At 38.5% G+C, this 57671-nt stretch carries 52 protein-coding genes, 1 other RNA gene and 2 other annotated features (2 of these 55 only partly in view); of the genes, 7 read left to right on the top strand and 46 right to left on the bottom strand.

Annotation, left to right across the window (positions count from 1 at the left end; translation table 11 throughout):
• From rsgA to gmk, 8 genes are all read right to left on the bottom strand, one after another.
• Positions 1 to 501: the 5' portion of a ribosome small subunit-dependent GTPase A gene (rsgA, locus tag HMPREF9707_RS02470; protein ID WP_006701138.1), read on the bottom strand. 423 nt of this gene lie to the left of the window's left edge; the window shows 501 of its 924 coding nt (coding positions 1-501); it begins with the start codon at positions 499 to 501; its stop codon lies beyond the left edge, outside the window.
• Between the two features lie 23 nt (positions 502 to 524).
• Positions 525 to 2531: a Stk1 family PASTA domain-containing Ser/Thr kinase gene (pknB, locus tag HMPREF9707_RS02465; RefSeq protein ID WP_006701137.1), complete on the bottom strand. Its 2007-nt coding sequence runs from the start codon at positions 2529 to 2531 to the stop codon at positions 525 to 527.
• Entirely contained in the window at positions 2528 to 3292 is a 765-nt protein-coding gene (locus HMPREF9707_RS02460) for a Stp1/IreP family PP2C-type Ser/Thr phosphatase (protein WP_006701136.1), read from the bottom strand. The genes pknB and HMPREF9707_RS02460 overlap by 4 nt, the downstream gene beginning before the upstream one ends.
• Before the next feature lie 34 nt (positions 3293 to 3326).
• Positions 3327 to 4688, bottom strand: coding sequence for a 16S rRNA (cytosine(967)-C(5))-methyltransferase RsmB (gene rsmB, locus HMPREF9707_RS02455; RefSeq protein WP_006701135.1), 1362 nt, complete (start codon positions 4686 to 4688; stop codon positions 3327 to 3329).
• Positions 4678 to 5649 (bottom strand): methionyl-tRNA formyltransferase, encoded by a 972-nt coding sequence (gene fmt, locus HMPREF9707_RS02450; RefSeq protein ID WP_006701134.1) that lies wholly within the window; start codon positions 5647 to 5649, stop codon positions 4678 to 4680. Before fmt ends, rsmB begins: the two co-directional genes overlap by 11 nt.
• Before the next feature lie 15 nt (positions 5650 to 5664).
• Positions 5665 to 8085, bottom strand: coding sequence for a primosomal protein N' (priA, locus tag HMPREF9707_RS02445; RefSeq protein WP_006701133.1), 2421 nt, complete (start codon positions 8083 to 8085; stop codon positions 5665 to 5667).
• A gap of 140 nt (positions 8086 to 8225) precedes the next feature.
• Positions 8226 to 8423 (bottom strand): DNA-directed RNA polymerase subunit omega, encoded by a 198-nt coding sequence (gene rpoZ, locus HMPREF9707_RS02440; RefSeq protein ID WP_006701132.1) that lies wholly within the window; start codon positions 8421 to 8423, stop codon positions 8226 to 8228.
• Between the two features lie 3 nt (positions 8424 to 8426).
• On the bottom strand, positions 8427 to 9059 hold the full coding sequence (gene gmk / locus HMPREF9707_RS02435; RefSeq protein ID WP_006701131.1) for a guanylate kinase: 633 nt from the start codon (positions 9057 to 9059) through the stop codon (positions 8427 to 8429).
• A 203-nt stretch (positions 9060 to 9262) separates the two neighbouring features.
• On the opposite strand from gmk, the gene HMPREF9707_RS02430 reads away from it, so the two are divergent.
• Positions 9263 to 9598: a hypothetical protein gene (locus tag HMPREF9707_RS02430; RefSeq protein WP_006701130.1), complete on the top strand. Its 336-nt coding sequence runs from the start codon at positions 9263 to 9265 to the stop codon at positions 9596 to 9598.
• A 125-nt stretch (positions 9599 to 9723) separates the two neighbouring features.
• On the opposite strand, the gene HMPREF9707_RS02425 is transcribed toward HMPREF9707_RS02430, so the two are convergent.
• The 6 genes from HMPREF9707_RS02425 to uvrB all read right to left on the bottom strand — a co-directional run bounded on the left by HMPREF9707_RS02425 (position 9724) and on the right by uvrB (position 19028).
• Positions 9724 to 10320 (bottom strand): energy-coupled thiamine transporter ThiT, encoded by a 597-nt coding sequence (locus HMPREF9707_RS02425; protein ID WP_006701129.1) that lies wholly within the window; start codon positions 10318 to 10320, stop codon positions 9724 to 9726.
• A gap of 16 nt (positions 10321 to 10336) precedes the next feature.
• Positions 10337 to 12019, bottom strand: a complete 1683-nt coding sequence (locus tag HMPREF9707_RS02420; protein WP_006701128.1) for a ribonuclease J — start codon at positions 12017 to 12019, stop codon at positions 10337 to 10339.
• Between the two features lie 142 nt (positions 12020 to 12161).
• Positions 12162 to 14264: a polyribonucleotide nucleotidyltransferase gene (gene pnp, locus HMPREF9707_RS02415; protein WP_006701127.1), complete on the bottom strand. Its 2103-nt coding sequence runs from the start codon at positions 14262 to 14264 to the stop codon at positions 12162 to 12164.
• A gap of 189 nt (positions 14265 to 14453) precedes the next feature.
• The gene (gene rpsO / locus HMPREF9707_RS02410; RefSeq protein ID WP_006701126.1) at positions 14454 to 14723 is read right to left on the bottom strand and encodes a 30S ribosomal protein S15; all 270 of its coding nucleotides are present in this window, start codon (positions 14721 to 14723) and stop codon (positions 14454 to 14456) included.
• A 172-nt stretch (positions 14724 to 14895) separates the two neighbouring features.
• Complete coding sequence (locus tag HMPREF9707_RS02405; protein WP_006701125.1) at positions 14896 to 16956, bottom strand: acyltransferase family protein; 2061 nt, start codon at positions 16954 to 16956, stop codon at positions 14896 to 14898.
• Between the two features lie 77 nt (positions 16957 to 17033).
• Positions 17034 to 19028, bottom strand: a complete 1995-nt coding sequence (gene uvrB / locus HMPREF9707_RS02400) for an excinuclease ABC subunit UvrB (protein WP_006701124.1) — start codon at positions 19026 to 19028, stop codon at positions 17034 to 17036.
• A gap of 119 nt (positions 19029 to 19147) precedes the next feature.
• On the opposite strand from uvrB, the gene rpsT reads away from it, so the two are divergent.
• The gene (gene rpsT, locus HMPREF9707_RS02395) at positions 19148 to 19399 is read left to right on the top strand and encodes a 30S ribosomal protein S20 (RefSeq protein WP_006701123.1); all 252 of its coding nucleotides are present in this window, start codon (positions 19148 to 19150) and stop codon (positions 19397 to 19399) included.
• Positions 19400 to 19451: 52 nt separating this feature from the next.
• On the opposite strand, the gene holA is transcribed toward rpsT, so the two are convergent.
• From holA to HMPREF9707_RS02375, 4 genes are all read right to left on the bottom strand, one after another.
• Positions 19452 to 20435 carry a DNA polymerase III subunit delta gene (holA, locus tag HMPREF9707_RS02390; protein WP_006701122.1) on the bottom strand — a complete coding sequence of 328 codons (984 nt, stop codon included), beginning with the start codon at positions 20433 to 20435 and terminating at the stop codon, positions 19452 to 19454.
• A 111-nt stretch (positions 20436 to 20546) separates the two neighbouring features.
• On the bottom strand, positions 20547 to 20837 hold the full coding sequence (locus HMPREF9707_RS02385) for a glycine cleavage system H family protein (RefSeq protein WP_006701121.1): 291 nt from the start codon (positions 20835 to 20837) through the stop codon (positions 20547 to 20549).
• A gap of 20 nt (positions 20838 to 20857) precedes the next feature.
• The gene (locus HMPREF9707_RS02380; protein WP_006701120.1) at positions 20858 to 22036 is read right to left on the bottom strand and encodes an FtsW/RodA/SpoVE family cell cycle protein; all 1179 of its coding nucleotides are present in this window, start codon (positions 22034 to 22036) and stop codon (positions 20858 to 20860) included.
• 1 nt (position 22037) lies between these two features.
• Positions 22038 to 22997 carry a YihY/virulence factor BrkB family protein gene (locus HMPREF9707_RS02375; RefSeq protein ID WP_006701119.1) on the bottom strand — a complete coding sequence of 320 codons (960 nt, stop codon included), beginning with the start codon at positions 22995 to 22997 and terminating at the stop codon, positions 22038 to 22040.
• A gap of 121 nt (positions 22998 to 23118) precedes the next feature.
• Here HMPREF9707_RS02375 and HMPREF9707_RS02370 point away from each other — a divergent pair, with 121 nt between their 5' ends.
• The gene (locus HMPREF9707_RS02370; protein ID WP_006701118.1) at positions 23119 to 23826 is read left to right on the top strand and encodes a histidine phosphatase family protein; all 708 of its coding nucleotides are present in this window, start codon (positions 23119 to 23121) and stop codon (positions 23824 to 23826) included.
• A 63-nt stretch (positions 23827 to 23889) separates the two neighbouring features.
• Here the strand turns inward: HMPREF9707_RS02370 and HMPREF9707_RS02365 are convergent, their stop codons facing one another.
• From HMPREF9707_RS02365 to alaS, 11 genes are all read right to left on the bottom strand, one after another.
• The gene (locus tag HMPREF9707_RS02365) at positions 23890 to 24207 is read right to left on the bottom strand and encodes a HesB/YadR/YfhF family protein (protein WP_006701117.1); all 318 of its coding nucleotides are present in this window, start codon (positions 24205 to 24207) and stop codon (positions 23890 to 23892) included.
• A gap of 33 nt (positions 24208 to 24240) precedes the next feature.
• Positions 24241 to 24870 (bottom strand): response regulator transcription factor, encoded by a 630-nt coding sequence (locus tag HMPREF9707_RS02360; protein WP_006701116.1) that lies wholly within the window; start codon positions 24868 to 24870, stop codon positions 24241 to 24243.
• Positions 24845 to 25933 carry a sensor histidine kinase gene (locus HMPREF9707_RS02355; protein WP_006701115.1) on the bottom strand — a complete coding sequence of 363 codons (1089 nt, stop codon included), beginning with the start codon at positions 25931 to 25933 and terminating at the stop codon, positions 24845 to 24847. The genes HMPREF9707_RS02360 and HMPREF9707_RS02355 overlap by 26 nt, the downstream gene beginning before the upstream one ends.
• Positions 25930 to 26676 (bottom strand): cell wall-active antibiotics response protein LiaF, encoded by a 747-nt coding sequence (gene liaF, locus HMPREF9707_RS02350; RefSeq protein ID WP_006701114.1) that lies wholly within the window; start codon positions 26674 to 26676, stop codon positions 25930 to 25932. Before liaF ends, HMPREF9707_RS02355 begins: the two co-directional genes overlap by 4 nt.
• Positions 26677 to 26739: 63 nt before the next feature.
• Positions 26740 to 27225, bottom strand: a complete 486-nt coding sequence (gene greA, locus HMPREF9707_RS02345) for a transcription elongation factor GreA (RefSeq protein ID WP_006701113.1) — start codon at positions 27223 to 27225, stop codon at positions 26740 to 26742.
• An 80-nt stretch (positions 27226 to 27305) separates the two neighbouring features.
• On the bottom strand, positions 27306 to 27935 hold the full coding sequence (udk, locus tag HMPREF9707_RS02340) for a uridine kinase (protein WP_006701112.1): 630 nt from the start codon (positions 27933 to 27935) through the stop codon (positions 27306 to 27308).
• Between the two features lie 17 nt (positions 27936 to 27952).
• Positions 27953 to 29149, bottom strand: a complete 1197-nt coding sequence (gene mltG / locus HMPREF9707_RS02335; RefSeq protein ID WP_006701111.1) for an endolytic transglycosylase MltG — start codon at positions 29147 to 29149, stop codon at positions 27953 to 27955.
• Between the two features lie 139 nt (positions 29150 to 29288).
• Positions 29289 to 29648, bottom strand: coding sequence for a DUF1292 domain-containing protein (locus HMPREF9707_RS02330; RefSeq protein WP_006701110.1), 360 nt, complete (start codon positions 29646 to 29648; stop codon positions 29289 to 29291).
• Positions 29649 to 29660: 12 nt separating this feature from the next.
• Positions 29661 to 30101: a Holliday junction resolvase RuvX gene (gene ruvX / locus HMPREF9707_RS02325; protein WP_040442832.1), complete on the bottom strand. Its 441-nt coding sequence runs from the start codon at positions 30099 to 30101 to the stop codon at positions 29661 to 29663.
• Between the two features lies 1 nt (position 30102).
• Positions 30103 to 30354 (bottom strand): IreB family regulatory phosphoprotein, encoded by a 252-nt coding sequence (locus tag HMPREF9707_RS02320; protein WP_006701108.1) that lies wholly within the window; start codon positions 30352 to 30354, stop codon positions 30103 to 30105.
• A 77-nt stretch (positions 30355 to 30431) separates the two neighbouring features.
• The gene (gene alaS, locus HMPREF9707_RS02315; RefSeq protein WP_006701107.1) at positions 30432 to 33077 is read right to left on the bottom strand and encodes an alanine--tRNA ligase; all 2646 of its coding nucleotides are present in this window, start codon (positions 33075 to 33077) and stop codon (positions 30432 to 30434) included.
• Positions 33078 to 33450: 373 nt separating this feature from the next.
• On the opposite strand from alaS, the gene HMPREF9707_RS02310 reads away from it, so the two are divergent.
• Positions 33451 to 34386, top strand: a complete 936-nt coding sequence (locus HMPREF9707_RS02310) for a diacylglycerol/lipid kinase family protein (RefSeq protein WP_006701106.1) — start codon at positions 33451 to 33453, stop codon at positions 34384 to 34386.
• A 47-nt stretch (positions 34387 to 34433) separates the two neighbouring features.
• Here the strand turns inward: HMPREF9707_RS02310 and recD2 are convergent, their stop codons facing one another.
• Genes recD2 through HMPREF9707_RS08440 form a run of 5 tightly spaced genes read right to left on the bottom strand, consistent with a single transcriptional unit; the run spans position 34434 to position 40852 of the window.
• The gene (gene recD2, locus HMPREF9707_RS02305; RefSeq protein ID WP_006701105.1) at positions 34434 to 36872 is read right to left on the bottom strand and encodes an SF1B family DNA helicase RecD2; all 2439 of its coding nucleotides are present in this window, start codon (positions 36870 to 36872) and stop codon (positions 34434 to 34436) included.
• Between the two features lie 34 nt (positions 36873 to 36906).
• Positions 36907 to 38055 (bottom strand): tRNA 2-thiouridine(34) synthase MnmA, encoded by a 1149-nt coding sequence (gene mnmA, locus HMPREF9707_RS02300; RefSeq protein ID WP_051007493.1) that lies wholly within the window; start codon positions 38053 to 38055, stop codon positions 36907 to 36909.
• Positions 38055 to 38396, bottom strand: a complete 342-nt coding sequence (locus tag HMPREF9707_RS02295; protein ID WP_006701103.1) for a hypothetical protein — start codon at positions 38394 to 38396, stop codon at positions 38055 to 38057. Before HMPREF9707_RS02295 ends, mnmA begins: the two co-directional genes overlap by 1 nt.
• 2 nt (positions 38397 to 38398) lie before the next feature.
• Positions 38399 to 39550: a cysteine desulfurase family protein gene (locus tag HMPREF9707_RS02290; protein WP_006701102.1), complete on the bottom strand. Its 1152-nt coding sequence runs from the start codon at positions 39548 to 39550 to the stop codon at positions 38399 to 38401.
• Between the two features lie 36 nt (positions 39551 to 39586).
• On the bottom strand, positions 39587 to 40852 hold the full coding sequence (locus HMPREF9707_RS08440) for a DUF1576 domain-containing protein (protein WP_006701101.1): 1266 nt from the start codon (positions 40850 to 40852) through the stop codon (positions 39587 to 39589).
• A 118-nt stretch (positions 40853 to 40970) separates the two neighbouring features.
• Between HMPREF9707_RS08440 and HMPREF9707_RS02280 the strand changes: the two genes are divergently transcribed.
• Positions 40971 to 42245, top strand: a complete 1275-nt coding sequence (locus HMPREF9707_RS02280; RefSeq protein ID WP_006701100.1) for a replication-associated recombination protein A — start codon at positions 40971 to 40973, stop codon at positions 42243 to 42245.
• 202 nt (positions 42246 to 42447) lie between these two features.
• Here HMPREF9707_RS02280 and HMPREF9707_RS02275 read toward each other — a convergent pair whose 3' ends face one another.
• Positions 42448 to 43860: an ISNCY family transposase gene (locus HMPREF9707_RS02275; protein ID WP_006701099.1), complete on the bottom strand. Its 1413-nt coding sequence runs from the start codon at positions 43858 to 43860 to the stop codon at positions 42448 to 42450.
• Between the two features lie 152 nt (positions 43861 to 44012).
• On the opposite strand from HMPREF9707_RS02275, the gene ssrS reads away from it, so the two are divergent.
• Positions 44013 to 44201: non-coding RNA, 6S RNA (gene ssrS, locus HMPREF9707_RS08665), on the top strand.
• Between the two features lie 220 nt (positions 44202 to 44421).
• Here ssrS and nox read toward each other — a convergent pair.
• From nox to rplU, 10 genes are all read right to left on the bottom strand, one after another.
• A complete protein-coding gene (gene nox, locus HMPREF9707_RS02270) occupies positions 44422 to 45756 on the bottom strand; it encodes a H2O-forming NADH oxidase (RefSeq protein ID WP_006701098.1) in 1335 nt (444 codons plus the stop codon).
• A gap of 182 nt (positions 45757 to 45938) precedes the next feature.
• On the bottom strand, positions 45939 to 47126 hold the full coding sequence (locus tag HMPREF9707_RS02265; RefSeq protein ID WP_006701097.1) for an acetate/propionate family kinase: 1188 nt from the start codon (positions 47124 to 47126) through the stop codon (positions 45939 to 45941).
• Positions 47127 to 47286: 160 nt separating this feature from the next.
• The gene (gene argS, locus HMPREF9707_RS02260) at positions 47287 to 48978 is read right to left on the bottom strand and encodes an arginine--tRNA ligase (RefSeq protein ID WP_006701096.1); all 1692 of its coding nucleotides are present in this window, start codon (positions 48976 to 48978) and stop codon (positions 47287 to 47289) included.
• A 52-nt stretch (positions 48979 to 49030) separates the two neighbouring features.
• Positions 49031 to 49242, bottom strand: a binding site (T-box leader).
• A gap of 78 nt (positions 49243 to 49320) precedes the next feature.
• The gene (gene arcA, locus HMPREF9707_RS02255) at positions 49321 to 50544 is read right to left on the bottom strand and encodes an arginine deiminase (RefSeq protein WP_006701095.1); all 1224 of its coding nucleotides are present in this window, start codon (positions 50542 to 50544) and stop codon (positions 49321 to 49323) included.
• A 151-nt stretch (positions 50545 to 50695) separates the two neighbouring features.
• Positions 50696 to 52084, bottom strand: coding sequence for an MATE family efflux transporter (locus HMPREF9707_RS02250; RefSeq protein WP_051007492.1), 1389 nt, complete (start codon positions 52082 to 52084; stop codon positions 50696 to 50698).
• A 137-nt stretch (positions 52085 to 52221) separates the two neighbouring features.
• A complete protein-coding gene (locus HMPREF9707_RS02245; RefSeq protein WP_006701093.1) occupies positions 52222 to 53634 on the bottom strand; it encodes an alanine/glycine:cation symporter family protein in 1413 nt (470 codons plus the stop codon).
• Positions 53635 to 53656: 22 nt separating this feature from the next.
• Complete coding sequence (locus HMPREF9707_RS02240) at positions 53657 to 54178, bottom strand: hypothetical protein (protein WP_006701092.1); 522 nt, start codon at positions 54176 to 54178, stop codon at positions 53657 to 53659.
• Between the two features lie 189 nt (positions 54179 to 54367).
• Positions 54368 to 54658 (bottom strand): 50S ribosomal protein L27, encoded by a 291-nt coding sequence (gene rpmA, locus HMPREF9707_RS02235; protein ID WP_006701091.1) that lies wholly within the window; start codon positions 54656 to 54658, stop codon positions 54368 to 54370.
• A gap of 11 nt (positions 54659 to 54669) precedes the next feature.
• Positions 54670 to 55017, bottom strand: coding sequence for a ribosomal-processing cysteine protease Prp (locus HMPREF9707_RS02230; protein WP_006701090.1), 348 nt, complete (start codon positions 55015 to 55017; stop codon positions 54670 to 54672).
• 2 nt (positions 55018 to 55019) lie between these two features.
• Positions 55020 to 55328, bottom strand: a complete 309-nt coding sequence (gene rplU / locus HMPREF9707_RS02225; RefSeq protein WP_006701089.1) for a 50S ribosomal protein L21 — start codon at positions 55326 to 55328, stop codon at positions 55020 to 55022.
• A 34-nt stretch (positions 55329 to 55362) separates the two neighbouring features.
• Positions 55363 to 55436: a sequence feature (ribosomal protein L21 leader region), on the bottom strand.
• Between the two features lie 259 nt (positions 55437 to 55695).
• On the opposite strand from rplU, the gene HMPREF9707_RS02220 reads away from it, so the two are divergent.
• A complete protein-coding gene (locus HMPREF9707_RS02220; RefSeq protein ID WP_006701088.1) occupies positions 55696 to 57123 on the top strand; it encodes an alanine/glycine:cation symporter family protein in 1428 nt (475 codons plus the stop codon).
• 53 nt (positions 57124 to 57176) lie between these two features.
• Here the strand turns inward: HMPREF9707_RS02220 and mreD are convergent, their stop codons facing one another.
• Positions 57177 to 57671, bottom strand: partial view of a rod shape-determining protein MreD gene (mreD, locus tag HMPREF9707_RS02215; RefSeq protein WP_006701087.1) — the 3' portion only. Its footprint extends 48 nt past the window's final position; only the last 495 of its 543 coding nucleotides appear in the window; its start codon lies beyond the right edge, outside the window; its stop codon occupies positions 57177 to 57179.

Here is a 57671-nt window from a genome sequence, read left to right as displayed (position 1 = left end):
GTGAATATTTGCTCGAATTCGCTGTGCGGTTTGTTGACTGTTATCGAACACTTCGACTGGATAACCGATTTGTGTATATACTGATTGAATGTGTTCAACTTGTGCCTGTGCAGCCAACTGGCCAACTCGATCGATTAATAAATCATATTTACTTAAAATAATTTGACACTTCACACCATATTGCTCCGCATTAACGAGATAGTAATCTAATAAACTTTCACTAAAATCAGGCTCAACAAGTGACATGACAACCAACGCTTCGTCCACATTTGCAATACTCGGACGAATAAATTCATTCGCTCGCTCTTTAATCTCAATTAGACGACTTTCAGATTTAGGATGTTTCTCATCGAATTCAAACGTGACGATATCCCCTACTAACGGAGATTGTTGATGATGACGGAATAGACCTTTCGGCTTCGAAATATACGTCTTGCCATTCGACCAAATCGAATAGAAACCACTTTTCGCTTGGAATATTATACCTGTTTGTGTTCGCATACAGCCTCCTTTTCCTACGCTAACTACTCGCTAGGTTCTTGAGGATATACTTCCGGGCTTTCCTCAACAACATCCCCGTCACGCATAATCCGATATTGCCCTACACCATTTGACGGAATATAAAGCGTAATTTGAATTTCTTTGGATTCTTTAATTTCGAATTTTTCAGCTACTTGATTAATATTATTTTTTGAATCCCCTATAAAGACTTCAATCACATTTGCCAATGGGTGAGATTGATTTAGGTCACTCTCAGAATATCTTGGAACGTACTCGATTGAAATTGGAATCCGAACGGGAACAATTTCTGTTTCCTCTTGTCCTAACGAAACGACGACCGAAATGGTATCACCAGGTTGTAAAGGCGTACCACTATTAGGACTTTGACGAATTACTTGATCTTTTGGTATGAAATCATGGTATTGATAATCAACTTCAACATTTAATCCATAATTGTCTGCGAAGTTTTCAACCATTTTCAATGATAAGTTATAAAATTCTTGCATCACACTCGATTGGGAATAACTTCCGACAGTTAGCGTAATGGATGTAGCTTCTGGTACAACGCGGCTACCAGCTTGGATACTTTGCGCTAGGATTACATCCGCTTCCTCTTGATTATTTGTATATAAATCATGACGTTCGACAATAAAGCCTGCCTGAATTAATTTTTGACGAACTTGTTCATAGTTTTGGCCAATATAGTCGCCCAATTCTACTTGCTCACGACCGCTACTAACAATTAAGTCAATCGCTGTATTTTTCTTCACCGAAGTTTTGGCCTTTGGATCTGTTCCAATAACATAACCTGAAGGAATTTCGTGGTCCCAGTCTTGTTTGACTTCACCCAACATTAAATTTTCCTTAGCTAACTTATCTTTTGCTTCTTCAAGCGATAATTCTGCTAGATTCGGGACGGTCGTCGACCCCAGTTGGCTGCTAACAACCGTATATAGTCCAAAGAGTACGACAAGTGCCAAAACGACGGATGCAAACCGAATCATCCAACGACGGAATTTTGGCGGCTTCGGTTCAGGAATCTCATCGTAATTAACAATAGACTCTTCTTCCGGCACCACTTCTTTTTCCTTTTCAGCCTGATTCAACGCCATCTCTGCATCGCGTACGGGTCGGATCGGTGTAATTACTAACGACTCCGGATCAGCCAAATTACGGTCGGGGTCAAATGGCGACTCATTCATGCGAATCACACTCAAACTCGTACTTAAATCCATTAACATTTCATGAACCGAGTTATAGCGTTTAGCTGGATCTTTCGCAGTTGCTCGCAGGATGACATTTTCTAAACTTTGCGGCACATAGTCCATCTTGTCTCGAATTCTTGGGAAATCCTCTTGGAAATGTTTCAATGCAATTGACACTGCTGACTCGCCATCAAAAGGAACCTCTCCTGTAATTAATTCATACAAGACAGCACCGATGGCATAAATATCAGATTTTACCGTCGCAGAGCTGCCGCGAGCTTGTTCTGGTGATAAGTAATGAACGGAGCCTAGCAAGGTATTTGTTTGAGTTAATGATGTGTCCGATAACGCGATTGCAATACCAAAGTCAGTAATCTTCACTTCGTTATCATCTGTAATCAAAATATTTTGTGGTTTTATATCTCGATGAATAATGCCATGCTTATGTGCCACTTCAATCCCGGATAAGATTTGACTCATAATATTTACAGCCAGTTCGAGTGATAACGGGGATCGTTCACGAATAAAATTCTTCAAATCCGTTCCTTTGACATACTCCATTACGATATATTGCTGACCTTGTTCTTCATCAACATCATAAACTTCTACAATATTATGATGTAAGAGTTGACTGGCCGCAATGGCCTCACGTTGGAATCGTTGAATCGCTTCTTGATTATCTTGGAAGTCATATTTTAAGACTTTAACGGCAACATCACGATCTAAGATTAAATCTCTTGCCAAATAAACATTGGCCATTCCACCACTGCCAATGGGTTTTGTAATAATATACCGTCCAGATAATTTCGAATGAATTTCAATCATTCACCGTCACCTCCTACCGTTGCTTCTATCTGAGGGCAGGTCAACAAAATTAAAGTAATATTGTCCTTTCCACCCGCTTCATTCGCTTTATCAATCAATTGAAGCCCTAAAGCATCAATGTCAGTTTGTTGAGCGAACAGTTGGTTCATCTCTTCTAACGTCAACATATTAGTTAAGCCATCAGAACAGAGCATCAATCGATCGATTTCATGCATTGACAACTTCGCCAACTCATAACTAACCGTCGGGGTGATGCCAATCGATTGGGTTACAATATTTCGGCTTGGATGTTCCAAGCCTTCTTCTGCCGTAATTTCTCCAATACGAATCAACTCATTCACTAACGATTGGTCTTCCGTTAACTGAACGAGTTCACCTTGACTAAAGGCATATGCCCGGCTATCCCCCACATGGGCTATATAGATAGAATCGCCAGAAATCAGCGCCATAATCAGCGTTGTTCCCATCCCTTCAAGTTGATTGTCCTCGAGAGATTTTTGATAAATATATTGGTTAACACCTTCTACCGCATCACGAATCCATTCAGTGGATTGCTGATCGGTAAAAGTAACGCGGTAATCTTTAAATAAATTGCCTAAAAACTTTGCCGTCAACTCACTCGCAACATCACCTGCAAGATGCCCTCCTACTCCGTCACATAAGACAAATAAATAACAATCTTCGGAGGTTACAAAATAGTCTGCATAATCTTGATTCGTTTTGCGTCGCTTTCCGACATTTGAACGAACAGAAATCTCCATAATGAATAAGTCTCCTCAGTCAATAATCTACCCATCACGCTTCGCGTCGTTTCATGCGACAGATAAAAAATCCATCAGTATGATATTGATCCGGCCAAATACGAACCCAACCGGGTTGCTCGATTAAATCGCTTGGAACCTCTGTAGGTTGGATCGGATCAATTTCAAATTGGGGATGGGCTTTAATAAATTGTTCCACATTTTTTTCATTTTCTTCATAAGATAAGGTACAAGTACTATAAATCAATTTGCCTCCAGGCTTTACATAAGGAGCAAAATGATTTAAAAATTTCGCTTGTATTTGCGCTAATGCCTGAATATCCGTAATTTTCTTCGTATATTTAATCTCAGGTTTACGTCGCATAATTCCTAGCCCTGAACAGGGTACGTCTAAATATATAATATCATAGAACGTGTCTTTTTTTGGATGAAATTGTAAGGCATCCGTCACCTTTAAATTCACTTTGTCAATCAAATTCATTCGTTCCATATGTTGGGCAACTTTATTCATCTTATCGGCACTAATATCTAAAGCCGTTAGATGCCCATCCGTCAATAGAGAAGCAATATGCGTCGCCTTACCCCCAGGTGCGCAACACGCATCAAGAATCTGTTCATCGCCTTGAATATCACCGACCGGTGCTACCAGCATCGAACTTTCATCTTGAATCGTAATGAGTCCATCTTGGAACAATGAACTTTGCAAGACTTGAGGTGAATGTAAAATAATTCCTGCTGGCGACAAGGTACTGGCCTCCGCATCAATACCTTGCTCTTTTAATCGAGCAATGGCTTCCTCGCGATCCATTCGTTTTAGATTAACTCGTGCGGTCAATTTGGGCGTCTCGTTTAAGGAACTCAGCATGGCTTCTAACTTCTCTGAAGTTCGATATGACTGAAAATATTCAACCATCCATTTCGGTAAACTGTACTCAATACTGAGACGTTCTACTGGATCTTCAATTTCTTCCACGACACTGCTTGATTGACGCATGAATTCACGTAAGACCCAATTAACAAATTTCCCTAATCCTGCATGACCGTTGGTTTTAGCAATCAAGACAGCTTCATTCACCACCGCATGCGCGGGGATGCGATCTAAATAACATAATTGGTAGATTGATAATCGAAGGAGGGTTTTAACCCACAGATCCACTTTTTTATTTTGAAGCAATGAGTCTAAAGAAAAATCTAGCGTCATACGGTGTTGTAATACTCCATAGACGACACGAGTTAACAGCGCCTTATCCCTTGAATCAAATTCCGAATCCGTCATAAATGCATCAATCAAAACATTCGAATAGCCCCCTTCATTTTCAATTTGATCTAAGATCAGCAGCATATGCCACCGAATGTTTTGATTTAATATTTTTTGACTGCGCTGCTTAATTTTCATAATTTCCCTCACTTGATTCAAAAGCTTCTGCTAGAAGTTGGTCAAGTTCTACGCCATTCAACCATTGTTCAGTTAGCATTCGTTTCTTCCCACTCGGTTGAAGTTCATCGATTGCAAAGTAAGTTTGCTGACCACACTGGATAATAAGGCGTCCCCCGTCTGCAGCTACAATTTGTCCAGGGATAGCCTTTTGATACGAACTTGTTACCGGTTGACCTGCCCAGATTTTGATGCGTTCTCCGTTTAGCATTGTATATGAACTTGGGAAAGGACGAAACGCTCGAATTTGATTATCAATTTGTTGGGCCGTTTGGTGCCAATTAATCCGTTCTTGTTCTTTTGTAATTTCCGGTGCATAAGATACTTCTGCTTCATTTTGAACTTGAGGTTGAACTTTACCTGCAAACAAATCTGGCAAAGTATCAACAAGTAATTCCCCACCGAGAATGGCTAACTTCTCAAATAAGACACCCACATCATCACTTGACTCAATGGGGATGCTACGCTGACTTATTATATCACCCGCATCCATTGCTTTTGTCATATACATAATCGTAATCCCAGTTTCCTCATCCCCATTCCAAAGGGCATAGTGAATCGGAGCGCCACCTCGATATTTAGGTAATAAAGAGGCGTGAACATTGATGGCACCAAGTGTAGGAAGTTGTAACATGGCTTGTGGTAAAAATTGCCCATAAGCTGCTGTAATAATTAAATCTGGTTCAAGAGAGGTAATCCGTTCCATAGCTTCATCTTCTTTAATATTTTCGGGCTGAAAAACTTCGAGATGGTGGGTTAGTGCCACTTCTTTAACCGGAGTTGGTGTTAAAACTCGCTTACGCCCAACTGGACGATCCGGTTGGGTCACCACTAAAACTATCTCAAAATCATGGTTAATTAATTGTTCAAGTACATGCGCCGCAAAATGTGGCGTTCCCATAAAAACAATTCGCTGTGTCATAATATCCTCCTGACATTAAAATTGCGGTTCATGATCAATCTGAATATACACTCGCTCTTTGGCTTTATCTTGCGATTCCTCCAAAATTTGATTCAAGGCTCCTTGAATTAAAGATTGATCTTTGTATTTCAATAATAAATTCACATAATAATAATTATTCATCCGTCGCATGCTATCCACATTGGGCCCAACAATTAAAAGGCGCTCTGATTGACTTGCTGGAAGTTGCTTCAATTGGTTCTTAATCAAATGAATTACTTCCACTGCTTTACGTCGATCTTGACTCGATACTGTAATCGATGTGACAAAGTAATACGGTGGATAATTAGCTAAACGACGACGCTTCATCTCATAATAGAAAAAATTCACATAATCGTGGTTTTGGGCAAAATGCATGACATAATGTTCTGGGTTATAAGTTTGGATAATAACAGACCCCAGTTTGTCACCTCGCCCTGCTCTCCCACTAACTTGAGTAAGTAACTGAAACGTCCGTTCACTCGCTCGAAAATCAGGTAAATTTAAAGCTGTATCCGCGTTAATAACGCCAACTAAGGTCACATTTTCAAAGTCTAGCCCTTTTGCAATCATTTGCGTGCCCAATAAAATGTCACCTTGGTGCGCTTCAAATTGATCTAGCAATTGTTTATATTTACCCTTCCCACGGGTTGTATCATTGTCCATCCGGATAATTCGAACGCCTGGAAATAATTGCGATAAAGTTTCTTCAACTTTTTGTGTTCCAATACCATGTGAATGGATATGCTCGGAATGGCACTGTGGACATTGTGTCACCACAGGTGTTTGATAATTACAATAGTGACATTTCATTACTTGTTCCGCTTTATGATAAGTTAAGGAAATATCACAATGGGGACATCCCATAATATACCCACATTCACGGCATAAGAAATATGACGCAAAGCCACGACGATTTAATAGCAACACGATTTGTTCGTTTCGTTCGAGTCGCTCACGAATTGCCTGCTCCAGTGCAGGAGATATTTCGGTCGATGACTCCAATAAAACAGATTGGCGTAAATCAATCACTTTTACCGGTGGTAATGGAGATTGATTAACTCGTTTATGCATTGTAATCAGTTGATATTTACCGACTTCGGCGCGCGCGCGACTTTCCAAAGATGGTGTAGCACTCCCTAGCAAAAGTGGACAGCCGTGATACTCACTACGCCATTTTGCCACATCACGTGCATGATAGCGTGGATTTTCACTTTGTTTATACGTGCCTTCATGCTCTTCATCAATAATGATGATGCCGATATTTTCAAGCGGTGCAAAAATTGACGAACGAGCTCCCACCACAATTTTTGCCTCACCGCGTATAATTCGTTGCCACTCATCAAATTGCTCGCCCACTGAAAGTCCCGAATGAAGAACGGCCACACCTGTATCAAATCTCGATAAAACACGCCGTATCATCTGAGTGGTTAAAGCGATCTCTGGTACAAGTAAAATCGCTGTTTGGCCCCGCTGGGTCACTTGATCAATTAGCTGCAAGTACACCTCGGTCTTACCACTACCAGTCACCCCTTCTAACAAATAAGTTTTGGATTCCTTCTGTTCGATAGCTTGCATTACTTGATCATGCGCCGCTTGTTGCTCAGGTAGAAATTCACGGTGTTGACTAGGTTCGATTTGATAATCCATCACAGGATTTCGATAGACTTGCTGTTCTATTTTTCTAAGCCACTGTTTCTCGACTAGTGCATTTAAACTACTATTTGAAACAGATAATAATTCCAAAACCTCTGATTGAAGTACTTGGTAATTCGAATCGAAAGCTGTTTGATGAATTAAATATTTTAAAATTTCTTTTTGCTTGTAACTACGACCGTCCAGCTGCTCGATAAATTCTTTGGCTTGTTCCACCGAGACGGCTAATTCAATCCAAGTTTGTGTTTTACTTCGGGCTTTATCATGCGGAATATATTGCAGATGGAGGGCTCCTTGACGAATCCATCGGTTTAGCGTTTGAGCATCCATTTGCGCTAACAACTGTTGGCGAGTATAGTTTTGGTCCGATTTAATCCACTGTGTAATTTCTCCTGAGAGTTGCGATACATCTTTTACAGAAATAACTTCATCGTATTTTCCTTTTAATACATTCGGAATCATCGCTTGTAGAACAGTAATTCGAAAGGCATTCAACTGTTCTGCCATCGCCTGGCTTAATTCAATCAACTCTTCGGGTAAATAACTTTGCCAGTCCAACAGCTCACTAATTGCGCGTAACTCTCCGGGATAATCTGATGTTTCAGCCAAAGCTACAACAAATGCCAATCGCGTTTGAAAACCGAACTTGACTCGCACCCGACTTCCAACTTGGATGGAGGATTCCATCTCTGAAGGAACTACATAATCATATGTTTGATTCACTTGCCGATTCGGTATATCAATAATTAATGATGCAATCATCAGAGCCTCCTTTCATTTCGAATCGATCCTATCTTTATTTAGAAAACAAAACCGAACTCAACTTTCACGCAAAAACCACTTTAAACCTCGCAAGGAATCCGTGATTCAGCATGACCGTTTCCGTTCGGTATTTGCAGATTCTATGAATTTAAACTGTTCAATTCGCCCGCTTCAATTTCTTCAAGCGCTTGACCAATCGTTTTAACCGATTGATACTTCTCGAGTAATCTCAACGGATGTTTTTGCATCTCATGAGCTCGTTTGCTTGCTAAAATAATCAACTTATATTTAGAAGGCTCTTGCTCTACTAATCGATCAATCGAAGGTAATAATAACATTATTTATTCTCCTTTTTGAAAGTAACTTTGTATTTGTAATTTAATCGCATCGATCATACGTTCAACACGTAGATGCTCACTTTGAATAATCGCATTAATTTTTTGGACCGCATTTTCAACTTGATCATTTACGACGACGAAGTCGTAATGCTTCATCATTTCGATTTCTTCACGAGCTTTTTGCATCCGTTCGTAAATAATATCTTGTTTATCGGTACCTCTTCCGACAATTCGGCTCTCTAATTCCGAAATATTCGGTGGTGCTAGAAAAATAAAGATTCCTTCTGGCATTCTTTCGCGCACTTTCATGGCACCTTGAACTTCAATCTCTAGAAACACATCGTGTCCTTTCGATAAATGTTCTTCTATCGGTTGAATTGGAGTTCCATAATAATTGCCCACGTATTGTGTATATTCGAGCAAAGCACCTTGTTCAATTAACCCCTCAAATTCCTCCCGACTCATAAAGTAATAGTCTTTTCCATCCACTTCACCAGGACGAATTTTTCGGGTGGTTGCAGAAATTGAATAAGTATAGTTATATTGATTATCTTTAAACACAGCTGCCCTGACGGTACCTTTACCAACACCTGACGGACCTGATAAAACGATTAATAATCCTCTTGTTTCGCTCATAACAACCTCCACATTCTTAAACCGATATTTAATCTCTATGATAACATATTCCGCCTAAAGATTAAATAAGACATTACTGATTGTCTGATTCAAAACGCTTGCACATAAAAATTTAAAAATGAATTATAAACACTTGACAAAGGGAACGTTTGTTCGTATAGTATATATACAAACAAATGTTCGCATCAGGAGGTGAGAGGCACATGGAACTACCCATTAAACAAGGTTCTGCATTCGTTAACGCAATCTCAAATTATTTTATGGGGTTTGCAGCACAAGAAAGTCATAATCAATCCATTATAATGCCGCTACGAGAGGTTGAGCGTCAACTAAATCGAGCCTATGTATCAATGGAGCCCTTGTCTGTCCACTTCGAATATTATGATTGCACCGAGCAAATTCAACAAGCAATAATCGATGTTGCAGTTAAGACACCCATTTTAACAAATCGTTGCATTCAACTTGAACGTTTGTCTGATGGTAAGTCAATTACGCTACTTACCGAACAAATTCTATCCGTAGCTGCCACTACCGCATAGAGTTTGATAATGCAATAATTCCCTTTTAATAAAATAAGTCCTTGCACCTGAAGTGCTTCTATAAGTTGGATGGTTTATCCAACTTCTAGATAAGCACCTCTTTCAAGCAAGGACTTATTTTTTAATTAATCATTTAATAAAGCTGACGTCTCTTTACGAGATAAGTATGGGCTTCGCTTAGGTATTATTGTCTTCGGAACAAAGCGGGCCATTAAACATAGAATAAGGGCATTAATTGCTGCTGTAACAATTAGGCTTATCCAGAAATCTTTTGCGTTAATTGGCAACAGTGAAGATTGTTTTGCAATCAGTGGCCCGATCCAAAATAGGACTAAGTAATAAACAAGGCTTGCTAGCAAACTAGCTGTTGCAATATTTAAGTAGGTTGAAGAGTAGCGTCGATTATTCAGAGTTTTATGCGTATTTCTAGCAAATAATCCTCCACCGGCACTTAATGTAATCGGGATAATATAGTATAAAAGCATCAATATTACATCACTAAAACCATAAGATAAGATCCCTAATATAATGCTAGCAATTAAAGCAACTATGGATCCTAACTCATACCCATACCTTAGACTTAACCATAGGATTGGTAACATTGTAAGACCGATATACATTCCTAATTGATCAATCACTAATTTCATCATTGAGCCCATCAAAATGGTCAATACCAATGCGATACCACAGTCAATTAATAAACTTTTTGAACGTTGATTCATCTACTTCCACTCCATTCTATTTATTCACTTGATAACTTGAAGCTTCCATAATAATTGGAAGAACGACCGGACGACGTTTCGTTTCTTTATAGAGATATTTACCTATTTTCTCACGTAATTCTCCCTTAAGCTCGCCCCAATCAAATTGATTTTCTAATTTTAGATGTTCTTCTAAAATATCAATCGTCATATCTGAACAAGCTTGAATCAAATCAATACTCGTCTTCATATAGACAAAGCCGCGAGAGGTAATTTGTGGACCGACAAGGACCTCTCCTAAACGACGCGAAATCGTCGCTACCACCACAAAAATACCATCTTCACTCAAAATTCGACGGTCTCTTAAGACTACGTTACCAATGTCGCCAACACCGATGCCATCGATCAGAATATCTCCGGAAGGAACTTGACCCGTAATCGCTAAATGGCCGTTACGATATTCCATCACATCTCCTGGTGAGGCAATTAAAATATGGTCTTCATCGTATCCCATCTCTTGAGCAATCGCAGCATGCGCAAATAACATCCTTGATTCGCCATTAATCGGAATTAAATAATCTGGCTTAATAAATGATAACAACATCTTTAAGTCACTCGCATTCGCATGACCTGAGAATTTATATTTATCGTTAATCGTTCGTACACTCGCACCCGCTCGATAGATTAAATCACTTGTTTTCGCAAAAAGTGTCTCCATTGAAATTGACGGGGTCGTGGCAAAGTAGACCAAATCGCCAGCTTCAATATTAACGCGTCGGTGACGTTTCATCGCCATCGTTTGAATATTCTTCATCGGCTCCCCTACATCACCCGTCACAAGAACAAGTACTTCTTCAGGAGCTAAACGGTTCATATCTTTAATATTTCCGACAATATCTTTCGACGGGATACTGATTTTATTCAACTTAATCGCCACATCAATAATCTCATAAACTTGTTCATCGGCTAGGAAAATTTTACGACCACTTTCGAAAGCTGCATTGAATAATTGCTGAATGCGCGCAATATTACTCCCAATGGATGCTACGATTACGCGACCCGGATGATTCATAAAGACTTCAGACATATTATTAATGATTTTATTATCTCCAACTGTTGGTAAATAATTTTCTGCATCTGCAGAGTCGCTTAAAAGGGCAATTACGCCAGATTCTCCAATGTCTGTCAAGCGACCGAAGTCAGTATGATATTCTCCACTGGCACTTGGATCGAACTTAAAGTCTCCGGTATATACGATCGAACCGATTTGAGTTTGAACTACAATCCCTACAGAATCTGGAATTGTATGCGTTGTACGGAAGAAACTAATCATCGCATCTTTGAACTCAATTTCCGTCTCTGCATCAATTTGGAAGAAATTCTCAATCCGATCTTCTAAACCTTGCGATTTGGCTGTGATCGTCGCTAACTCAATCGTTAACTCAGTCCCGAAAACTGGGGCATCGACCACTTCTAATAGATAAGGCAGTGCGCCCATTGCGTCGTCATGACCATGCGTCAGGAAAATCCCGACAATGTCATCTCGACGGCTTTCTAAATAGGTAAAGTCAGGAATGACCGCATCAATTCCTAACATTTCTTCTTCAGGATAGACGAGCCCGCAATCCAGGATAAAAAGAGAACGATTAACCTCAACAATATAAAGGTTTTTCCCTTCTTCTTTCACGCCTCCTAAAGGTATGATTTTAATATCTGTCATTTTACACCTCTTGTATTTTTTAACTGTATTCATCTTAACTAGTATACCATAGATAGCGAGTGAATAAAAAGAGAGCCGATTTTATTATTATCTACACATAATGAAAAGGATAATGAAAAATCATTATCCTTATAAATGCATTCTATTCTTTTGGAAGTAATGCTTTGCGGGAAAGATTAATTCGGCCGCGATCATCAATTTCAGTCACTTTAACTTCAACTTGATCGCCAAGCGATAATACATCTTCTACTCGTCCAACACGGTGATGCTCTAATTCAGAGATATGAACGAGCCCTTCCTTACCTGGTAAGACTTCCACAAAGGCACCGAATTTCTCAATCCGCTTCACAGTACCTTGATAGACATCTCCAGCTTTAACTTCGCGTGTCAGTTGATCAATAATTTCCTTAGCACGATCAATCATCGCCTGATCACTTGAGGCAATACTTACATTACCTTCATCGTCAATATCAATTTTAACACCTGTTTCATCAATAATCTTATTGATGGTCTCGCCACCTCGACCGATTACAACTTTAATCTTATCTGGATCGATTTGAATCATATCAATCTTCGGTGCATATGGACTTAACTCTGCACGTGGCTCTGGCAAGGTCGCCGTTAAATTATCTAAAATTTCTAACCGTGCACGGCGTGCTTGTTCAAGCGCTTCTTCTAAGATTTGACTCGTAATTCCTTCGATTTTGATATCCATTTGTAAGGCTGTAATTCCTTCAGAAGTTCCTGCAACTTTGAAGTCCATGTCGCCAAGGTGGTCTTCCATACCTTGAATATCTGTCAGAATCGTATAGTGTTCACCGTTCATTACAAGTCCCATCGCAATCCCAGCTACAGGTGCTTTAATTGGTACACCTGCATCCATTAATGCTAATGTCCCAGCACAGATTGAAGCCTGACTCGATGAACCATTAGACTCTAATACTTCGGATACTAAACGAATCGTATACGGGAAAGTTTCGACATCTGGAATCACTTCATTTAATGCTTTCTCTCCTAAAGCACCATGCCCAATTTCACGACGGCCTGGGCTTCCCATTCTTCCAGTTTCACCTACAGAATATGGTGGGAAATTATAGTGATGAATAAATCGTTTACCTTCTTCAACGCCTAATCCATCGATGACTTGGTATTCACCGAGTGGTGCTAAAGTGGCCACCGTTAAAGCTTGAGTCTGTCCACGAGTGAATAAACCTGAACCATGCGTTCTAGGTAAGATTCCTACGCGTGATGCAAGTGGACGAATTTCATCCACTTGACGGCCATCTGGACGAACCCGATCAATCGTAATCAGTTTCCGCATTTCTTCTTTCTCAAGACGTTGTGTCGCTTCATTCACTGATTTGATAATGGATTCTAAATCTTCATGATCCGCATACTCAGCTTCGTATTTTTCACGAACTTCTTCCATCACCGCTGCGATAGCTTCTTCCCGAGCTAATTTTTCTTGAACTTTAATGGCTTGAAGCATTGGCTCACGATAAGCTTGTTGAACTTCTTCAATAATTTGTTCTTCGTGACTTACAATAGATAATTCAAATTTTTCTTTTCCGCAATCCGCAATGATTTGATTTTGGAATGCGATCAATTCTTTAATCGCTTCATGCCCCTTTAATAAAGCTTCTAACATTTCCGCTTCAGAAACTTGTTTGGCGCTCGACTCAACCATATTAATGGCTTGTTCTGTCCCAGCTACTGTCAGTTGAATATCAGACTCAGCGGCTTGATCAACGCTTGGGTTAATGATTAATTCATTATTGGCACGACCTACTTGAACCCCTGCGATTGGACCGTTAAATGGAATATCTGATACTCCTAAAGCGAGTGAAGCTCCAAGCATCGCGGCCATTTCTGGTGAACAATCATTATCAACCGACAATACGGTCGTAATAATTTGAATTTCATTACGCACGCCCTCTGGGAACATTGGACGAATTGGTCGGTCAATAAGACGTGAGGTTAACGTTGCATGCTCTGAAGGACGGCCTTCCCTTTTAATAAATCCTCCTGGAATCTTACCAACGGCGTACATCTTCTCTTCGTAATTTACCGTCAATGGGAAGAAATCCATTGCTGAAGGTTTACTTGATGCGGCTGCCGTACAAAGCACTACAGTATCACCATAACGTACTAGAACAGCTCCGTTAGCTTGTCGAGCAACTTCACCTATCTCAACAATGAGCGGACAGCCAGCCCATGTTGTTTCATATACTTTCTTATCGAACATTACATCTCTCCTTCAATTTTTCGTGCCAATTCACTACTAAACAAATATCAAGCACCCCAACGTGACTGCCTCATACTTGTATAGTAGTAAAATAAGCATCCATGATACGCTTATTGTAGCATAGTTTAAACTTATAACGCTATAAAATAACAAAACTCTTCCCAGAATAACCAGGAAGAGTTCATTAAATTAACGACGTAATCCAAGACGTTGAATTAAATCACGGTAACGACTTACATCGTTGTCGCGTAAGTATGCTAATAAGTTACGACGACGACCGATTTTTTTCATTAATCCACGGTATGAATGGAAATCTTTCTTATGTGTACGAATATGCTCGTTCAGAGAGTTAATATCCTCTGTCAATAAAGCAATTTGTACTTCTGGTGAACCAGTATCTCCTTCATGTGTGGCGTATTCTGCGATAATTTCACGCTTACGTTCTGCTGAAATAGCCATCTTTATCACCCTTTCTTTCATAATCCTCAGCCAAGAAAAACGTCGAGTGAATCGTTTATCTGAGCAGAGGTCCTCTTTAAAAAAATTAGTCAAGCATCGGATGGAATCAGCAACGAATGACTACTTGATTAATGTACTAAACTTTCAAAAGGATTGCAAGCCTTTTTCGTGTCTACTGATTTAAATTCGTAATAAAATCAGCTCCGAACACTTGATACATCGTACGAGTTACAATAACAATAAAGTGCTCCATACCGAGTTCACTATGATGAATCTCATCAAAGGTATACCAATCTGGATTCCCTTTTTGATAATTATACCAGTCTACTTCATAGGCATTCGGGAATTTTTCCGAAGTAGCTTTAATAATATCATTAACTTCTTTAATATGGAAAACCCGTGAGTTGGTATTGACGAGAAATACATTGCGATCAGGACCTAGTATTTCCATCAGTTCATCCACCGCAGGTTGGTCTAAACCAGCATTGGTTCCTAAAATGACAACTACATTTTCTTTCACCACGCCCTCTTGAACCAATTCCCTTAACATCGGTAGAGCATCCCATATTTGAAGACTACTTTCACCAAAGTAATTTCCATTTTGGAAAACATCAATCGCATAAGGTCCAGTAATAAACGCTAATGAATCTCCGAAGATGGTTACTGGAACTTCGGTTGCAAAGAGTAACTCGCTCGAAGTTAGTTCGTTGAATACAATTGGATGATACACTTCAGCATTTTCAAAAGCTTCTTCGTGTTCGGCAAGTAAATTATCAATCATCGATAAATCAACTTCCGGTTGTTGTTTTAAAATCGCAGCCAATTGTTTCATTGGATCAGGTACGACAAGTTCCGTTGAAAGAAGCGTTTGATACTGTTGATCTATATCCTTTATAAATTCTTGCGTCTTAACTAATTCTCGAGATGCTGGGTAAACATCATCCGATTGTACATGAACGCTCTGTTGATACAAGCGATACTCTAGGTCAAACGTTGCTAATGACTTATCGTTAGCTGAAGCGATGAGACCCCGAATAAACAATAAACATAGAACAATAAAACCAAAGAATTTAATAAATTTAAAATGCAAAAATTGACGCTGTTCAATTAATGTAATAATTTCTTGGCTGTCTTGTTTCCAATCCCAATGAGTTCCAAACCAAATATTCAATTGATCTTGTTCAATCCAACGGTAAGACAACTCACCAATTAGAAGAATTGTCACGATTGATGCCACCGCAATTAGATGAATATTTTCCCCTAAACGCCGATATTGGCTTAAATAAAAGATAATAATTGGATAGTACCATAGATAATAAGAATAAGAGCGTCGACCTAATAAATACAAAGGCTTCACTGAGAGAAGCAGTGATAATATTGGTGCACCAATAGTGATACTTATAATCAACCCCGCACTAATCCAATTATAGACAGCCATCCATAACATATAAGTAATATCAGAACGGTCATTTTGGGTAAAGACCAATGCAATTGCACTACCGAGTGAAGCTAATGCGAGAAGGTGATAAACCCACTGTTTGTACTTAAAACGATAAAGGATATTCAATAGGGTCGGCACCATATAAGCCGTCGCAATACCTAAAGCAAACGAAGCAAAACGAGTATCAATACCATAATATACACGGCTCGGATCTCTCCCCGGCTGATAGATAAATATAGCCAAAGTGTGACACATCGTAGCAATCACAATCCAAATAATTCCTTTAGATGGAATTGATAATTTAAATTGGTGAATGCCCATCATTAAGATACTGGCAATCACAAGCGACTGCATATAAATTGCGACATACCACAAATGGGTAAACGGCGAAGCGCTTGTCATTTGAACAAAGTAGGATCGGTCCGAAAATATTTGAAAAAGATTGTTGTAGAAAAATAATCCGCTTAACAAGTCATTGCGAACCGACTTTAACGCAACTGGGTGAATAAAAAGCCAAGCAATGACAATTGCCATCATCATCCATAATAATGGATAAAATAGACGCTGAATCGTTTTCGATATTAACTGTCCATAGCCTGAAAAGTTCAATGGTGCATCATAACTTTGCAATTTCTCAAAACTACGAGCAAAGAAATATCCTCCGACCACTAAAAATGTATTAACAAGTAAAAACCCACCCGGAAAAATTGATGGAAACAAATGATAAGCAATGACTGAAATAATTGCCAGTCCTTTCAATCCATCAAAACTTAACACGCGTTTTCGTTGCATTTGTCTCCCTCCAATTCTAAAATCATTAATTCTAAGTATAACGCTTTGCTATTAAATATAAAACAGCTTTGAAACAATTATTTCATATAAGTTGCTTTTAATTCTAAAATAATATCTCGCAACTGCGCAGCGGCTTCAAAATTCATATCTTTCGCATATTGACGCATTTGTAAATCCATTCGCTCCAATTCTTCTTCACGCTGCAATTTCGATAGTGATTTGAATTGTGTTAAGAAATTCTCCTCTTGTTCTTCTGGCGCGACCTCATGTGAAATACGGATTAAATCACGAATTTCTTTTTTCACCGTCTTAGGTGTAATATTGTGAGCTTCATTGTATGCTTGTTGAATCTCGCGACGACGATGCGTTTCATCGATCGCAAATTGCATCGATTCGGTGACTCGATCAGCATACATAATGACATGCCCGTTCTCGTTTCGCGCAGCTCGCCCGATGGTCTGAATCAACGCGCGCTCGCCACGTAAGAACCCTTCCTTATCGGCATCTAAGATAACTACTAGTGAGACTTCAGGGACATCGATCCCCTCTCGCAGTAAGTTAATTCCTACTAATACATCAAAGGTTCCTAGACGCAAATCTCGAATGATTTCCGTTCGTTCCAATGTCTTAATATCACTATGTAAATATTTCACTTTAATATTTAATTCTTTCAGATAGGTTGTTAAATCTTCCGACATTTTCTTCGTTAACGTTGTAATAAAGACACGCTCATTGCGTTCCGTACGTTGACGAATTTCACTGACTAAATCATCGATTTGACCTTGGATTGGTCGAACATCAATAATTGGGTCCAATAATCCCGTCGGACGGATGATCTGTTCAATATAGTGCCCATTGGTTTTCTCTAATTCATATGGACCGGGTGTTGCCGAAATATATACAATTTGATGTACATGCTTTTCAAATTCTTCAATCGTTAAAGGACGGTTATCTAAAGCACTTGGTAAACGAAATCCATAGTCAATAAGTTGTTGTTTACGAGCTCGGTCTCCATTATACATCCCTCTAATTTGAGGCATGGTCATATGGGACTCATCGATGACAATCAAAAAGTCATCCGGAAAGAAATCCAACAACGTAAATGGCTGCTCCCCAGGTAATCGCCCGTCTAAGTGCCGTGAGTAATTCTCAATTCCTGAACAATAGCCCATTTCAAGGAGCATCTCTAAATCATAGACCGTGCGCTGTTCTAATCTTTGTGCTTCAAGTAACTTATTTTCGGAGCGTAGTTCTTCCAGTCGCATTTCCAATTCTTGTCGAATCGTATCAACGGCGTGTAAAGTCTGCTCTTGATCCGCCACAAAGTGAGTCGCAGGATAAATTGGATAGTGTTCTAACTCACGCTGAATCTCACCTGTTAAGACATCTACCATCCGAATTCGATCAATTTCATCGCCAAACCATTCAATCCGAATGACTTCACTTTCACGTGATGCCATAAAAATTTCCATAACATCACCACGTACTCGAAAAGTTCCACGTTGAAAATCAATATCATTTCGCACAAATTGCATTTCAACTAATCGTTTCATCACAGCTTCACGACTGACTTCTTGTCCTTGTCGAATGGATAAAACATGGTTGGCATACTCTTCGGGATTGACTAACCCATAAATACAAGAGACAGAAGCCACTACTATCACGTCATTTCGTTCTAATAAAGCAGATGACGCTGAATGACGCAGGCGGTCAATTTCATCATTTACCATTGCTTCTTTTTCAATATAAGAGTCCGTAGACGGAACATATGCCTCCGGTTGATAGTAGTCATAGTAAGAAACAAAGTATTCGACCGCATTATCCGGAAAAAACTCTAATAATTCACTATAAAGTTGCCCCGCTAAGGTCTTATTATGTGCCAAAACAAGAGTAGGTTTATTGACTTCTTGAATCACATTTGCAATCGTAAAAGTCTTCCCTGTCCCAGTTGCACCGAGCAACACTTGTTCTTTTTCATTTGATTGAATCCCCTTGACGAGCTGCTCAATGGCTTGAGGTTGATCACCACTGGGCTGATAAGGAGCTTTTAATTTAAATTCGTTGTATTCCATTGATTTCATTCCTTTAAAAAAATTTGCAATACGTCCTAGTATTCATGTATAATATTGTCTGTTGACTCTGTCGACCTAAATGATTAATATAAGACTTATCTAAGAAAGAGGTGACAATTATGGCAAACAATCCATCAGCAATTAAACGCACACGTCAAACAATCAAGCGTACTGAAAAAAATACCGCTAAATTATCTGAAATGCGTACACATATCAAAAAATACAAAAACGCCGTTGAGACTGGCGAAGGTGATTTACAAGCATTATTAACTAACGCAGTGAAAAGTATTGATATCGCCGCAGGTCATGGTATTATCCATACCAACAAAGCCAAACGTCTAAAATCAAATTTAGCAACTTATGCTAAATAATAATTTCAATGGTTCAAAAGAAGCTATCCGAGCACATTCGTGTTCGGATTTTTTATTGATACAATTGATGCAACTGCGTTATCAATAAATAAAAGTGATTGTCAGGCATGCCTACACCCGTCTTTAATTTAAAGTCAATTTCCGCTAAATAATCATAAAAAGTTTTCAGTGAGGATAGAGAAATATGACGTGCATTTTGAAAAGCGATTTGTACTCGATATGGATGGATATTCAGTAACTTGGCAATATCACTCGGTTGATAACCTTGACGTTGAAGGATGCAAGATTGTAACATAACGCGAAATTGGGAAATGATCAAACCAAAAATTGCAATTGGCTCATGCTTCAACAAAATCAAATCCTCATAAATTTGAATGGCTTCGGAATATTTCTTAGCTGATAGTGCATTGGTTAATTTAAAAATATCGGACTCCATCGTACGTGGCACCAACTGAGTTAATGTTGCTTCATCGATTTCATTACCCGATAACGCATATAATTGTAACTTTTTAAGTTCCTCTATCGCTTGGGTTAATGAATAAGAAACACGTACTAATAAACTATCCACTAAGTGTGCCGATAATTGAAAGTTGTGATGATCGAGGTATTGTTGAAGATATTGCTTTACCTTTGATTCATCCGGAGACGTCACATCGACAACATAACCTTGTTTCTTGGCAACTTTCGTTAATTTTTTGCGTCCATCGATCTTGGATGTACCGTGATGAAAAATAACCACGCTCGAGGGATTGGGATTATTAAAGTACGTATTGAGTCTTTCTTTATCCGTATCGCTCATCTTAAGATTTGTTTGACTCGAGAGGATTACCCCATGATGAACGGTAATCAGTCGCTTAGAAGCAAAAAAACTATAGGAATCTGCTTCGTTCAATACAGATTCAATGGTATCATCTTCTAAATCCATTGAAATCACTTCATATTCCGAATCCAGTGCCGAATCTGGCGCAATCTGCTGATAAAATTGCTCAATTAAAAAAGCTTCATCACCTTCTAGAATATAAATAGGTTGTACCATCTTCCCCTCGCCTCCTTACATGAAAATCTTCAATGAATATTCTTATTCTATTATACCAAAAATATCGTTAGAACAGAAAAAAGGTACCTGAAACGATACCTTTAAATCAAACTAAGAACGTTGAATTTCAACGACCCAATTATCTTCTTTTTCGATTGAATTCAGCATTGACGGCTTAAGTTCAGCTTGGTCATTTCGCGCCACAACCCGTCCACTAAATGGCGAAGGCACTTCAATCGCGGCTTTTGCTGCTTCAACATTGAACAGTGTGTCATCTTCCTTAATTTCACCTAAATCAGCGATGCTAACATAGGCAATATCTCCCGCTTCTTCCTGAAAAACTTCATTAACACCAATGCGTAAAATATTGTTTTTTTCTTCAATCCATAAATTATCTAACATAATTTAATCTCCATTTCTCTTTACTCTTCAAAAATCGAACTACGATAGTGATAGCGCATCGATAGAATCAATCCTACCCCAATCATATTACTTAATAATGCCGAACCCCCTTGAGATACGAATGGAAGTGGCACCCCCGTAATTGGGAGTAATCCGATTGTCATTCCCACATTTTCTAATACGTGGAATAAAATCATCGAAATAACGCCGGCAGCAATATAAGTATAATATTCATTTTTAACTTTAAAACAAGTTTGTACCATTTGATAGATTAACACAAAATAGATTAATAATAAAAAGGCACTTCCCACAAATCCAAAATTTTCAGCAATCGTTGTAAAAATAAAGTCAGATTCACGAACTGGAACGACTACTTCAGATTGTCCAAAACCCTTACCTAATAACATCCCCGAGCCTACCGCTTTAATACTTTGAGCCAACTGATATCCTGCTCCTTGCGTATCTTCGAATGGGCTAAACCAGATGGTAATTCGTTTTAATTGATAATCCATCAATATACCGTTATCTGTTAAAAAGTCTGGAAAGAAAATAGCTACAAGTAGTATACCACCCCCGATAAAAATAACGGCACTTGCGATTGGGACGATAATTCGCCAACTAATTCCTGAAAGCAGTATCATACCGGCTGTAATCGTTAAAATAACTAAGTTAGTCCCTAAGTCATTTTGCAATTGAATTAAAATTACTGGAACGATTGCAGCAGCTAGGATTTTTCCTAAAAGCATAAAATCCGTCTTAAGTGTACGGTGAATATATTTATTGTTGTGCGACGTAATAACTTTTGCAAGAAATACAATATAGGCTGGTTTAAAGAGCTCTGAAGGTTGTAATGTTAATCCCCCGATGGCAAACCAACTTTTTGCACCTGTTTCAATTGCTAATTCACGGTCGTAAAAAAGTAATACTAAAATAAGAAGAAAAATACCAAAGCCATAAATGAGGTTGGATAGTTTCCAAAATTGCTCACCATCAAACTGCATAATTACAATGATAATAATGGCCCCAATCAAATACCAAAGTCCGTGATATAACGTTGGAACAATCCCTTGACCTTGAATCATTGCTGTCGTACTGTAAACACTTAGCATCCCAATAATGGCTAAAATCATAACATTGAGAATAATGCCATAGTCGATTCGATTTTCATTGTCACGATGTAGTTCTCTAATTGATGACATATTATCTCGCTTCCTTTCTTGATGGATTTACTTGAATAGAATGATTTAGTGCCTGTGCTTTTAAGTATGGGCTGTAACTTTCGCTAGATACCAAATAATGATCTGTGGTCCGAGTTTCCGCAATTAATTGATTTAATGATTTGGTAGAGTAATCATAATAAAAAATATTGACAAACGCTCCAAATGCTAGGACCATCCCAATTAAATATAACCAAATAATAAAGATAATCACTACCCCGATTGTATCTTGGGTTAAATTATTATTCGTGAATGAAAGATAAATTGGGAATAGTTGAGTAACTAATGCAATGCCAACGAAAGCTGTAATGGATCCAGGTATGGCATACTTCATTGGCCAGTCAACATTTGGCATAAAGTGATAAATCATAAGTAAAATCATAAACATACTTATTATAACAATTATCCAACCTTGTTGCGATAAAAATGTTAATAGAAATAACTCGACTTGAAAAAGTGAGTACAACCATATAATCAATTGCTCACCGAAGACAATGAAAAATGTTGTAACTACTGTTCCTATCACTAATAGTACCGTAAAAATATAAGCAAAAATTCGAGCAACAATAAAATTTTTGCGTTGCGGCGAACGATATATACGATTCATCAGCCGTTGTAATGTGTTAAATACATTCGAAGCTGGCCATAATGAAATTAATAAACTGAGTGAGAATGCGCTTGAACTGGTACTTGATAAATATTGGGTTAACAGACCAATTACAAAATGCTCAATCTCATCAGGTAATAACTTACTAATAAATGAAAGAATCTCTTGATGTGTGAAAGGTAAGACGGCAATTAAATTGGCCAGTGCAAGCATGAGTGGAAATAATGCGAATAAAATGTAAAAGCATAACTCGGCAGAATAACGTCCAAAGCTGACTGATGATTTATTCAATTGAAATGTCAAATACAGTCGTTGTAATGTTGGGTTCTTTTTCATCTAACTTTCCTTCCCTAGTTTACTGACGATACAAATCATATCATAGATTCATCTAATTACATACATTTTTTAGACACCACTCTCATATCACGTTATAATAGGTCTATAAGGAGGAGATTATATGCCAAGTAATGATCAAGGTGTGACATTTTATTTTATCCGTCACGGTCAAACCTACTTTAATTTATATGAGCGAATGCAAGGATGGTCCAACGCACCGCTTACTAAAGAAGGAATTCGAGATGTAAGACGAAGTGGACGCGGTCTTGCAGACATTCATTTTGATGCAATATACTCAAGTGATTTGCGCCGTACCATCGATACTGCCAAAATTATTCATGAGGAAAACCACCATTCTGATGGTTTAGAAATTATCCCAATGCCTGAATTTCGAGAAGTATGGTTTGGTTCTTTTGAAGGCTTACCGATTGAAGATGTATGGCCAAAAATTAAAGACCACGCGCGAATTCAACATGATATTCCTACTGGAAGTGATGTTGAGATTCGTCATCTGCTAAATACAATGAAGGCAAAAGACCCATACGCCCATGCAGAAAATTATGTTGAATTTTGGTTCCGTGTTGAATCTGGCTTGCTCAAATTACTCAATCGTCATGCTGGAACTGGACATAATGTCTTAGTATCCTGTCATGGTCTGACCATTCGTAACTTGATTGAAGGTTTGGTAGCCGACTTTGACCAAACTGACGCATTAAAAAATGCCTCTGTATCGATTGTTAAGTACCATAACGGACAATTTAAATTAGAAGTCTATAACCAAGTTGATCATTTTAAAGATGAAGCAGAAGAAGCTTCACAACATTCATAATCTTGATGAACTATAAAATAGATAACAGGCTGCGAAAAAATATCGCAGCCTTTTTATTAAGTATTATCGTTTGATTTCTCCATCTTTTTCATAAGCATAGATGGGTTCGTCTAGCTCCTCATCATATTCTACAATTAAGTTATGTCCTTCAAAAAACCAAGCATCTTCCTTTTCAACAAAGAACACCCAGCCATTCTCTCCCGTAAATTGTGCCACAGGGTCCACTGGATCGGTCACTTCAAAGATTAATGCGAGCATCTCATGTAATGGGCTCGAACCATATAATTTAGACTTAAATCTTATTGACGGTGACTGTCCTTCAGGTAGTCCCACTTGCTCGTGGAACCATTGCTCTGCTTGTGCGTTCACTTTTATTTCCATAGTTTGCTCCTTTATCTTTGATTCGTCTCTATCTTACACTAAATGATGTTGAAAAGCATAAATCGTTGCCTGGGTCCGATCATTTACCTCAAGTTTTGCCAAGATATTTGAAACATGTGTTTTTACTGTTTTTAAAGTTATAAATAAATGATCAGCAATTTCTTGGTTAGTATACCCTTTTGCAATTAAAAGTAGTACTTCCTTTTCGCGCTCTGTCAATTGATCATGAGGCATTTGCTGGCTATCACGATATGTTTGGTCATTTATTTTGTCTTGAACGGCCGGTTCAATGACTTGCTCCCCCGCATTTGTCTGACGTACTGCATTAATAATTTCTTCAGCCGAACTGGTCTTTAATAAATAGCTCTTTGCACCAGCTTTCATCGCAGGGTAGACTTTCTCATCATCAATAAAGGATGTCAAAATAATAATCCGCGCCTCCGGCCATTCAGCTAGAATTCGTTGCGTTGCTTCGATACCATCCATCACATCCATAACTAAATCCATTAAGATAATATCAGGATGCAATTCAAGTGCTTTATGGTACCCTTCAAGACCGTTATGGGCTTGAGCAATCACTTCGATATCTTCTTGAATATTCAAATAAGAAGCCAGTCCTAATCGAACCATCTCATGGTCATCCACTAATAATACTTTGATCATCTTTCGTTTTCCTTTCTGTGACCATCAACTTAATTTCAATCACGGTTCCTTGGTTCAAGGCCGTTTTAATCTGAAATTGTCCTCCCATACTTTTGACTCGCTCTGACATATTACGAAGACCATAGTTGCCTTTATTCAGTCCTTCTTCCACATTAAAACCAATTCCATTGTCAGAAATTTTTAAAGTTACCAACCCATGTGTTTGTTCTAGAAAGACTTCAAGTTGCGTCGCTTTTGCATGACGCATCGCATTGGAAATGGCTTCTTGCACAATTCGAAACAAATGATCTTCAATTCCACTCTCAAGTTGTGTCGGCCCAAGGTTCCACTGAATCTTCATAGGAACTTTTGTCTGTAATTCAGTTAATAAGTTTTCAATTCCGACTTCTAATTTGTGGTCTGCCAAATCAATTGGTCTTAAATGAAGTAGGAGCGCTCGCATTTCAGTTTGAGCCATCCCGATTGTCTGCTCGATTAACTGAACTTGATTAGCAATATCGAGACCTTCACGTTGACTCAGTTGATTCAGGGTGGAAATTAACATTGTCGCAGCAAATAATTGCTGACTCACTGAATCATGCAGCTCACGCGCAATTCGATGGCGTTCACGCTCAATAATTTCTTCTTCGGTATGTTCACCTACAAAAGTAGGCCCGGCAGTAAATTCTTGCAATTCACTAGACAGATGCCCCAACTGATCACGTAACCCTAAAATTGTCTGATTAATTAAATAGAGGCTTTGAATTTGCTGACTCGATGGAATTTCTTGATCAAAAACTGGTTGATGGTATTGCCCTTGCGTTAACCAATTGAGCCGGGCATTAATACTATCAAAGGGTCTGGCAACATCTAGTGTAAATAACGTTGCGAACGCGATACTTAACGTAATAATACTTGCTAGCATTATGATATACAGTGGGTAGTGCCAAACTTGAGTTTGCAATAAAGTCATGACTCGATCCCAATCATAATAAACATAACTGAAAACGAGTAATAAACCTACTAATCCGCTTAAAAATAAACATTGAATACTAAAAAATTTAAACCATAATTTAAAATTCATACTAAAATCACCTCAATATTCCCAAATACTTGAGAAATCATCAAGTTGATGCGGGGGGTCTTTTCAGTATAGTTTTCACTTTGCCATTTCAAAGACTCTGCCATCAATTCGTAACGTTCTGATTGAAAATCAACTTCACCTACTACGCTACTGAGATGAATTTTTAATGCAATATCTTTCGGAATCACTACACGTGTTCGTCCTAAAACCTTTCGAATAATAACGGTAATCTCACGATTTGGTATTACAGTATTACCAAAATCAATCATCTGGCTACCACCAAAATAGACAATATTAATATCATCCCAAGCATAATCTTGCGAGTCAGAGCCATAAAGCTCTTGAACGGACCGCTTATCGATTGTCTGTTGCTGTGAAATGATTGGTTCTTTTAAAACAACCCCTTGATAAATTTGTGGTCGCTGTGGTGAGAGTATAAAGGCATCGGATAGATTCATCAATAGATGACCTTCCTCACTTCGAAAGGATAAATAAAAAATCAATAAGACCACTAACATTGCCCAAAATGAAGGTACAAGGAATAAACCGACAAATATCATCAATAAACTTAAGTATCTAACCACAATGATTAAAAGTGATTTTTTAATAAATAAGGTTCCCATTATAATTAATAATCCTACCGTAACGGCTGTAAGTCCCGGTAAATTATGAACTAATTGATAAAATAATAATAATAGACTTAGTATGACTGCAATTAATACATTCCGACGATCTAGCTTCATTCGGCACCTCCTGCCTAAAATGCTAAAAAACTTGCTTTTAAAAATAAAAGCAAGTTTGAAAGTTTATTGATCCGATGACTCTACACGAGTAATTTCAATATCGAATGAACCACCTGGCGTTTGAATCGTAACTTTGTCGCCTACTTTGTGTCCTAAAATGGTCTTGGCAATCGGTGAGTCGTTGGAAATCTTAAATTCAGTGGGGTCAGCTTCAGCGCTCCCAACAATCGTATATGTTTCTTCATCCCCATCTGGAATTTCCTTAAAAGACACTTTCCGTCCTAACGAAACAACATCTTTTTCAATGTGTTTATCATCAATAATTTCGGCATAACGTAACATATTTTCTAATGTCGAAATACGCCCTTCAACAAAAGCTTGTTCATCTTTAGCAGATTCATACTCTGAGTTTTCGGATAAGTCACCGAAACTACGAGCAATTTTAATACGATCAATAATCTCAATACGTTTATTGACCTTTAAATCTTCTAATTCTGCCTCAATTTTCGCTTTCCCTTCAAGGGTCATTGGATATGTTTTTTCAACCATTTAAATTCTCCTCTTAATAAAACATTGAGAATAAGATACCATGTTCATTGCTGAATTTCAATCTTATTCTCAAGTTATTCTTATTTGATATTGTGTAAAAAATGTTCAATCTTGGTAGATAGTAAATCAATCGCGACCGTATTATAGCCTCCCTCAGGTACAATAAGGTCAGCATATCGTTTCGTAGGTTCGATAAATTGATGGTGCATCGGTTTTACAACGTCAACATATTGCTGAATAACGGAGTCAACGGACCGGCCCCGTTCTTTAATATCACGCAAAATCCGTCGGGCTAATCGGATATCATCATCTGTATCCACGTAAACTTTAATATCCATCAGATTACGTAACTCTTGGGAGTATAAGATCAAAATTCCTTCCACGATAATTACATCGTGTGATTGTGCCATTCGAGTCTCATCAGAACGCGTATGGCGTGAATAATCATAAATTGGAATCTCAATCTCACCTCCATCAATTAAAGTAGCGAGATGCTTAGCAAACAAATCATTATCAAATGCATCAGGATGGTCATAATTCGTTTGAAGTCGTTGTTCAAAGGCAAGATGTGCTTGATCTTTATAATAATTATCTTGCGCGAGTAACATTACAGAATATCCTTGGAAATTACGCAATATTTGCTGACTCACGCTGGTCTTACCGCTCCCTGATCCGCCAGTAACACCAATTACTATCGGTTTCGTCGTCATTGAGTTCCTCCATATTTTTACTGTTGGTTTTCTTGTGTATCTTCACTCTCTAAAGATTCATCGGTTGTCTCTTCTTGAGTATCACGGTTATTTACGTATTGTTCTACTAATAAATCGTGCTCTTCTTGCGTTTGAGAGAAGTAGACTTCTTGTGTATCAATATCTGCTACAAAGTAATAGTAATCTGAATACGTTGGATAAATTGCCGCTGTAATTGCAGAATAACTTGGCGAATTCATTGGACCAGGTGGTAAGCCAATATGTTGATACGTATTATACGGTGAGTCGACTTCTAAATCATCATAAGTAACAAACTCTTTATGCTCACCTAATACGTATAAAATCGTAATATCTGATTGTAAAGGCATTTCAATGGCCATTCGGTTGTAGAATACACCACTGACTAATTTTCGATCCTCAGCAGTAATAGCTTCACGCTCAATAATTGAAGCCAATGTCAAAATTTGATGGTAAGTCAATTCGGTATTGTATAAATCTTCGACCAATTGTTGATAAGTTAAGTTTGCCGATTCAACCATTTGTTCAATCAATTCATAGGCAGACATCCCCGCAAAATAGTCATACGTCGCTGGATATAAATAGCCTTCTAGTGAATATTTCAACCCCTCAATTTCCGTTAGATCTTGTAACAAGGTTGGGAACTTGGCAACCAGTCGGTTCATTGTTTCTTTACTTTGAACAGTTTGAATAAACTCTTCTTTAGAAATTGCCGTATTTTCATCAACTAACTCTGCAATCTGCTCGACGGTCGCTCCTTCTACCACGGTAAGTGTCGTGTCCGCATCAACGAAGATTGGCTCGCCGCCTTCCTCTAATCGCTCCAATACTTGCTGGGCATTCATCGATGGCGACAGCTGATAGTGACCTGCTTGAAGCCCACGAGTTCCCTGTGTTCTTAAAAACAAATGAAAGATATCGGCATTGCGAATAATCCCCGCATCTTCTAGCAGCTCTGCAATACTGCGTTTACTACTGTCGAAAGGGATGGTTACTTCAACCTCTTGATGATTTGACGGATCTACCGGTTTTAAAGCCGTTTTTACATAACGGTAGCCTAGCATACTGACAATCAGGACTGTAAGCAAGCTGATCAGCATAATGATCCTAACGATTCGTGTCGTCCATAATCGTTCTTTCATCCTTGCTTCTTCTACTTTTTGCGCTTGTTGTTTCAATTGATTACGAGATCTCATGAAGGGATCCTCCTTTTCATCATCGTCGGTGAAATTATATCAGAATTACAGTCTAATAACTAGACTTACTTCATTTTTAAGCTTTATAAACAAAGTCCGGACAATCATTGCCCGGACTGATTATTAATTTTACCCTCGCTTATTCAGCTGCTTCTTCATCGATAAAAGTAGCAATAACTTCTTCAACCATATCCCATTCTTCATCAGATTCTATCTGGTGAAGTGAGCCTGCTAAATCATCGTCTTCTTTATAAGAAAAGACTTGAATCTCTACTTCATCATCATTATCCGTACCATGTGGGTATACTACAACATAATTTTTTTGGTAATCTTGTGAATCAAAGGTGAATAAGATATGGTATAAAGTCTCATTACCTTCTTCATCAATGATCGTAATTAACTCTTCTTCATGATTATGGCCACATTCACATTCATGATGTGCTTCATCTGGATGATGGTGATATCCACAACCACATTCGTGTTTATGTTCTTCGGTCATCTCTATACACTCCTAGTTTGTATTTGCATCTAAATAATTTTGTAAAATAATTACAGCCGCTATTTTATCAATAACTTGCTTACGCTTTTTGCGTGAAACGTTCCCTTCTTGAATTAGCATTCGCTCAGCTTGGGAGGTTGTTAAACGCTCGTCTTGATAATGAATTGTTAATTCTGGCAGTAATTGTAACAACTTTTCACCATAAGATTGGCTAGCTATAGCACGCGGTCCTAATGTATTATTCATATTTTTAGGAAGTCCAATGACAACCGTCTTGACTTGGTTTTCTTCAATTAACTGAAGCAATCGGTCAAAGCCAAAGTCTTCTTGCTCTTCATCAATACGAATCGTCTCTAATCCTTGAGCTGTCCATCCCATCAAATCACTGACTGCTACACCAACCGTCTTAGATCCTACATCCAATCCCATGATTCGAGAATAGTTTGATTTCATATTATTTTGCGATATAGTACTCGACTAATTTTTCTAAAATCTCATCACGTTCATGTCGACGAATTAAATTCCGTGCATCTTTATGACGTGGGATATATGCTGGGTCGCCTGATAAAAGATACCCTACAATTTGATTAATTGGGTCATAGCCTTTTTCTTTTAAGGCATGATAAACAATGTCCAACGTCTCGCGAACGGTATGTTGTTCTAAATCATCGAGCTTAAACATAATTGTTTCATCTAATGATTGCATATGCACCAGACCTTTCTTCTTATTAAAACAAATTCTTAATCTACATTTTACCACAAAAATCTAAATGATGCCTAATTTTATACTAAGCTTTGAATTTGTGCCCCAACTTGATCTAAAAGTGTAGGAATTCCCGCTGGATTTTTCCCACCAGCTTGCGCCATGTCTGGACGTCCACCGCCGCCACCGCCGATTAATTTCGCAAGTGGTTTTACTAAATCACCAGCTTTAATCCCTTTTTCGATGGCTTTATTATCCGCTAAAACTAATAAATTCGCTTTATCCCCTTGATCAGACACAATCACTAGGATGTCTGAAGCTTTTCGTTGGCGCCACTCATCACCAAGACTGCGCATCACATCAACCGATTGATTATCTAACTTGATTGTAAGGTATGTTAAGTCTGCGACTTCTTCTACTTGTTGGAAGAGTGTCTCAGATTCTTGTTGCATCATCTTGCGAGTTAAAGATTCCACTTTTGACTCAGCTTCTTTGAGTTCTGTCTGTAACTGGTGGATGCGAGCAAGTAGTTGGTCTTCTTGTTGAACTTTCAATTCTTCTTGAATTTGTTCAAGCAATTCACTCTGATTTTGATAGTATTCAATCGCCGCTTGTCCAGTTAAGGCCTCGATTCGACGGATTCCAGCGCCAATCCCCGACTCACTAATAACTTTTACTGTACCAATATCATTGGTGTTGCTAACATGGGTTCCCCCACATAACTCAATGGAATCATTTGCAATATTGACTACCCGTACTACGTCTCCGTATTTTTCACCGAAAAGTGCCATCGCACCCATTGCTTTCGCTTCTTCGATTGGCATCACATCTGTAACAACATCCACTGATTGATTTACCATTTGATTTACATAAGCTTCAATTTGATTTAATTCATCATCCGTCACTTTTCCAAAGTGAGAGAAGTCAAAGCGTAGACGATCGGGTCCAACATAAGACCCTGCTTGGTTCGCATGTTCCCCTAATACTTTCTTCAATCCACGATGTAACAAGTGAGTTGCAGTGTGGTTTTTATTCGTTGCATGGCGATATTTTGCGTCTACTTGAAGCGTGTAAGATTGTCCTTTAACGAGTGGCAATTCTGATACTTCGATTCGATGCATATACTGTCCATTCGGTGCTTTTTGTACATCCGAAACTTGTCCTATAATTTCATTACCATCATAGACTTCACCTTGATCAGCAATTTGTCCTCCCATTTCAGCATAGAAAGGAGAACGGTTAAAAATAACCCAACCTGTATGACCAGGATTAAGTCGATCCATCAATTGATCATCTTGAACAATTGCCATAATTGTTGCATCGGCATTAAGTTGCTGATAACCAACAAATTCAAATTCACTATCAATCTGTTGTAAAACATCGGATTGCACTGACATACTATCTTCTTTTGAACGTGCGCTACGTGCTCTTTCACGCTGTGCTTCCATCTGTGCATCAAACCCTGCTCGATCGACCGTTAAATGATGTTCTTTCGCAAATTCCTCAGTCAACTCATAAGGAAAGCCGAATGTATCATAGAGAATAAATGCTTTCTCTCCTGGAATCACCGTTTCATTCTCCGCTTGCAATTCTTCGATTACAGATTGAAGTTGAATTTCCCCTTCTTCGATTCGCTCATGGAAACGTTCCTCCTCTTGGCGGAGGACTTGCTCAACAAATGCATGATTATCTTCGAGTTCAGTGTAGTAAGATCCCATTACTTCGACAATTACTGGAACAAGTTCGCTTAAGAATAAACGATCAATTCCCAAACGACGTCCATGCATGACGCTTCGACGAATGAGACGACGAATAATATAGCCTCTACCTTCATTTGAAGGCAATGCACCATCACTGATTGCAAAGGTGACGGCCCGAATATGGTCGGCAATTACTTTGAAACTTACTTGTAATTCACCTGCGTCCGCATAAGAGCGATTTGATAATGTCTCGATCGTTTTAATAATTGGCATAAATAAGTCCGTCTCAAAGTTTGTCGGTGTATCTTGAATGACAGAAACAAGGCGTTCAAGCCCCATCCCCGTATCGACGTTCTTATGAGGTAGCGGTTCATATGTATCATCTGGCATATGATTAAATTGAGAGAAAACTAAGTTCCAAATCTCTAACCAGCGCTCATTCTCACCGCCTGGATAATTCTCAGGATCACCTTCAGCTAAATCGCAATATGCTTCCCCTCGATCATAGAAAATCTCTGTATTTGGTCCACATGGTCCAGCGCCAATATCCCAGAAGTTCCCTTCTTCTGCCACAAGGTGCTCTTTATTAAATCCTGGCACTTGTTCCCAAATTTGCTTGGTCTCTTGGTCTTCAGTGTAATAAGTCACATAGAGTAATTCAGGGTCTAATGCTAACCATTCTTCACTCGTTAAAAATTCCCAAGCAAAATGAATCGCATCTTCTTTAAAGTAATCTCCAATTGAAAAGTTCCCTAACATCTCAAATAAGGTATGGTGACGCGCAGTATATCCTACGTTTTCAATATCATTCGTTCGGATACTCTTTTGTGCGTTAGTTAAACGTGGTTTTTCTGGAACTTCTGTTCCATCAAAATATTTCTTTAATGTTGCTACACCCGAGTTAATCCAAAGTAACGTTGGATCATTCACAGGAATCAATGATGCACTTGGCATCACTAAATGTGATTTTTGCTCGAAAAAATCTAAAAACATACTTCTTATTTCACGACTACTTAACTGCTTCATAACATCCTCCATTAATCAGTTTAATTCATGTTATATCTCGATAAGATTAAAATAAGAGTTGCTATACGTAAGGGCGTTCTAACGCGGTACCACCTTACTTATAACAACTCATTGTGTCAATCTTTAGGATTGTTAACGCCAATCACACGCTAATTTTTCAATTAGTACGATGAGGAGCATTTATTCGTCATTTCTTTCACCCAATGAAATGTCTCTAATTGTGAATAAACATAGTCTCATTGGCTTTAATTATAGGGTTTATGTCTAAAAAAATCAATACTTTTACGATGGATTCCATTTATTCACACGAATTTATACATTTTTACATCACTTTAGGTATAATAGTATCAGATTGATTATTTTGAGGTGACTTATGGACAAGACTATCCAAATTATTTGTCATTACGCAGCGGGAAATGGTTACGCTGAGAAACAACTTGAAAAAGTAACAAAAGAACTGCATCGGCTACAACTTGCTTATATCATTCATCGGACGAATTATGCGACACATGCTTCATCAATTACTCAAAAAATTATCGAGCAATTCGACGAAACACACCCTCACATTATTGTAATCGGAGGGGATGGTACGCTCCATCAGGTTGTGAACACACTTTATCAAAATCATTTCCAGATCCCCATCACCTACATTGCGGGAGGAACGGGGAATGATTTCCATCGAACCTGGTTAAAAGATAAAAGTATTGAACAATTGATCCAGCAAATCGCTTTTAATGCTCCCGCAACAGAGATACCTATGATTCGCTATCAACTTGATGATGAAGAAAAATCGCACTTAATTTTGAACAATATGGGATTTGGATTTGATGGCCTGATCAATTATTATGTTCAAAAACAACGCCATTCCGCAGCTGCGAAATGGTTGCAAAAATTCCGATTAAATTATATTTCAGCCATTTTCCCAAGTTTAAGATCAATTCCACACTTCAGTGTAAAAGGGACTCTCGATGGTAAGCCTTTTCAATTTGATCAGGTAAATATTGCTACCATTATTAATTCCCCATACAATGGCGGTGGCATTCGAATTTCCGATGTTGCTGTCGCAACCAATGATGAAATTAACTTCACCCTATTCCATGATGTGACTTTAAGCAGTGCGCTACCATTGATTTATAAAGTATTAATCTCAAAAAATCAGCGGACATCACCTAATGTAACACATTTAAAGGGGCAACATTTAACGTTAGAAGTATTGCATCCTGTTATAGGTCAAGTCGATGGTGAAGTGCTATACCCGCAAACTTACACTGTCGAGTGTCACGTTGCCCGTTATCCATTTAACTTATAAAAAATAAGACAGCACTACATACAACGTGCTGTCTTTTTGGTTTTCTCTTATTTTGGCATAAAATCATAGGGACTCAGCTCCCCCATATTAATCATCGGATCAATTTGATGAATCGTCTCTTCACTTAATACAATTTCTTCAACTACAGAGGAGGATTCAAATACTTCGATGGAATCCACTTCATTCGATAAATTCAAGTCTGAATCCACATTGTCATGAGCCATTGTTTCATCTAATTTATCTTGTTCAAATTCCATCATCAGTTCAATTAAGAACGTCTGTCTTTTCGATTGCTGGTATTGAACGCCTTGATTAAAACAAGCCTCACTACCGATTAAGACGAGATTTTCTTGCGCACGCGTCACAGCAGTATATAGCAAGTTGCGTTGAATAATTGGACGAAAAGCTGTCACCAAGGGGAAGATAACGAGCGGATATTCACTCCCTTGTGCTTTATGAATCGACACACAATACGCGAGCGTTAACTGATTCAAATCACCTCGGCGATAAGTTATTTCCTTTTCTCCTTCAAAAACAACCACCATTTCATCCGTTTTGGACTCCGTCTCATCTTTATAATCAATTCGTTGGATCATTCCGACGTCCCCATTAAAGACTTCGTCTTCCGTATTATTAACAAGCTGCAATACTTTGTCACCTTCACGAAAAACACCTTGGTTAAACTCAATTTCGCGGACTCCAGCTTCTGCTGGATTCATTAAAGATTGTAATACCGTATTTAATCGATTAATCCCTGCCTCACCTTTATACATCGGTGCTAATATTTGCATGGTCATCGCGTTGTATCCTTTTTTTAAGGCAAAAGAAGCGATATCATGAACCGCTTTTGCGATTCCTACTGTCCCGATCTCGATAAATGATCGGTCGTGTTGTTTTTGGGTAAAGTTCGTTGGCAAACTCCCTTGCCGAATATGACTTGCTAAGTCAATAATTGTACTCCCTTTACCTTGGCGATAAATACGTTTTAACGAAACAACAGGAATCTGTTTAGATTGAATTAAATCCGTAAATACTTGACCAGGTCCGACAGAGGGTAACTGATCCTGGTCCCCCACAAAAACAAGTTGCATCGATGACGGCACTGCTTGAAGTAGCCAATTCATTAACCAAGTATCCACCATCGACATCTCATCAATAATCAATAATTTACCCGCTAATAATTCAGCATGAAAATTTTCAGTCACAGATTCACGGGTAAAACCAATCAGTCGATGAATGGTAGAAGCAGGTAACCCAGTAGCCTCTTGCATTCGTTTAGCAGCCCTGCCTGTCGGAGCTGCTAAATGAATAACGGCTTCATCAGCCGTTTTATATGGCAACTCGCTCAAGTCATACTCATGCAACAAACTATGAAGTTGAATCAATCCATTTATTAAGGTCGTCTTACCCGTTCCAGGCCCACCAGTAATAATCGAAACAGGCGACTGAATTGCCCGTTTTAAAGCTGCCAACTGGCTTCGGTCATATTGAACATCGGATTGAGCCATTAGTTGATGCAATGCATCGTCAATTTCTTCTTCTGTAAAAGATTCACTAACGCAATTAGTAAGTTGTCTGACTAATTGCTTGGAGATGCCTACCTCTGCATAGAACAAACTCGCCATCGCGTAACGCTGATCATAACAAATTAGCATATCTTGATTCAGTGCTTCGTCCAGACCGTCTTCTAATTCTTGATCACTTACCAAGTAATTTCGACTTTGCTCTAACAATAATCGGCTTTGAGTAAAGAGTTCATCTTTACTGATCCAAGTATGTCCTTGATCATAGCAGATTAAATAAACGCTTGACATTGCCGCCGCGGCAATACGTTTTAAGGCATCATCTTCAATGCCAAATTCCAGTGCGAGTTGATCTGCCTTCGTAAAAGAAATCCCTTCAATCGTTTGAATCAGCTCATAAGGATTGTCACGTATTATTTCTAGCGCTCGACTATCGTAATAATTAAAAATTCGGTCCGCCAACTTAGCGCTAAAGCCCCACTGGTTCAGTTGAATATAAATCCGTTCTGTCCCTTGATAGTTTAAAAGTTCTTGACGCAGCGATTTTGCGTTTTTGGCACTCAATCCGGTAATACCCTCTAAACTCTTCGGATCATCTATAATTAGTTCAATTGCTTTGGATCCAAGCTTGTCCACAATTCGCTCAGCGAGTACCGGTCCAATACCTTTAAAGCGATAGCTTGATAAATAATCTATTAATCCTTCTTCTGAAGTCGGAGTTAATTGTTGGTATCGTTCCACGGCAAATTGCTCGCCATATTTAGGATGCGTCGTCATTTTACCGAAAAATTCATATAAGGTATCGAGATGAATCGAGGGGAATTGACCGGTCATCACGATCTCATCAAGCAAGAACGCATCCCCTTGATCAGGATCTAACGCTACTCGCATCACTTTATAGAAGTTAGACGGACTCTCAAAATATATCGCATCAATTTCGCCGACTAAACGCATTTGAGTCATCCGTCATCACCTCCAAAATTAATTTAAATAATAATTAAACATATTGACGCTGAACCCTTTCAAAATAGGCTGCATCAATAATCCCGCCGCCTAAACATTCTTTGCCTTGGTAGAACACAACCGCTTGGCCAGGTGTGACCGCACGCATCGGTTCTTTAAAAATCACTTTCGCTTTAGTTAGCGTTTCATCTAATTCGACGGTGACAGGCACATCTTGTTGGCGATAGCGAATTTTCGCCGTACATTCAAATGTCCGCCCTAAATTCAACGAATGTGTAAAATGAACTTGAGAGGCAGTCAAATAATCTGAATAAAGGTTCGGATGATGAAAACCTTGACCTACATAAAGGGTTTTGGTTGCTAAGTCTTTCCCAATAACAAACCAAGGTTCCTCCAATTCGCCGCCACCACCAATGCCTAATCCGTGGCGTTGACCAATTGTGTAGTACATTAAACCAGCATGTGCTCCTTTATCTTCCCCATCCAGTGTCATCATTCGTCCAGGTTGGTTCGGTAAGTAATGGGATAGAAATTCATTAAAGTTACGTTCTCCAATAAAGCAAACCCCAGTCGAATCTTTCTTCTTAGCAGTAGCTAATTGATGTTCTTCGGCAATTTTACGCACTTCTGATTTTTCCAAATGACCAATTGGGAAGAGCGCCTTCTGTAATTGTTCTTGGCTCAATTGATTTAAGAAATAAGTTTGATCTTTATTTTGATCCTTACCACGCAATAAATGAACGACTCCATCTTCATCACGTTCAGCTCGAGCATAGTGCCCCATCGCAATATAGTCTGCGCCTAAATCCATAGCATAATCTAAAAATGCTTTGAATTTAATTTCTTTATTACACATAACGTCTGGATTCGGTGTCCTACCCGCACGATATTCAGCTAGAAAATATTCGAACACCGCATCCCAATATTCCTTTTCGAAGTTGACGGAATAATATGGAATATTTAATTGATTGGCAACAGCGGCCACATCTTCATAATCTTCTGTCGCCGTACAGTACCCTGTTTCATCCGTATCATCCCAGTTCTTCATAAATAAACCAATAACTTCATAACCTTGTTGTTGTAATAAGAGTGCCGCAACAGAAGAATCTACTCCGCCACTCATACCTAAAATTACTCTTGGTTTAGACTCTCCCACTTCACATTCCTCCTTATGATTAAGCATTAAACATCATGTTCAATTAAGACATGTCGCTCAACAAAACCATCTAAAATAAAATTAATCTTTTCAATAATAACTTCGTTATTATTTAATTGGGTCACATCGATGGTTTTAAATCCTTTTTCACTCGCAGTTGACATCTTTAATGTTTTTAAATCTTCATCAATCATCACTTTGAAGACCAAGCCTTGTGCATTATCTGTCTTTAAAGAACGTTTATATTGAAAGTTACCTTTATTCGTATTAACAAACCCATTGTCACGAAGCGTGTATGGACGGGCTTCTGGACTCACACTAAACACACGGTCGAACCCTTTTAAACTTGCTTGCTGATTGAATGCCATAATTATTTGTCTCCTTTTTCTTTAAGTTCTACTAATGTTTTTACAAATTGATCTATTTCATTTTTAGTTGTTTCTGGGCTGAATGAAATACGCAAACTTTGGACTAAACGATCTGTTTCATTCGGATAATACGCTTTTAAAATACGGCTTGGTTGAATACTACCGGCAGAGCAAGCCGATCCAGCAGAAACAGCGATTCCCACTAAATCCATCTGAATTCGTAACTTTGCACTCTCAAAATCGGGCAGCCAGAGATTGACAATATTATCCACTGAATGTGTTGTATTTCCATTGAGGTGATATTCAATTTGATGCGCCTTCAAGGACGTTAGTAAATCATCTTTAATAGACTGATAGTGAGCTAAATGTTGCGTCAATTCTCCCGTAGCGAGTTCAATTGCCTTTGCCAATCCTGCAATGTATGGAATATTTTCTGTCCCCGCTCGCTGAGACCGTTCTTGTCCCCCACCAACAATCATTGGATGCAATTGCATTGCAGGATTTTGTGGACGATAAACTAAAATCCCTACCCCTTTAGGGCCACTAATTTTATGGCCGGTTACTACGAAAGATGTAATGGGATAAGATGCATAGTCGCAATCAACTTTACCAATCGCTTGCACCGTATCACAGTGGAACCAATAGCCGCGGGACTGGGCTGCTTTAGATATACTTTCAATCGGAAGAATCGATCCCACTTCATTATTCACTGCCATAGCAATCCATCCCGTTGTCTGCGGAGTTGAAACAGCTTCAAATTGATCCACAGTGAATTCTCCTTCAGAATTAGGATTGACTAAGGTATAGGTAAACCCTTCATCTTCAAGTTGTTCTAAACACTTCAATACGGCAGAATGCTCGATTGAAGTGGCCACGAGATGATTTCCTAGCCCGAGCTCACGACTTTGGTAAGCTTGCGAACGAATCGCCCAATTAATGGCTTCAGTGGCCCCACTAGTAAAGTAAATTTCATCCGAAGAAACATTCAAACAACGGGCAATCGTTTGTCTTGAAGATTCTAACAACTCATGCGCTGTTCGACCTAATTGATAAGTGCTTGATGGATTGCCATAGTGTGTCGTTAAAGCCTCCGTAATGACTTTAATCACATCCGGATGTACCGCGGTCGTTGCCGCAGAATCAAGATAAATCATTCGATCACTCCTTTATTTTATAACAAATTTAAACATTTATTGTCCCAGTGTTCTTTTTTCTCGAATCGCATCAAAAATTGGCACTAAAAAGATTGCGATAAAACCAGTTGAAAAACCATTATTGTATAGTGTGGACCCCAAATGTAAGGTCAGTGTTTTGCTAAGTAAAGTCATATGCATAAAACCAGCAAATAATCCTCCAAGTAAGCCGTAATGACTCGTTAGAGGTGAAAGACCAAAAGCAAAGAGCATCGGTAACACAACCCCATTCGAAGAAAGGTTAACACCATAACACCAGCCAGCCAAAATCACTCCGAGCATTGTAGGAATCACGTTTAATGGATGCGCACCTGCGGCACCAAAAGCCATTAATGATAACATCGCACCAATCGAAGTACCATTCATTGGAAATTGTATCGCATAAATAAAACTTAATCCCACTAAAACATTCAACGCCATATTCAAAGTCGCTGTATGTAACCCATAGGTCTGGATAAAATCAGCACCTGCAATACCACGTGAAAGAATCAATTTCGGATAATTTTCCTTCACTTGTTGCCACTGACTCAAGGCGAATAGAATAAAAATAACCGATAAAATCATTAAATAATCTGTAATATGCGCATGGGCATGAGTACTAATAATATTCACCGGCGCCACTTCCATATGCAATTGTGCCATTACCGCAGTCACAACAATCCCAATCAACCCAGCAACGTACCCATAGTTAAGTAGTGTCATGCCTCCATGGAATTTCGCAGTTTTATTGGCTAAAGGTACAGAAATCATCCCGATTATTACTCCAACTATAGCGCCAGCAACTAGCGAACCGATCGAATGGCCTCCCATTAACCAGATAACTGAAGACATCGGTCCTAATGAATTAGCATACATCGCAAAGGCAAAATTTTGAGCAATTGACTCTCTCGCCCACCAGCTATAAAGACAAACGCCCATCATTGGCGGAATAATATTTAAAAAATGACTCCCAAAAAAAGCATGGCCACAAGAGAAGAATACACTGGCAACATAAGCACCTTTAAGCTCTTTTGCGCCGCTTAAACGATATAACAAATGCGCAATTAAAAAATGAACGGCCACGTTAATAAACGTTGCACTAACACCACCGATTTCCAGATAATCATGCGTTAATATCCCCGATTGATTCAAAATCACTTTGACACCATTCAGAGCATCCGAACGGTCCGGCATAAACATTGCAAAAATAAATGTATAAACACTCATCATTAAAAATAAATTACGTTCAATCCATTTTGTTAAACGTTGCTTGTGTATGGTCATCTCTTACCTCCAGATAAATCTTCTTTTAAGCTAATTGTTGAATAAAAGCTTTGACTACCAAATTATACACTAATTAGGTAAAATTGTAATGTAATCAAGATAATGAAAGGAGCATTCTATGCAGAAACCACTGGCTTATCGGATGCGTCCCCAACATATTGATGAAATTATCGGTCAAAAGCATCTAGTCGGTCCAGGAAAAATTATTCGGCGCATGGTTGATGCCAAGCGACTATCTTCAATGATTTTATACGGGCCTCCTGGAACGGGAAAGACCAGTATTGCTAGCGCCATTGCCGGAAGTAGTCGATATGCCTTCCGAATTTTAAACGCATCGAACGATGGTAAAAAAGAATTAGAACAAGTTGTTGAAGAAGGTAAAATGTCTGGTTCGGTTATTTTACTGCTAGACGAAATTCACCGTCTTAATACGACGAAGCAAGATTTTCTCTTGCCCCACCTCGAAAGTGGACGGGTTATATTAATTGGAGCTACAACCGAAAACCCATACTTAACGATTAATCCTGCGATTCGAAGTCGTGTTCAAATTTTCCAAGTGAAGCCTCCCCAATCGGAGGAGGTCAAAGAAGCTCTGCAACGAGCTATCAAAGATAAAGAGCATGGTTTAGGAGAATACAACATTGAACTTTCTGAAGATGTTTTAAATCACTTTGCTCACGTTACACTAGGTGATATCCGTTCAGCATTAAACGCGCTTGAATTGGCAGTTTTATCGACCCCTCCTGAATCCGACGGAACGATACGTATTACCCAAGAAATCGCCGAAGAGTGCTTGCAACATAAACGGATGGTTCACGACAAAGATGGCGATGCTCATTATGATACGATTTCTGCCTTTCAAAAGTCAATTCGTGGATCAGACGTTGACGCTGCCCTCTATTATTTAGCCGTTTTACTTGAAGCGGGTGAATTAACAATTGCATGCCGCCGCCTTCTCGTAACGGCTTATGAAGACATTGGACTTGCAAATCCCGCCGCTACCTTAAGAACGGTCTCTGCGGTTCAAGCTGCTGAACGTCTAGGAATGCCTGAAGCGCGAATTCCTCTGGCATTTGCCGTAACTGAATTAGCTTTAAGTCCTAAATCAAATACGAGTTACATGGGTATCAATAAAGCGATGGGTGCTATTCGGGACGGGAAGGTTGGGCCAATTCCTCTTCATTTGCGGGATGCGCATTATTCAGGTGCGAAAGACTTAGGTCACGGAGTTGATTACTTGTACCCGCATGATTATCCACACCATTACGTCACGCAACAATATCTACCCGATGTGCTAGTAAATGAACAATTCTTTAATCCTGACACTTCTAACAAATACGAATCTACACTAAGTCAGATTTATCAGCAACTAAAGCAAGACAAAAAAAGTTAAACGTTACCATTGTTGATAGATTAATCTTTTATCAAATATTTCTTTCGATTTTTGTGTCAAGCACAAATGAATATGTCCCGATTTTTGGGTTTTTAGCGTGTAACGAAAGAGGGTTAAAAACTACCGCGCTTCGCTCGCTTGGTTGCCTCGTGATGAAGGACGATACAAAAAGCGCATCGTCCTTCATCACGAGGGATTATCACTACACTTCAATTAGCTCTTTTTTCTTTATGTATTCTTGCTTCTTTAGGTAACGTTGATAAGATTGTCCTTTCCACGGATGCGACATCGGTGGAATGTGTGGTTTCGGTTTAGACTTAGCTTCTTGAATATCTAGTATTTTAGATATGGCTTGGTGTGACGGCATTTCAATTAGTTTAAAGAGTTGATTTTTATGAGAGACAAAGAGTTGTAAATCACGCGTACTAATGACCATAACTTTAGTTTTTCTTGGCAAATGGACTTGCCTCCCATGCTGGTCGTGAAGATGATAGACATGGTTGTTGTATCGAACAGTATGACCAGAGTGAATGACACGCAGGGCAAATCTAGCGAGGATGTAATCGAGATTTGTGTCTGCTGATAGTGTTTCAAAGGCATTTATGCTATCTTTAATGGGATGGGCGAATTTTTGATTAAACTGTGGGAGATAGTCCCTTAGAAACTGATTCGCTTCATCCATATTACGGATACCATTTAACCGCATTTCTTGAAGTAAGCGGTTTTGAAACGTACCGAAAAGACGTTCAATACGTCCTTTAGCTTGGGGTACTGAGGTCGCTTCCAGTTCAATTCCAAGTGTCTGGCAAGCATATCCGTATTGAGTGAGGGCCTGTTCTTCAAGAGCAGCGCCCTTTTTTGGGGTGTTGACGCCTGAGAAAATGGATCGATAATCTGTCAAAATGCGATGAGGAATACCGTAGTGGGTCAGGAATTGATGTGAGACTTGATAATAGCCTTCAAGTGTCTCCTGTGCTGCGAAATAAGCACCAACGACTGTACCAGTGGCATCATCAATCGCGGCATGGAGATAGTAATAGTTCTCGTCAGCCTCGAACCATTGATGTTCTGAAGCATCCATCTGAAGCAGTTCCCCAGCATATTTGCATCGTGGGCGACTCGGGTGTGCTTTTGAGGCTTCAACGACTTGAACCTCCTGTAAGGTTTCTTTTTCGTGAGGGGTCAGGCCTTTCTTGTCTGCTTTGTCTTCGAGCTCTTTAGCGACACGCCGTTTAGTTCGACGGGTAGCTAGAGGCGAGACAATGTGTGCTTCCTTCAAGATATTTCTTAGCGAGCTTTCAGAGAGAAGGATTTCCTCAACTTCTTGAAGTTTTTCATGGAAGTGTGTGAAGTTAAAGTCATAGTATTTCGAGCGATAGAGCTGAACGATTCGCTTTCGAGTATGACGGTCAATGGTTTTAGAAGGTTTGCGATTGGCATTCTTATGTCTGAAGCCTTTTCGCCCCTCTTGTTTGTATTTAAGAATCAATCGATTGATCTGTCGTCTGGATAAGTTTAATTCCACTTCAGCACGAGCTTTGGATTTCCGTCCATTGACGACAGCCTTGATGATATTATATTTATGTGTCTCATTCATGTTAAGATAATCCTCCATTGAGATCCCTCCTTAGATTTAATATACACTAAAGTGGGACATTTTCATTTACGGTTACTTGAGACATTATCATTTGTGGATGAGATTTATCAAATATTTCTTTCGATTTTTGTTGCTTTTTTGAAAGTCTGTGCTATAATAAAAATATAGAAAGATGTCTGAGGTGTTCGTTGTAAGTGCAATGTGTGGACCGAACGCTTTATGAATATATCGGGATTCTATATCGGTAATTGGATGACAGGCCTTTTCATTTGGAAGTCAGAAAATGCCGTGGGAAGCCCACCTGTAATTACTTACAGGTCAATACTCGTACTTACATAAACGGCACCATCGGATATTTTTTATTAAAGTCGGCAATTGCTGGCTTTTTTATTTTATTTCAAGGAGAGCCTATAATGAAATCCATTCGTTACATTCTACTTAGCCTTATTTCAATCCATTGGCTAGATATCTGTAAAGTTAAACACGTTGAATCAAAATAATTGATGGAACTGAGCCGAAAGATTAACCTCCTCATAAAAATAGGAATCAAACAACCGCCGTTGTCTGATTCCTGATTTTTTATTCTGCTTTTAATGCAGCTACTGTCATATAATTGTATGGTTGGTTAAAATGCGGTAAGAAGAAAATATCAAGTAATGATAATTTATCAATCGTAAGTTCTTCTTGAATTGCTAGTGAGAACATATGAATTGCCATTGACACATCATATTCAGATGCTAACTGTGCACCTAAAAGTCGTCGTGTAGCACGGTCATAAGTGAGTCTGATTTTCACCGTATAATTTTCTGGGATAAAGTTAGGGAATTGTAAATCCTCATAATCAACGTATGCCACATCGATACCGGCTTCTTTAGCTGCTTTCACACTTAAACCTGTTGAAACCATCTTAAAGTCATAGATACAAATTCCATTCGAACCTTGAATTCCAGCACCTTCAAGGTGAGTACCACCAATATTATGAGCCGCGACAATACCTGAACGAACGGCATTAGAAGCTAGCGCAATATAACTATCTGATTGTAACGCATTGGAGTAGTTATTGGCACAGTCTCCAATTGCATAGACGTTATCATCTCTTGTTTTGAAAGTACGATCTACTAAATAAGCACCATTATCGAACGTCTTCAAGTGGTCTCCCGCGAGAGAAGCATTTGGAATAAACCCAATTGAATTTACCACTAAATCTACTGAATACTCGCCACGGTTCGTCTTTAATCCACAAACATGGCCATCTTCATTCCCTATATATTCTTCTGCCCACTCATCTGTTCGTACATCGATGCCGTGATCTTTTAGATTTTGGTCCATTAAACGTGCAAATTCTGGGTCATAATAATTTGATAAGGTTGTAGAAGCTGCATCAAATAAAGTTACTTTTTTGCCACGGCGTTGCATCGCTTCAGCAATTTCAACACCAATGTATCCTGCACCAATTACAGCAACGGATTCAACTGCTGGGTCTTGCAATGCATGGTCAAGCGCTTGTCCTTCTTGGAATAATTTCAAGAAGTAGAGTCCTTCCAAATCATTGCCAGGAATTTGAGGCGTAATTGGAAGTGAGCCTGTGGCGAGAATCAATTTATCATAGTCAAATACATGCACTTCACCCGATTGATCGGTCGCGTAAACTTGTTGCTGTTCGTAATCTACACGATCAACCGTTGTTTCCAAATAAATTTGAGCACCCTTTGCTTTAAAGTCTTCTTCTTTAGCATAGAATAACTTATCATACCCATCAATTTGTCTTCCAACCCACAATGCCGTCCCACATCCTAAGTAACTTAAGTTTGAGTTACGGTCAATCATCACTAAATCAATTCCTTCGTATTGATCCAACAAGGTATTAGCAGCAGCAATCCCCGCGTGATTTGTTCCAATTAATACAACTTTCATCCGTTGCACCATCCTTTATTTTGTATTTATTATTACAACTTTCCAAAGCTAAACCTATTATAACCACTTGTGAACATTTTATCAATCAAAACCCTTATTCTATTAAACATAAAAACCAGGTATTTTCATTTATGAAAATACCTGGTTCACAAAAATAATTAAATTTGACTATTTTTATATGATTATTTTAAACGCTCAACATCGCGAGCAATTTCACGTTCTTCGTCTGTTGGAATATTAATAACGGTAATTTTTGATCCATCTTTAGAAATAATCGCTTCATCGCGTGTATTATTCTTTTCAGTATCAAGTTCACAACCGAACCATGAGATTCCCTCAATAATTGCCTCACGCGTTTCTTTTGAGTTTTCTCCGATACCTGCTGTAAAGACAATAATATCTACTCCGTTCATTACAGCAATGTATTGGCCGATATATTTTTGAACACGGCTATTGAACATATCTAACGCTAATTGCGCACGTTCATTTCCTGCTTCAGCCGCTTCTTCCACGTCACGCATATCGCTCGATACACCTGATACACCTAGGGTTCCTGATTTTTTGTTGAAGATATCAATCATTTCGCTAACTTCTTTAATACCTAATTTATTCATTAGGAAAGGAATTAGAGATGCATCGATGTCCCCAGTACGTGTTCCCATCTGAAGACCTGCTAATGGAGTGAATCCCATTGATGTATCGACTGATTTACCACCATCAACCGCTGTAATTGAAGCGCCGTTACCTAAATGGCAAGTAATAATCTTTAAGTCTTTAATATCTTTACCAACGATTTCAGCGGCACGGTTTGCCACATATTTATGTGATGTTCCGTGAGCACCGTATTTACGTGCTTTAAAGTCAGTATAGTATTCGTATGGTAAGCTGTATAGATAGTTAACAGGTGGCATTGACGTATGGAATGAAGTATCAAAAACTGCTACCATTTTTGCATTTGGTAATTTTTCTTGCATTGCACGAATTACAACTGCTTCTGCCGGGTTATGAAGTGGTGCAAATTCAGATAAATCTTCGATATGTTGAACGACTTGTTCATCAATCACTGTTGATTCTTTGAAGATTTCTCCCCCTGCAACAACACGGTGACCAACACCGTCAATTTCATCAAGGCTATCAATCACTTTATGCTCTTCTAATTGAGAAAGTAATAAATCAATGGCTACACCATGATCTGGAATATCTTGAACGAGTTCTACTTTTTCCCCATCTCCATATTTTAATGTAAAGACAGAATCTTCAATTCCAATTCGCTCTACGAGCCCTTTCGCAATGACATGCTCAGATGGCATATCATAAAGTTGATACTTAAGACTTGAACTTCCTGCATTAATTGCAAATGTTTTTGACATTTAGAATCTCCTATCTATTTTGTTTTCTTACGATATTTGTCAGCTGCGGCTTCGAATATCATTTATGACACTACCATACGATAACGTCATAGCTAAGTTTATTATACTTTAATTCATCTGAAAATGCTATGCTTCATTCTAATCTGATAAACTTATATAATTACATTCTCTCCGGTGCAGCTACCCCAAGCAATGAGAGTCCATCCTTAATTACAGTAGCTACAGCGTTCAATAAAGCCATCCGCGCGTTCAATTCTTCATCATCATTTAAGATACGAACATTGGCATAATAGCGATTGAAAAGTTGTGCCAATTGGATAACATATTTTGAAATAATTGAAGGCTCATAGCGTTCTGCTGCACGAACAATGGTAGATGGATAAGCTTGCAATTTCTTCACGAGTTCCCAACTATAGTCATCTGTTAATGATAGCGCTGCAGTCAAATCAATGTTTTGTTCATAACGGCTTAAAATACTATGAATTCTCGCATGAGTATATTGAACATAGGGCCCAGTCTCACCTTCAAACTGAACAACTTCTTCTAATTCAAAGTCAAAGTTATTCGTACGATCGTTTTTCAAATCATGAAAGACGACGGCTCCAACACCGACTTGGTGCGCTACCTCTTCTTTATTTGGTAAATCAGGGTTTTTCGCTTCAATCTGCTCACTTGCCAAACGAATCGCTTCATTTAAAACTTCTTCAAGTAGAATAATTTTTCCTTTACGGGTTGAAAGTTTTTTACCTCCGACTGTAATTAAGCCAAATGGGATGTGGTGCATTGACTGTGCCCAATCATTGCCCATTTTTTCAAGTACAGCTTTTAACTGCTTAAAGTGATTCGATTGTTCATTACCAACCACATACAAGCTTTGATCGAAATGATATGTGCGATGGCGGTAGTACGCTGTTGCCAAATCTCGCGTAATATAAAGTGTCGCCCCATCAGATTTTTTTATTAGTGCAGGTGGCAGATCATACTCATCTAGACGCACGATTAAAGACCCTTGATCAATTTCGGATAGCCCTTTTTCTTCGAGCAAGTCAACAATCTCGTCCATTTTATCATTATAGAAAGATTCGCCCGTATAATGGTCAAAATGAACATTCAACATCTTATAAACTTTATCAAATTCTTTTAATGACTCATCTTTAAACCAAGTCCAAAGTTGAATCATCTCAGGATCATGCTCTTCTAAACGTTTAAAAGCAGCGCGACCTTCGTCATCTAAACTTGGGTCTTCTTCAGCACGTTCATGGAATTCAACATATAATTTAACGAGCTCATTCACTGGGTCTGCTTTTACTTTCGCTTCATCTCCCCATTTCTGATAAGCCACAATCAACTTACCAAATTGCGTTCCCCAATCACCCAAGTGGTTAATATTAATTGTATGATAATTTATTTTCTTTAAGATTAAAGACAATGCATTCCCAATAACAGTCGATCTCAAATGCCCCATTGACATAGGTTTGGCAATATTTGGTGAGGACATATCGATGGTGACATTTTTTCCTTGACCAATATCTAATGAACCATAATTTTCACCGGCTTGATTGACCTCTTTAATAATTTGATCGGATATCTTTTGTCGATCTAATTTGAAGTTAATATAAGGTCCTACCGATGCAACTTGCGAAAATGCTGTTGTATCGATTTGTTCGACTAATTCTTCAGCAATCAGATTCGGTGCTTTACGAAAAGCTTTGGCTAATGTAAAGACTGGAAAAGCTAAGTCGCCATGTTCGGTATTATTAGGTACTTCGATAAGTGCTTCAACTTGTTCATAAGATAAATGTTCATATAATATGGCGTGAAGCTCTTTGGCGATTATTTCTCGTTGATTCATACTCTTTCTCCTATCATATATTTAATAAATAAAAAGCCTCCAAGACACAGGTCTTAGAGGCGAATTTAAAATCCACGGTACCACTCTAATTAATTGTAAAAACAATCAACTTTCTCATGCTAACGGTATGAAACCGGCTTAAGCTCAATCATTCGCTTAAGCGATATAAGAAGCGCGCTTCATTTATACCTCTTGCTTGGCTCTCAACTACCCAAGTCGCTGTATCTAAAAGTATATAAACTACTCTCTTCTCACCTTTAAACTATAGCCTAATTATAGCATGAATGTATTTGATATTTCAATCACGGAACAGCGTTCTCTTAAGTTAAAGAATAAACAGATTTATATATCGTCACGAATTAATGGCATTGACATACAACGTGGGCCACCACGACCTCGGACCAATTCACTGCCTTTAATTTTAACGAGTCGAATTCCATGATCTTCAAGTAACTGATTCGTTATCGTGTTCCGGTCATAGACAACGACAACCCCTGGCGCAATCGCTAACGTATTGGACCCATCATTCCACTGTTCTCGAGCCGCATCAACAATATCGCCACCACCACAAGAAATTAAAGTTACTTTTTCCAATCTAAGTGCCTTTGCGAGGACATTATCCAGCTTCGTAGAATCTTGCTCATCAATTATGACCGAACCATCTCCAGCATCAACAATTGAAACCACTCTAAGTCCAGCATTAATTTCTGGGTGAATGGTGAACTTGTCATAATCAACCATCGTGAAGACGGTATCTAAATGCATAAATTTACGATTTTCTCCAATTAAAAATGCTAACACTTGCTTAAACTGCCCTTGTTCAAAAAGACGACGTGCAAGCAATTCAATTGAACGTGAATCTGTTCGTTGAGAGATTCCGACCGCAACGACCTCCGGCGATAGAACTAAAATATCTCCACCTTCAATATCCGTTTCATCATCACGGTAGTAGTAGCGTCTGACTTGGTTGGCATAGGCAGGATGGTATCTAAAAATATAATCGCCGTAAATCGTCTCACGATTGCGCGTCACTTCATGCATATGGTTAATGGCAACACCATGACCAATCAATGCAAAAGGATCTCGCGTAAAATAAAGACTTGGCATCGGATCAACTAATAATGGATAATCACTTTCAATCAAATCAGCGAGTGAGTCGTGATGTGACATATCAATCTCATTTTTTCGATAGCCTTCCATTGTCTTCAAAATCATGTCATAAGTTGACATCGATAATAAATCTTGGCGCACTTGAGCTCTGAGGGTTTCGGATACAATCCCTGATTCATCCAACCACTCATCGATAAACTGCTCTTTTACATTTGCTGCATCAATCGCTTCTGATACTAAATCTTCAAGATAGACTACCTCTACCCCTTCTTCGCGTAAAACTTGAGCAAAGTAGTCATGCTCTTTTTGAGCTTCTTCTAAAAAAGGAATATCATCAAAAAGTAATCTCCCTAAATAATCCGGCATTAAATTATTGAGTTCTTTGCCTGGACGATGCAAAATTACTTTTCGAAGTTTTCCAATTTCATTAAATACATGGATCGGTTGATTGCCCATAGCTGATTCCTTTCTAAATAGCATATAAAACTTATTTTCGCTTCCATAAAATGTAAACGCTTATAATACTATTCTAATATGAATTCGAATGTAATGAAAGGCTTTTCTTAAAATAAAAGAGACTTCTCTAAGAAAAGTCTCTTAATCGAATTTAGGATTTGTAAGATACTAGGTACTCCCAGTCTCTTGTTTTATATATATATAGACCAAAGAATACAATTAAAGCGTTCGATAACAACATCGAAATCCAAATTCCGGTTGAACCTAGGGAGGTGAAAGTACTGAACAACCAGATTAGAGGTAATCGAACAAACCATAATCTTCCCATCGTCATAAGCATTGAATACTGAGTCTGACCACACCCTTGGAAATAACCATTAATAATCGAGAATAGTCCCATAAAGAAGATGATAAATGCTGAAAACATTAAATACTCAATTGCCTGACTCCATAAATGATCGCTACTTCCGGTTTTAATAAAAATACTGAGTAATGGAATACGAAATACTACAACTAATACCGAGGAAATCACTGACATTAAAATTACAATGACAATCGCTCGATTAAAGACTTGTTTACCTCGTTCAATTAATCCCGCTCCCATATGCTGACCAATAATTGAAGTTAAAGCTGCTCCAATCGCCATTTGCGGTTGGGTTAAGATATCGGTCACTCGGTTTACCATCGAGTAAGCTGCCAATGTATCGGTTCCATAAGTGGTGATCAACCCATTCAATACCGTAAAACCTAACGCAGAGCCACTGTAGCCTAGTGCGGATGGAATTGAAATTCGAAAAATTCGTTGAATAATTGGTAAATTAAAATGATCTCGCCTAATTGTTAATGGAACTTGGGAATCTTTTGTCACTACAATCACGGCTAAAATTAGTAATACAATTTTAGAAATCACCGTAGCCCAAGCTGCGCCTGCGATTCCCAGTCCTAATCCTGAAATTCCAATAAATGGCACTTGTTCAAAGATAAAGAGAGGGTCTAGGATAATATTGACGACCGAAGAAATAATACTAATAAAAGTAATATCTTTGGTTAGACCTTGAGAATTTAACATCGCTTGATATGCAAAATAAATAAAGTCAAAAAAGATACCTATAAAATTAATCTGCAAATAAATTAAAGACTTATTATATAGTGTTCCCGTTGCCCCCATTGCAGATAGCATCCAAGGTGCTGCAAGAAAGCCGAATATCGAAAACAAAGTAGCTAAACTTAACACAATCAGTAGCATATTACTGGCATAACGATGTGCCGTATCCATTCGTTCTGCTCCAATAAATTGTGATAATAGCGCCGTCCCTCCGACACCAACCCCCATACCGATTGCAATAAATAAAAAGTGTAAAGGCCATATAAAGGCGGTCGCTGCAAAATCTTCTGGCGATAGTTGTGCAACAAATAACCCGTCCACTAAGTTGTACATTGTCATCACAATATTATTCAACATTAAAGGGACTGAGATTGTAAATATAACTTTCGTAATCGATTCAGATAAAATAAAATTTGTTCGTTGATTTCCTTTCATTAAAAACATCACCAAATTCATTATAGATTCACTGAATGATATAAGATTCATCACTCATTCATTTTAACATTATACCTGAGGCAAAAAAAATGTGTAACTTTATCTACTAAAAGAAGATAAAGTTACACGAAAGTTCATTAGTTATGTTCATGTTCATATTCATATTCCCAATGATATTGGCCTTCTAAAGTCTGTTCATCATAATGTTTCAAGACACGCACAACTTGGTTTGTTAGGAAGAAAATAGCGATTAAGTTAGGCACCGCCATTAATCCCATAAACATATCTGCTAAGTCCCACACTAAACCAGGTGTTACCAATAAACCACAGAAAATAAAGAACAGTGCGACAATTTTAAAGTTTTTAATAATAAACTTATTATTCGTTAAAAACTTCATGTTCGATTCGGCAAAGAAATACCATCCCACAATCGTTGTTAACGCAAAACAAGATAGTGAGATTGAAAGGAAACCTGCACCTAACGTACCGAATGAATTCTCAAATCCTGTTTGTGTAATTAAATTCGCAACAGAAGTCATTTCGCTAGCAGGTACAGTAAGGTCATAACTACCTGATAACATATTGACCAATACCGTTGCCATACAAATTAAGAATGTAGAAATAAATACACCAATCATCGCTACAAACCCTTGTTCTGCCGGATGCTTCGTCGTCTCTACAGCGTGTGAATGAGGTGTAGATCCCATCCCAGCTTCGTTCGAGAAGAGTCCACGTGATAGGCCGAAACGAATCGACTCTTGAACGGTCACACCTAACACTCCCCCGCTAATTGCTTGCGGTGTAAAGGCCCCTTGGATAATATAACCGATTGCGGCTCCGAATTTATCGGCATGCATAATGATAATAAGTAGCGCTGAGAAGATATAAAGGAATGCCATTGTTGGAACTACTTTTTCAGTAAAAGCAGCAATTCGATCCATTCCACCTAACAAGATGGATGCCACAATAACAATTAATGCAATCGTTACAATCGATTTGTTAATTCCGAAAGCACTATTAATCGAATCAATAACGGAATTCGATTGAACCATTATCCCAACAACACCAAGTGCTAAAATACATAGTACCGCAAAAACTTTTGCTAAAATGCTAGATTTCAAGCCATCTTTAATGTAATAAGCTGGCCCCCCGCATAGTTCACCTTCGTCATCACGATGACGATAAACTTGCGCTAGAACCCCTTCTGCAAAAATCGTAGACATTCCGAAGAAAGCTGATAAAAGCATCCAAAAGGCTGATCCAGGTCCTCCTGCTGCAATCGCGGAGGCAACCCCAACAATATTCCCCGTTCCAACTTGTGCAGCAATCGCTGTGGCTAAAGATTGAAAGGGGGTCATACCACCAGGAGGTGCGGGCACACCATCCTTAATATCTTTAATCATCCTGCCTAACGCTGGAAATACTCGTTTAAATTGTGGGAATTTGAGACGAATCGTTAAATAGATTCCTAAACCAACTAAACCAAATAATAGAACATATTCCCACAAAATTACATTGACAATTTCAACAAACTTCAATAACCCATCCATAAATAAAATTTCCTCCTATTGTCTAAACATCCGATGTCATTTGACGCGGTGTTACGACAAATTCATAAACTAACCAAATTACTGCTGAACGAATAAATGCTGATAAGAATAATGACGTAAAATCCGTCTGAAGCAATGCACCATCCGCAAAGAAGAAACGAACTAAATATTCAATCGTATTCCCTGCAAAGTCACATAAAATTAATAAGATAATCAGTGAATTTTCTTTCCCAGTCTTTTCGTTTCGGACTAAATATTTAAAGAACAAGCCATAACCTAAATAAAACAATAATTCCAAAGCATATAAAAGAATTAAATTAGGCGAAAATTCGTGGGTTGATAAAACCGATACGAATACTCGCATTAAAAAGACCATCACCCCTGAAACTGCGACTGTAGATAAAACATCGAGAGCTGGATTAGATAACAGTGCGACAATAACGATAACAATACCGAGTGTCACCCGTAAATAACCTGTCCCAATTTGAAGACTAAATAATGAAGCGAAGGCTGCTAGTAAGCCAATCAAATACTTATTATTCATTCTTGCACCTCCTATTTTTTTAAAATACATCGTTCATTATACCATAGAATATTAAAAATACTAATTCGCTTTCAATCATCGCTATCCTCTTGATTTCAGATAATAAAAAGAAACACCCATGTGATCACTAAACTGCCTCACATGAGTGTTACCCTTTGTTATTTTATTCGTACTGAATCAATCTAGTAACTAAGCTTCCATTGCTACAGGATAAACAGATACTTGTTTTTTGTTTTTACCTTTGCGTTCGAATTTTACAACGCCATCAATTTTAGCGAATAATGTATCATCGCCACCACGACCTACGTTATGTCCTGGGTGAATTTTTGTACCACGTTGACGGTAGATAATTGATCCACCTGTGATAACTTCTCCATCCGCTGCTTTAGCGCCAAGACGTTTGGCAATTGAGTCACGACCATTTTGAGTCGAACCTCCACCTTTTTTCGTCGCAAATAATTGAAGATTTAATTTTAACATTGTTGCACCTCCTATTGTTGGTTAACTTGATGATTATTTAGCTGAATATATTCTGGATAATTATCAGCTAAGACTTGATATGCTAAATATAAATGCTTTAGCAAAACTTGACTATCATGAGCTTGAGAACGAGTCAATTCATCAGGCAATGTTATTTTTACAAAACCTCCTTGCTGCTCATCCGCTTCCGTTTCTAGTTGATGATCTATCAACAACTGCAAAGAATTTTCAACCGAAATAATTTGACTCGATACCGCTGCACAGATTATATCTTCACCATACTCGCTATAATTAGCGTGGCCAGATACTGTAACGGATTTTATCGTCTCTTTCTCACTCTCAAATTCAATTTGAATCATTATTAAGCGTTAATCGCGTCAACTACCAGCTTAGTATAAGGTTGTCTATGACCTTTTTTGGAGCTAGAGTCTTTGCGACGACGGTATTTGAAGATTGTTACTTTCTTACCGCGACCTTGCTTTTCTACCGTAGCTTCGACTGTCGCACCTTCAACGAATGGTTTACCAACTTTAACAGAATCTCCACCAACGAAGACAACTTCATCAAAAGTAACTTTGTCTCCTTCAGCAGCGTCTAATTTTTCAACAAAAATTGTTTGACCTACTTCTACTTTCAGTTGCTTACCACCTGTTTTAATAATTGCGTACATTTAAGCACCTCCTATATTATTTTAAGGATAGATATCCTACACCGATACTCGCCATGTAAAGTGATTGCTGCCAATTCTTAAACTTTACCTGAGCGGTTGCAGTTGGGTGCACAAATACAACAGACAAATATTAACAAAATTATTCACGCTTGTCAAATCATAAATAACTTAATTGAGTGTCTGAGAGACTCGATATAATGTTAAAAGAAACTCATGATCTTTTAATTTCTAATTTACTTTAAAAAAAAACAGTGCTATAATGAAATCATATAAGTATGCGCTATCATATTTATAAAAAAATATTGGAAAGGAGATCTGGCTTTAGTTGAAATATCTGAATAATTTTGAAAATAAGGAGGCTATTTAAATGGATAATTTTCTTCAGACGATAGATCCCATAGTTAAAGCAATCAATAAACAACTATGGGGATGGCCGATGATGATCATATTAATCGGTTTTGGGTTATTATCGACATTATACTTAGGTTTCCCGCAATTTAAAAAATCTAAATTAGGTTGGGATAACAGTTTTGGTCAAATTTTTAAGCGTGACAAGAGTAACAAAGAGGGTTCAATGTCTTCTTTCCAATCATTAGCAACTGCCGTAGCTGCACAGGTCGGTACGGGGAACATTGGTGGGGTTGCTGGAGCGATCCTTACTGGGGGACCTGGAGCGATCTTCTGGATGTGGATTACTGCGCTTGTTGGTATGGGAACGATTTTCGTCGAAGCATTACTTGCTCAAAAATACCGTCAAACACGCAATGGTGAACTCGTTGCAGGACCTGCTTTCTACTTAAGTCAAGGTCTTAAAAATCATAACTTAGGTGGTTTTGGTAAGTTCTTAGCGGGTGCTTTCTCAGTTTTAATTATCGTGGCGCTTGGATTTATCGGGAATATGACCCAATCGAACTCCATTGCCAGTGTAATGACAGAAGCATTCAATATTCCACACTTACCAATCGGAATCGCTTTAGCCGTCGCTTCGGCATTAATCTTTATCGGTGGGATGAGTCGAATTGGTAAATTCGCTGAATTAGTCGTACCTATTATGGCATTTATTTACTTTATTGCAGCAATTGTAATTATTGTTACTTATTCAAGTCATCTTGTCCCAACATTGAAATTAATTTTTGAAGAAGCCTTCAAAACCGAAGCGGTTGTAGGTGGGGTTGCTGGTTACTCCATTCGTACTGCAATTCGTTATGGGGTTGCTCGTGGGCTCTTCTCTAACGAAGCAGGGATGGGTTCAACACCAAACTCACATGGTGTAGCCGACGTTCCACACCCTGTTGTCCAAGGTTCTGTTGCGATGATTGGAGTATTTATTGATACGATGGTTGTATGTACTGCAACTGCTTTAATTATTTTAGTAACAGAATCATATAAAGTTGAAGGTATTGCTGGGGCACAAATTACAATGCAAGCGTTTAACACCGCAATCCCTGGTATCGGTGGTAAATTCTTAGCCATCGCCTTGCTCTTCTTCGCTTTCACAACGGTAATTGGATGGTACTACTTCGGAGAAGCGAATATTAAGTACTTATTCAAATCACCGATTGCTGTTCGTATCTATCAAATTTTAGTATTTGGATTCATTATTATCGGAACAGTATTAGAAATTGGATTTGTTTGGGAGTTAGCCGACTTGTTCAACGGCCTGATGGTTATCCCGAATATTATTGGTCTCTATATCTTAGTTAAGGAAGCGAAAAAACTTACCGAAGACTACGATTACCAGATCAAAAATGGCGAAGCGCTTCACTATCATTACCAATACGAATCGCTTCATTAGTTCCATGCAATATAAAAGGATTAACTTCCAGTGGAAGTTAATCCTTTTTGTGTTTAAAAAATTAAATAGTCTTCATAACCTAACTGCCTTAATACCCACTTAGTCGGATAATATAATACAATAATCAGCACAATATTAAAGATAAATGTTGGAGCCAATCGACTGGCCAGGAATGTATTGATTCCGATCGTAGTATAGCCAAACTTGAGATAGAACAAATAGACAATTAAGTCTAATAGAGCAAACGAAATGACAAAGAATGAAGCTAAAATCCAACTATTTTTAGGGAAATATTTTTTCGTATGGACGACGGAATAAGCAATGATAAAATATATTGCGGCATATAACCCTAAAATCATTGTATTATACGAATCGTAAAATAATCCGAAAATAAAACTATACAGCAAGATATTGCTATCTCGAAAATAAAACGCAAAAACAATGATAAAGTATAGCGTAATATGCGGAATAATGATCTGACCTGGACTGATAAAGGCTTTTGGAAAAATAGCCGGTAGGACCGCATCAATAATCGTTGTCAAAAATAA

Origin of the sequence: Falseniella ignava CCUG 37419, from assembly GCF_000301055.1 — a bacterium.
Classification (GTDB): Bacteria; Bacillota; Bacilli; order Lactobacillales; family Aerococcaceae; genus Falseniella; species Falseniella ignava.
This window is presented reverse-complemented; position numbering and strand designations above follow the sequence as displayed.

What these genes read in the sequence shown, in the direction of transcription:
- arcA (WP_006701095.1), bottom strand. Translation starts at nt 50,544, where the DNA reads ATGGGCAATCAACCGATCCATGTATTTAATGAAATTGGAAAACTTCGA.
- HMPREF9707_RS02365 (WP_006701117.1), bottom strand. Translation starts at nt 24,207, where the DNA reads ATGGAAATAAAAGTGAACGCACAAGCAGAGCAATGGTTCCACGAGCAA.
- HMPREF9707_RS02280 (WP_006701100.1), top strand. Translation starts at nt 40,971, where the DNA reads ATGCAGAAACCACTGGCTTATCGGATGCGTCCCCAACATATTGATGAA.
- HMPREF9707_RS02245 (WP_006701093.1), bottom strand. Translation starts at nt 53,634, where the DNA reads ATGGATGGGTTATTGAAGTTTGTTGAAATTGTCAATGTAATTTTGTGG.
- HMPREF9707_RS02310 (WP_006701106.1), top strand. Translation starts at nt 33,451, where the DNA reads ATGGACAAGACTATCCAAATTATTTGTCATTACGCAGCGGGAAATGGT.
- nox (WP_006701098.1), bottom strand. Translation starts at nt 45,756, where the DNA reads ATGAAAGTTGTATTAATTGGAACAAATCACGCGGGGATTGCTGCTGCT.
- fmt (WP_006701134.1), bottom strand. Translation starts at nt 5,649, where the DNA reads ATGACACAGCGAATTGTTTTTATGGGAACGCCACATTTTGCGGCGCAT.
- rpsT (WP_006701123.1), top strand. Translation starts at nt 19,148, where the DNA reads ATGGCAAACAATCCATCAGCAATTAAACGCACACGTCAAACAATCAAG.
- HMPREF9707_RS02385 (WP_006701121.1), bottom strand. Translation starts at nt 20,837, where the DNA reads ATGTTAGATAATTTATGGATTGAAGAAAAAAACAATATTTTACGCATT.
- HMPREF9707_RS02330 (WP_006701110.1), bottom strand. Translation starts at nt 29,648, where the DNA reads ATGACCGAAGAACATAAACACGAATGTGGTTGTGGATATCACCATCAT.
- ruvX (WP_040442832.1), bottom strand. Translation starts at nt 30,101, where the DNA reads ATGAAATCAAACTATTCTCGAATCATGGGATTGGATGTAGGATCTAAG.
- rpsO (WP_006701126.1), bottom strand. Translation starts at nt 14,723, where the DNA reads ATGGCTATTTCAGCAGAACGTAAGCGTGAAATTATCGCAGAATACGCC.
- rplU (WP_006701089.1), bottom strand. Translation starts at nt 55,328, where the DNA reads ATGTACGCAATTATTAAAACAGGTGGTAAGCAACTGAAAGTAGAAGTA.
- rpmA (WP_006701091.1), bottom strand. Translation starts at nt 54,658, where the DNA reads ATGTTAAAATTAAATCTTCAATTATTTGCGACGAAAAAAGGTGGAGGT.
- HMPREF9707_RS02295 (WP_006701103.1), bottom strand. Translation starts at nt 38,396, where the DNA reads ATGGCATTCAATCAGCAAGCAAGTTTAAAAGGGTTCGACCGTGTGTTT.
- HMPREF9707_RS02425 (WP_006701129.1), bottom strand. Translation starts at nt 10,320, where the DNA reads ATGAATCAACGTTCAAAAAGTTTATTAATTGACTGTGGTATCGCATTG.
- HMPREF9707_RS02420 (WP_006701128.1), bottom strand. Translation starts at nt 12,019, where the DNA reads ATGACAGATATTAAAATCATACCTTTAGGAGGCGTGAAAGAAGAAGGG.
- argS (WP_006701096.1), bottom strand. Translation starts at nt 48,978, where the DNA reads ATGAATCAACGAGAAATAATCGCCAAAGAGCTTCACGCCATATTATAT.
- recD2 (WP_006701105.1), bottom strand. Translation starts at nt 36,872, where the DNA reads ATGACTCAAATGCGTTTAGTCGGCGAAATTGATGCGATATATTTTGAG.
- HMPREF9707_RS02275 (WP_006701099.1), bottom strand. Translation starts at nt 43,860, where the DNA reads ATGGAGGATTATCTTAACATGAATGAGACACATAAATATAATATCATC.
- HMPREF9707_RS02320 (WP_006701108.1), bottom strand. Translation starts at nt 30,354, where the DNA reads ATGCAATCATTAGATGAAACAATTATGTTTAAGCTCGATGATTTAGAA.
- udk (WP_006701112.1), bottom strand. Translation starts at nt 27,935, where the DNA reads ATGACGACGAAACCGATAGTAATTGGTGTTACTGGCGGATCAGGGAGC.
- mltG (WP_006701111.1), bottom strand. Translation starts at nt 29,149, where the DNA reads ATGAGATCTCGTAATCAATTGAAACAACAAGCGCAAAAAGTAGAAGAA.
- HMPREF9707_RS02355 (WP_006701115.1), bottom strand. Translation starts at nt 25,933, where the DNA reads ATGAATTTTAAATTATGGTTTAAATTTTTTAGTATTCAATGTTTATTT.
- rpoZ (WP_006701132.1), bottom strand. Translation starts at nt 8,423, where the DNA reads ATGTTATTATTACCTTCGATTGATCGATTAGTAGAGCAAGAGCCTTCT.
- HMPREF9707_RS02290 (WP_006701102.1), bottom strand. Translation starts at nt 39,550, where the DNA reads ATGATTTATCTTGATTCTGCGGCAACGACCGCGGTACATCCGGATGTG.
- HMPREF9707_RS02240 (WP_006701092.1), bottom strand. Translation starts at nt 54,178, where the DNA reads ATGAATAATAAGTATTTGATTGGCTTACTAGCAGCCTTCGCTTCATTA.
- HMPREF9707_RS02360 (WP_006701116.1), bottom strand. Translation starts at nt 24,870, where the DNA reads ATGATCAAAGTATTATTAGTGGATGACCATGAGATGGTTCGATTAGGA.
- HMPREF9707_RS02380 (WP_006701120.1), bottom strand. Translation starts at nt 22,036, where the DNA reads ATGTCATCAATTAGAGAACTACATCGTGACAATGAAAATCGAATCGAC.
- HMPREF9707_RS02220 (WP_006701088.1), top strand. Translation starts at nt 55,696, where the DNA reads ATGGATAATTTTCTTCAGACGATAGATCCCATAGTTAAAGCAATCAAT.
- HMPREF9707_RS02460 (WP_006701136.1), bottom strand. Translation starts at nt 3,292, where the DNA reads ATGGAGATTTCTGTTCGTTCAAATGTCGGAAAGCGACGCAAAACGAAT.
- HMPREF9707_RS02250 (WP_051007492.1), bottom strand. Translation starts at nt 52,084, where the DNA reads ATGAAAGGAAATCAACGAACAAATTTTATTTTATCTGAATCGATTACG.
- HMPREF9707_RS02265 (WP_006701097.1), bottom strand. Translation starts at nt 47,126, where the DNA reads ATGTCAAAAACATTTGCAATTAATGCAGGAAGTTCAAGTCTTAAGTAT.
- HMPREF9707_RS02230 (WP_006701090.1), bottom strand. Translation starts at nt 55,017, where the DNA reads ATGATTCAAATTGAATTTGAGAGTGAGAAAGAGACGATAAAATCCGTT.
- pknB (WP_006701137.1), bottom strand. Translation starts at nt 2,531, where the DNA reads ATGATTGAAATTCATTCGAAATTATCTGGACGGTATATTATTACAAAA.
- HMPREF9707_RS02430 (WP_006701130.1), top strand. Translation starts at nt 9,263, where the DNA reads ATGGAACTACCCATTAAACAAGGTTCTGCATTCGTTAACGCAATCTCA.
- liaF (WP_006701114.1), bottom strand. Translation starts at nt 26,676, where the DNA reads ATGAAGCTAGATCGTCGGAATGTATTAATTGCAGTCATACTAAGTCTA.
- gmk (WP_006701131.1), bottom strand. Translation starts at nt 9,059, where the DNA reads ATGAGCGAAACAAGAGGATTATTAATCGTTTTATCAGGTCCGTCAGGT.
- rsmB (WP_006701135.1), bottom strand. Translation starts at nt 4,688, where the DNA reads ATGAAAATTAAGCAGCGCAGTCAAAAAATATTAAATCAAAACATTCGG.
- HMPREF9707_RS02405 (WP_006701125.1), bottom strand. Translation starts at nt 16,956, where the DNA reads ATGCAACGAAAACGCGTGTTAAGTTTTGATGGATTGAAAGGACTGGCA.
- HMPREF9707_RS08440 (WP_006701101.1), bottom strand. Translation starts at nt 40,852, where the DNA reads ATGACCATACACAAGCAACGTTTAACAAAATGGATTGAACGTAATTTA.
- HMPREF9707_RS02375 (WP_006701119.1), bottom strand. Translation starts at nt 22,997, where the DNA reads ATGAAAAAGAACCCAACATTACAACGACTGTATTTGACATTTCAATTG.
- holA (WP_006701122.1), bottom strand. Translation starts at nt 20,435, where the DNA reads ATGGTACAACCTATTTATATTCTAGAAGGTGATGAAGCTTTTTTAATT.
- HMPREF9707_RS02370 (WP_006701118.1), top strand. Translation starts at nt 23,119, where the DNA reads ATGCCAAGTAATGATCAAGGTGTGACATTTTATTTTATCCGTCACGGT.
- uvrB (WP_006701124.1), bottom strand. Translation starts at nt 19,028, where the DNA reads ATGGAATACAACGAATTTAAATTAAAAGCTCCTTATCAGCCCAGTGGT.
- pnp (WP_006701127.1), bottom strand. Translation starts at nt 14,264, where the DNA reads ATGTTCGATAAGAAAGTATATGAAACAACATGGGCTGGCTGTCCGCTC.
- priA (WP_006701133.1), bottom strand. Translation starts at nt 8,085, where the DNA reads ATGATTGCATCATTAATTATTGATATACCGAATCGGCAAGTGAATCAA.
- greA (WP_006701113.1), bottom strand. Translation starts at nt 27,225, where the DNA reads ATGGTTGAAAAAACATATCCAATGACCCTTGAAGGGAAAGCGAAAATT.
- alaS (WP_006701107.1), bottom strand. Translation starts at nt 33,077, where the DNA reads ATGAAGCAGTTAAGTAGTCGTGAAATAAGAAGTATGTTTTTAGATTTT.
- mnmA (WP_051007493.1), bottom strand. Translation starts at nt 38,055, where the DNA reads ATGCTTAATCATAAGGAGGAATGTGAAGTGGGAGAGTCTAAACCAAGA.